This is a genomic window from Corynebacterium ciconiae DSM 44920, assembly GCF_030440575.1.
Taxonomy (GTDB): domain Bacteria; phylum Actinomycetota; class Actinomycetes; order Mycobacteriales; family Mycobacteriaceae; genus Corynebacterium; species Corynebacterium ciconiae.
Map to the genome: position 1 here is coordinate 2,530,814 of NZ_CP047189.1, position 53,552 is coordinate 2,584,365.

The window sequence follows — 53,552 nt, forward strand, 5'->3', positions numbered from 1 at the left end:
GCAGCGGGGCTGCGGAAGGGGGAGCGGGGATCGTGGCGTCGATAAGCCTCGTGCTAGCCGGGCAGGAGATCACCCAAGTTCGGAAGCGCGGGCTGTGCCGGTTGTTCCGGCTGCTCTGGGGGAGCGGGGGCCGGTAGCGGCACGTCCGGAATCTCCGGCAGTTCCGGCTCGGCGGGCTCCTCCGGCTGCTCCGTCTCGGAGGTGGTGGTCTCCTGCTGGGTGGTGGTCTGTGCCGGGGCCGCCGGGGCAGCGGGAGCCACATAGCCCAGGTTGGAGTTCGGGGTATTGAAGGTCTCGTAGTCGGCGTTAGCAAGGGCGGAATCCATGGCGGACTTCCAGATATCGCTCGGCAGACCAGAGCCCCAGATCTTGCCGCCATAGGCGTTGATCAGCGGCTGGCCATCATCAGTGCCCACCCACACTGCGGTGGAGAGCTGCGGGGTGGCGCCGATCATCCAGGCGTCCTTGTTCTGGCCGGTGTCGCCCAGCTGGGCGGTACCCGTCTTCGCCGCAGACTCACGACCATTGAGCGCGTGACCGCGGGAGTAGCCGGCGATCGGCTTCATCGCCTGCATCACGGAGTTCGCTACTTCCTCCTCCACGACACGCTTGCCATCGCCCTCGTGCTCGTAGATCACTTCGCCGTCATTGGCCACGACTTTCTGCACGAAGTGTGGCTTGTTGTACACGCCCTCGTTAGCGAGAGTGGCCAAGCCAACCGCCATATCGAAGGGGCGTGACTGGTACTGGCCCAGCACCACACCCAACTGCGAGTGGCCGTTTTCTTCCTTCAGAGTGTGCGGAATCCCCGGCAGGGACTCCGCCACACCCAAGCGGTGCGCCATAGCCGCGGTGTCATCGGGGCCATTCTTCAGATCATCCTGAAGGCGAATGAAAGAGGTATTCAGCGACTGCTTCAGCGCCTGAGCGATGGTACAGGTACCGCAGCTTTGGCCCTCAGAGTTAGTCACCGTCACGTCACCGGTTTGCACCGGAGCGGAGCTGTAGTACTGGGAAAGCGGGATGCCCTGATCCAGCGCCGCAGCAAGGGCGAAGATCTTGAAGGTCGAACCAGTCTGCAGCGGGGCATTGGCATAGTCCCAACCGGCTGGGTCCTCGCCGCCATAGTAGGCCGAGACACCACCAGTCTTGGGGTTGATGGACACCACTGCGGTGCGCAGATTCTCTGGCTCGCCCTGCATGTTGTTTTCCACTGCGGACAGGGCCGCATCTTGGGCGTCGGCATCGATCGTGGTGGTCACGCGCAGACCACGGGTCTGCACATCCTGCTCACTGATACCCAGCTGATCAAGCTCGGCGAGCACCCGGTCTTTGATCAAACCATTAGCGCCGGTGGCCTCGGTGTTGGACTGCACCGTGGCGGGGTCAATCACCTCGGGGAAGCGCGCCTCAGCACGGGCCCCAGGGCTCAGCGCGCCGGTCTCGACCATGCCGTCCATCACGTAGTTCCACCGCTGCTCCGCCTCAGCACGGTTGGTCCACGGATCCAGAGTGGAGGGGCGCTGGATCGCGGCAGCCAGCAGGGCGGACTCCTCTGGGGTGAGGTCCTTGAAGTCCTTGCCAAAATAGGCTTGGGAAGCCGCAGCCACACCATAGGCATTACGGCCCAAGTAGATGGTGTTGAGATAGGACTCCAACACCTGGTCCTTCGACCACTCATTAGCCATCTTGGCGGAGTAGACCAGCTCCTTGAGCTTGCGCTCATAGGAGTGCTCATTGCCCACCACCGCGATCTTCACGTACTGCTGCGTAATGGTGGAACCACCGCCCTTGGAGCCATCACCGGTGAGCTGGCCGACGATCGCGCGCCCGAAGCCGGTAATAGAAAAGCCGGGGTTGGTATAAAACTCACGGTCCTCGGCCGCCAGGGTGGCGTCCTTCATGGACTCCGGAATCTCCGAGAGCGGCACCACCACACGGTTTCCCTCCGGCGGCACAATGCGCGCCAGCTGGGTGTCATCATCCGAGGCGTAAATCTCCGCCACCTGCTTATTCACAAGCTGGTCGGCCTTCGGAACATCCACGAGCAAATAGGCGATCATGAATGCCACGAAGGGAGCGAGGATGATCAACACCACTGCGATGAGGATCGAGCGCCAGACCCACGGATTGCGGGTCTTCTCCTCGCCCTCTTCTACGGTCACGGTGTGTTCAGTCACGATTGTTGATTCCAATCTCCATGGGTGAAACGGCGGCGTTCGGGCTGCGGACGGCCGGCGACCTGCCCAAACGAACTAACTAATCGGTTAAGCATAGCGGGTACGAGGGGAAACAACCATTGTCGCCAACAGGTGATTCCAATGACAATCGGGGCACACCTCCACGCGGTGGACGTCGAAAAGCTTGCCGGCGGAGACCAACTGAGCGATCTCTTCCTCGCTGCGGGCCGAGCCGGCCGCCCGGCCCACCTCGTCGCCATAAATCCACAGCACCTCGCGCATGTTCTCGGAGGAACACACCGGGCAGGATCGCGACGAAGGCGTGCCGTGATACTCGGCTGCCGTGCGAAGCAAGAAATCGCAATCGCAGATCTCGCCGCGCTTCACCAAGCCTTGATGATACAGACGAAGGGTGTGGCGGCGGTTCCACTCGTGACTCACGATATTGCGATATTCAACCACGCTGGCCAGTCTAGCTACCCGCCTACCTATAGCGCTGTCGATATTCCGCGCCGGCAACCTCCCACCCACTGGTGTGTCTGTAGTCACAACTGAATCGGTTTACTTGGGTTCTGTATCGATTGAGCGCGTGCATCGGGGCAAAAACGAGGGCTAGATTCTGAGGAATCACGATCGTTGCACGCCCCCACGAGTGAGGACGTGCTGGCCCGCCGCCCTCACAAGGCCCATGACTGGGAGGTGTCGCGGCGGTACAAGTTTGCTTGAAGGAGTTTGCCCATGAGCGGAGAAGTCCGCGTTGCCATCGTCGGTGTTGGTAACTGCGCCACCTCACTAATCGAAGGTGTCGAGTTTTATAAGAATGCCCGCGATACCGACGATGTCCCCGGCCTGATGCACGTGCGCTTCGGCGACTACCACGTCAAGGACGTCACCTTCGTTGCCGCCTTCGACGTAGACGCCGCCAAGGTGGGGCTAGACCTCTCCGAGGCCACCCGCGCCTCCGAGAACTGCACCATTCAGATCGCAGAGCTGCCGCATCTCGGTGTGGAAGTCCAGCGCGGGCCCACTCACGATGGGCTCGGTCGTTACTACCAGCAGACGATCACCGAGTCCGAGCAAAAGCCGGTGGATGTGGTCCAGGCACTGAAGGACGCCAAGGTAGACGTGGTGGTCAGCTACCTGCCCGTGGGCAGCGAAGAGGCCGATAAGTTCTACGCCCAGGCCGCGATCGACGCCGGCTGCGCCTTCGTCAACGCCCTGCCGGTGTTTATCGCCTCCGATCCCGAGTGGGCGGAGAAGTTCCGCAGCGCTGGGGTGCCGATCGTGGGCGATGACATCAAGTCCCAGGTGGGCGCCACCATCACCCACCGCGTGATGGCGAAGCTCTTCGAGGACCGTGGCGTGCGCCTCGAGCGCACCATGCAGCTCAATGTCGGCGGCAATATGGACTTTAGAAACATGCTCGAGCGCGAGCGCCTTGAGTCCAAGAAGATCTCCAAGACCCAGGCGGTGACCTCGAATCTCAAGACCTCACCGCTGGCCGGCAAGGTGGACGATCGCAACGTGCACATCGGACCCTCGGACTATGTGGGCTGGTTGGATGATCGCAAGTGGGCCTATGTGCGCCTCGAGGGCAAGGCCTTCGGCGAGGTGCCCTTGAACCTGGAATACAAGCTCGAGGTGTGGGATTCCCCGAACTCTGCGGGCATTATTATTGACGCCCTGCGCGCCGCGAAGATCGCCCTCGACCGCGGCATCGGCGGGCCGATCGACGCCGCCTCTTCTTATCTCATGAAGTCCCCGCCGAAGCAGCTGGGCGATGATGAAGCCCGCGCTCGCCTCGAAAGCTTCATCGCCGGCGACTAGCACCTCTACAGCTGGCGCCACATACCCGCCTTCCGACCGGCCACGGACATCGGCACGCACGTCGATGTCTGTGGCCGTTGTGCTCTCTACCCTGAGCGGGTGACCCCTGCTCGGCAGGGCCCAGGCCAGCAGGGGAGCGCTTACCGCCCCGAAGGCTACGAAAACGTAGGTTTAAGAAGTCCTACCTCTGGGGGGAGCCTACCCCCGCGCAACGCGCTCACCTGCTTAAATACTTTTCCATCTGAACAATTTTTAGGACGGTACTGTTTCCTCCCTAGAATATGGAATATGAACGCGCAACCTTCTTTTGACCTTGCCCGGAACGTGCGGCCCGCGCTGACCCAGCTGTACGTCACCTATTTCCGGCTTGCAGAGCGCTCCGACCTCACCGGCCCCCAGCTGACGATCCTGTCTCGGCTGAAGTCCGATGGAGCGGCGCGTATCAGCGAACTAGCCAAGCGAGAGGGCATCCGCATGCCCACCGCCTCCAATGCCCTGCACCAGCTTGAGTCCCGTGGCCTCGTGGAGCGTGTCCGCGACAATAACGATCGCCGTGGCGTCCGCGTGCAGCTGACCAACCAGGGAGCGATCGAACTCGATCGGGTCGGCGAGGAACGCATCGCCCAACTGGCCGACATGTTTAGCACCCTCGAGGACGAGGAAATCGCCGCCATCGAAGAGGTGGTGCCGATCATCAATCGCCTCGCCGAGCGCTACACTGCGCAAAAGCACAACGGGGAGAAGTAAAACACCCCGCGGGTGTGTCCGCCACGGTGTCGCTACCGAGCCGGCTATCGGACTACAATGCGGACACACTGGGGTGTAAGCGCCGCGCGCTCGCCCCGCGTGTCCCTGATACAAGTAGATGTCCGCCCAGATGAAAGTTGAGCGCGTGAGCCCCGCTCGGCCCCGCCGCAGCGGCTCATGCATAGACGCCTATGCCTGATTCCCGCCTCCGCGTATTAATAGCGTGGCAGCCCGACGCCGCCAATAGCGAAATTCTCGATGCCGTCGCGTGGCTGCACCGTTCTGGGCCCATCACCATCCGCGCCATCTCGGCATTCACCCGGCCATGGCCCCAAACATCACTGTCCAAACTCGGCGGCAAATACAAGAAGTGGCTGAAGAAGCAGGAAGAGGCCAGCCGCGAGGTGGTCACCGCTGCGCTGATCGACGCCGGCGTGGACAAAGAATGCTTCGATAAAAAGCTCGCCGTCTTTGCCGATGGCTCCTCCGAGCCGCACCTGCTCACCCAGGCCGCCAAGGACTTCGACGCCGACATCATCATCCTTGGCCCCGCCCAGTCCGCGCCTAAGGGCCGCTATCTCGCCGGCACCACCGCCGATGCGCTGCTCCACGCCTCGCCCTATCCGCTGGCGCTCATCCCGCGCGAGGTGAAGCTGGGCAAGCGCGGCGTCAACCGCGTGTCCTGCGCCCTCACCGAGGAGGCCGGCAGCGCCGATGTGTTCGATCACGCCGCCGAGGTAGCGGAAATCTATTCGGTACCGCTGCGCATCGTGGCCTTCGTCCCCGACCGGGTGGGCAACGCCCTGAAGTCCACCAACAGCAAGCTCGAGTCCGTGCTGGCTGATGACGCGCGCGAACACGCCTTGGCCAATCTTGATCGGGCGCGGGATAGCGTCGTCACGCATCGCCCCGAGTTGAAGGTGGAGACGGAACTGGCCACCGGCAGCGGCTGGTCCGAGGCCATGGACGCGGTGAAATGGAAGAAGTCTGATCTGCTGGTGGTGGGCTCGGAAGATAGCAACCCCATCGCTCGGGTGTTCATGGGATCGCATACCTCTGCCGTGCTCAAGCACGCGCGAGTGCCCGTGATGATCTACCCCACCACCACCTAAATCCGCCCGCCGCGAGAGGCGGGCACGACACAAAAGGAGTCAAGGAAGCATGCGCACAGCAGTCGTTACCGGCGCCAGTGGGGGAGTAGGGCGCGAGATCGCCGAGCAGCTTATCGACGCCGGCTGGTCAGTATATGCGCAGTATCGTAGCGATTCACCCAGCACGGACAAGGCCCGCGCCGCCGTCTCCCACGCCAGCTGGTTCCACCTCGACTTCAACTCCCCAGAGCCGGACCTTTCTGCCGTGCCCGAGATCCGCAGCCTCGACGCGCTCATCCACTGCGCCGGATACTGCCAGCTCAACCGCATCGAGAATGCAAGCAGCGCAGAATGGCAAGACTCCTTTAACGTCAACCTGCACGGACCGGTGGCGCTCACCAACCGACTGCTGCCTGCACTACGCGCCGCCCAAGGCACCATGGTGTATCTCAACTCGGGCGCGGGTTTTCGCGTCAAGCCTGAATGGGGTAGCTACGCGGCCTCTAAGTTCGCCGCCCGCGCTTGGTGCGACGGGCTCCGCGAGGAAGAACCAGACATCCGCGTCTCCTCTGTGCACCCTGGCCGCATCGATACCCGGATGCAGCGTGCGATCGTGGCCTATGAAGGCGGCACCTATGAACCACGTGAGTTCCTGACCGCAGAGACAGTGGCACGCTCAGTGGTGCAAGTAATCACCACTCCCATGGATGCCCACCCGGCAGAGCTGGTGCTACGCCCCCGCTCCCACTAGGCGCGCCCTTCGCCGCGGCGGCCGAAGGCGGACCCCATCTAGGGACGCGACCCAGCGAGTAGGGTGGCCAAGCGAGTAAGGAGGCCCAGCGAGTAGGGTGGCAAAGAAAGAGGCCTCGCATCCATTGGCCTGCCAGAGTCGCAAGCACAGCACGTGCGAAGGGGTGAGACACCATGCCATCCGAACCCGAAGAGCAACCACGCTCGGCGAGCGAGGACTCCGCGGACACCCCATCGGCCTATGCCAGCCAGCCCGAGGGGCACTATTTTGACCCCACGGTAGATCGAGTTACAGCACCCCGCCGCGGCGTTTCCCGCGAGGAATTCGAACGCGATCCCCTGTTGTGGTTCGAGCACAGCCGACGCTCCTCCCGCTGGGCGGTGTGTTATCTGCTGGCGGTGCCCACCCTCACCATTCTCACCGGCCTGCTGATCGCGCTGCTCTCTCGTTCTCAAGGTGGGCCGATATGCGAAGCTGGGCTCTCCACGTGGATCTGCAGCCGCGGCTATGAAATCGCCTTCTCGCTCATCCCCCTCGGGGTGGCGCTGACGGGCACCTTTGGCGCCTTCTGGATTACCTACCGGATCTGGGCGCGCTATGGGGCGTGGCGGCCCTGGTTAGCCATCATCTGGGTTCTCATCCCCGCATCCTTGGCGTGGATGACGGGCTTCGGCTGGATGTTCGTCAACGGCCACCACTAGCAGCGATGCCTCCCCGCTCGCGGCGGGACCTACTGACGTCGCTTATACCCGGCCGCTAGCGGCCACTGGCGGCCACGATCTCTGCGCAATCCTTGTCGCCGCAATGCCCCACGGAGCTGGCGCACTCGGGGCACATGAGCGTCTGCTTGCGGCAGGCCTGATTGCCGCAGTTGTGGAAGTCATTGGTCTCTGACCCGCAGTGAGCGCAGCGCCCCAATTGGGTGAATTCGCCGCCCTCAAACTCCATGTGCATGCGCCGGTCGAAGACATAGAGCGAGCCCTCCCACAGACCAGAGTTGCCGTACTTTTCCCCGTACCGAACAATGCCGCCGTCGATTTGGTAGACCTCTTCGAAGCCGCGGTTTTTCATCAGGCTCGAGAGCACCTCGCAGCGGATACCGCCGGTGCAATAGGACACCACCGGCTTGTCCTTCATCCAGTCATACTTTCCGGAGTCCAGCTCCGCGATGAAGTCGTGGGTGGTGGATACATCGGGAACCACGGCGTTTTTAAACTTGCCGATCTGGGCTTCCATAGCATTGCGGCCGTCGAAGAACACCACCTCTTCGCCACGCTCCTCCACGAGCTTGTTGACCTCCTCGGGCTTGAGGTGGACCCCGCCGCCGATCACGCCGGACTCATCCACCTTCAGCTCACCGGGGGCGCCGAAGGCAACGATCTCATCGCGCACCTTCACCGAGAGCTTCGGAAAATCCTCGGCGCCACCCTCAGACCATTTGAATTCCATGGGCTTGAAATACTCCCGGGTTTTACGGGCGTAGATCTTGCAGGCGTCCATCCGCCCGCCCACGGTGCCGTTAATTCCGTGCTCGGAGATCAGGATGCGGCCCTTCAGCCCGAGGGATTCACAGAGGTCGCGCTGCCACAGCATCACGGCCTTCGGATCGGCGATGGGCTGGAACTTGTAGTAGAGCAGGATCTTCGAGAGCATATACCGATCCTATTCCGCTGCGGCAGCGAGTTCCTAACCACCGCAGGGGGCAGCCCAGCAGGCGTTCAGCGACTTAAACGGTGTTCTAGACTGTGGGCTATGGAACCTTTCGATATCAACGCCGGCCGCTTCTACCTGCGGGCGCTGCACAACCAGACCACCCTCGATGATGGCGCCACCTTGCGCGCCATCACCCCCACCCCGCCGATCCAGTCCAATGATGATGCCGAGGATGGCTGGATGAGCAACAGCTGCTACAGCTGGGCGGTATGCGAGCAGACCTCCTCGGATCTATTGGCGTTGGTCACCTACGAACCCGCCACTGAGACCGTCACGTCCTATCCCGCGGGCGATCCGGAGACGGTATGGGATCACAACCGCGAACTCGAGCCCATCACCCTCGGCCAGGCTGCCGCTACAGGCGAAAAGGCGGTGCGGGCGCACATCTAGTGCCACCCCCACCGCCTCCTGCGGGGCTATTTACTAGCGCTTACTTCCGGAACAGCGACTTCTTCTGATACTCCGGATCGGAGGTCACCTGGATATCGAGGTTGCGGAAGAGGGCCTCATCCACTGAGCCGAGAATGGTGGTAGTGTGCACATCCAGTCCGCGCAGATTGTGCAGCTCCTCGAGGGCGCGGCGGGCGTTGGGATCGTGATCCGCAGACACACTCAGAGCGATGAGTACCTCATCTGTGTGCAGGCGCGGGTTGCTGCTGCCGAGCTGCTCCGTCTTCAGGGTCTGGATGGGCTTAATGGAGCTGGGCGCCAACAGGTCCACATCCGGCTCGATGCCAGCGAGGTACTTGAGCGCGTTGAGCAGCATGGCCGCCGAGCAACCGAGCAGGGCAGAGGTCTTACCGGTGATGATCTCGCCATCGTTGAGCTTCATCGCACTGCCTGGCTGGCCGGTCTCCTGAGCGATGCTGCGTGCCGGCTCAATGACCGGACGGTCGGTTTCGTGGATACCCTGCTTACCCATGAGCAGCCGGATACGACCGGACTCCAGCGGGGGCTTCTGGTGCTTCTTCTCTTCCACCAGCGCCTTGTAGTAGCGGCGGATGATCTCCTGCTTGGCGGCCTCCTGGCACACTTCATCGTCGCTAATGCAATTACCCACCATGTTCACACCCATGTCGGTGGGGGACTCGTAGGGGGAGTTGCCGGAGATCTTCTCCAACAGGTGCTTGAGAAGGGGGAAGACTTCCACGTCGCGGTTGTAGTTCACGGCTTGGGAGCCATAGGCAGCCAAGTGGAAGGGGTCGATCATGTTTACATCGTCCAGATCAGCAGTTGCTGCCTCATAGGCGGCATTCACCGGGTGATCCAGCGGGATGTTCCAGATGGGGAAGGTCTCAAACTTGGCGTAGCCCACATCGATGCCGCGCACGTGCTCGTGGTAGATCTGCGAAAGACAGGTAGCCAGCTTGCCGGAGCCCGGGCCGGGGGCGGTGACAATGATCAGGTCGCGGCTAGTCTCGGCGTACTCGTTCCGGCCCAGACCGTCCTCGGAGACAATGTGCTCGGTATCGGCGGGGTAGCCCTCGATCACGAAGTGGCGGGTGACCTTCAAGCCGAGGCGGGTGAGCTTGTCTTGGAAGGCGGTGGCGTGCTTATTGCCGTCCGCGCATTGGGTCATTACCACGTTGTCCACGAGGAATCCCCGCTCGCGGAACACATCCACCAGGCGCAGAACATCGTCCTCATAAGAAATGCCAAGGTCGGCGCGCATTTTGCCGCGCTCGAGGTCCTTGGCGTTGATGCAGACCATGATCTCGACTTCATCCTTGATGTTCTCGAGCATCGCGATCTTGTTGTCCGGGGTGAAGCCGGGCAGCACGCGGGAGGCATGCATATCGTCGAAGAGCTTGCCTCCCATCTCCAAGTAGAGACGTCCGCCGAGACTCTCGCGGCGCTCCTTGATGTGCTCGGATTGCATCTGAATGTACTTGGAGCGGTCGAAGCCAATGGCGGGTGAAAGCATAGAGCAACCTCACTTGCGATAAGAGCTTAAAGGGGCGACAACTGGCGTAGTGGCAGCGGTCGGAGTGAGGCTCTGTGGCGGCCTGCGTTCTCACTAACGGCCGCCGCTACGGTTACCCTGAGATACTACCGCCGTTGCGAGAAAATTGCATAAAACACCCATAAACGTGCAGGTAGATCGGCTATTTAATTTCTGTTTAGTGATAGATTTTAGGCTCGAATATAGGCCTCAAGACGATCCATGGCGGCCTCAATATCATCCGTGTCGCAGGCATAGCTCAGACGGATCCACCGCTGGCCCTGCACGGGGTCAAAATCCACCCCGGGCGCCACGGCCACCCCGGTGGCGTCGAGAAGCTCGTGGGCGAACCGGAAGGAGTCCGCAGTGATGGACGAGACATCCACATAGCAATAGAAGGCGCCATCCGCCGGTGCGATCCTGCCGAGCCCCATAGCGGGCAGACGAGTCAGGAGGATCTCACGGTTGCGGGCGTAGCGCTGTACATGCGCGTCGAGTTCCTCGAGGGCGGCGTGGTCAAACGCCTTCACGGCTGCCTGCTGAGAGAGCGCCGGCGGGCAGACCGTAAAGTTAGCGTGCAGGCGGTCAAGCGGTTCCACCAGCTCCGGTGGAACGATAAGCCAACCGACCCGCCAGCCAGTCATGGAGAAGTACTTACTCACGCTGCCCACAATGACTGCTCGGTCAGTAAATTCTGCCGCGCTGCGACACTCGGCCCCATAGCTGATGCCGTGGTAGATCTCATCCGAGATCAGCACCACGCCGTTCTCATCGCACCACTGCGCTAGTCGACGCAACTCCGCCGGATCCATAACCGTGCCGCTGGGATTTGACGGGGAGGTCACAATCACCGCGCGCGGCCGAGGAGTGCAGGCCTCAAGATCCTCCACCCGCAGCTGAAAGCCATGCTCGGGGTCAGTAACGTCAATCTCCACAAGCTTCACTCCTAGAGCCTGCAGCACATTGCGATAGGCGGGATAGCCCGGCCGTGCCAGCACCACTTCATCGCCGGCATCGCATACTGCCAGAAACAGGGAGGTAAAACCTCCCGAGGAGCCGGTGGTGATGAGAATGCGCCTAGGGTCTACCTCCACTCCATAACGGCGGCGATAATAGCCTGCGATCGCCTCCTTCAGCTCGGGCGTACCGCTGGCGGCCGTGTATCCGAGAATATCCTCCCGCACCGCCGTCTCAGCCTGCGCCACCACCGGACTGGGGGCACCGGTAGAGGGCTGACCGACACACAACAGCAGGGCATCACCATGGGTTGACTGGCGCTCAAGCGCACGGCCGAGGATGTCCATGACGATAAAGGGCGCCACCTCACCCCGCTGAGAACGGTGCACCGGCACACCCGGGACACTTGCCGACGAGGGGGCAGTGGGAGAGCAGGCAGTGGGAGAGGAGCTAGAAGAATGCAAAGGTGCTGGCATAACCTTTAGTATGACCCACGATGTCCTCGACAGCGGGAAGTACCCGAGGATAGCTGGGGGTATCGCCCCGCCCGTGCGCTGCGGCCTACACTTGGACACCATGCCTGAAGGTCATGTGATTCACCGTCTCGCCCGCCAGCTCACTGGGCACTTCGCCGGCCGCGTCGTGCAGGTCAGCTCGCCGCAGGGTCGCTTTGCCGCCGCCGCGGCGCAGCTCGACGGCCGCCGTATCGATTCCGCCGATGCGTGGGGAAAGCATCTCTTCATTCACTTTGACACTCCTTCGCCGGAATCGATCGTGCACATTCATCTGGGGCTGATTGGAAAAGTGACCTTTGAGGCCCCAGCGGAGCAGTGGGGCCAGATTCGGTTGCACATTGCCACTGATGAGATCGCCGCAAATCTCCGCGGACCCCAGTGGTGCCGGTTAATCACCGCCGGGGAGCAAGCAGACGCGATTGCAGCACTTGGGGCGGATCCTCTGCGAGAGGAAGCCGATTGGGCGGAAGTATCCACGCGAGTAGGCCGCTCCAAGCGCAGTATCGCCTCGCTGCTCATGGACCAGAAATACTATGCGGGCGTGGGCAATATTTACCGCGCCGAGGTGCTGTTTCGGCAGCGGATCAACCCGCTCACGCCGGGCGCAAACCTGCAGCCCGAGCAGCTGAAGGCCATCGCCAAGGATCTTCGCCAGCTCATGCGCGAGGGGGAGCGGCACGGCTGGATCGATACCGTGTTGCCGGAGCATACTCCGGAGGCGATGCGTCGTCCCGCGCGCGAGGATGCCCATGGCGGAGAGGTCTATGTTTACCGCCGTGCCGGTCAGGAATGCTTGGTGTGTGGACATCCTGTAGCCAGCGGCCCCATGGAGGGTCGCAACCTCTTTTGGTGCCCCTCCTGTCAGAGCTAAGGCCGCATCGCCCGCGACCGTCGCCATGGCGCCTGCTCAATCTCTCCGTCCGCCGCGGAAAGAGGCGGGGGTAACGCAGGTCACCACCCTCAGTGGCCCCACGCACGAACCGGTGGTCATGCCCCAGATTTCGCTATTCTGGGAGGGGACACGGCTTCACATTCGCGTCACTGAATTCACCATCGAGCCCCACAGGGAGGGTGCCACATGAAGAAGCTGATGAATGACCCCCATGACTACGTCGCCGAGTCCATCGCTGGATTCGCCGCGGCACATTCCGACATGGTGCAGATGCACACCGAACCGCTGTTTGTGTCGCGGTCCAATGCCACCCGCAAGGAGCAGGGCAAGGTCGGTCTGATCTCCGGTGGAGGCTCGGGCCATGAGCCCTTGCATGCGGGCTTTGTGGGCACCGGTATGCTCGACGCCGCTGTTCCTGGTGCGGTGTTTACCTCGCCCACACCCGATCCCATTCAGGCCGCCACAGTGGAGGCCCACCGCGGGGCGGGGGTGGTGTATTTAGTCAAGAACTACACCGGCGATGTGCTTAACTTCGATACCGCCGCCGAGTTGGCCGAATTCGATGACATCGAGGTGCGCCAAGTGCTCATCAATGACGACGTGGCGGTGGAGGATTCGCTCTATACCGCTGGTCGACGCGGCGTCGCCGGCACCCTGCTGGTCGAGAAGATCACCGGCGCGGCCGCAGAGCGGGGCGACAGCCTCGATGAGGTGGTCGCTGTAGCCGAGAAGTGTGTGGCACAGGTGCGCTCGATGGGGGTGGCCCTTAGCCCCTGCCACGTGCCGCACGCCGATAAGCCCTCCTTCGAGTTGGCCGAGGACGATGTGGAGCTCGGTGTAGGCATCCATGGTGAGCCCGGCCGGCGCACCACGAGCTTCGGCAGCGCCGACGAACTCACCGACGCGGTACTGGATCCAATTATCGGCGATCTGTCGCTAGCCGCTGGAGAGCGCGTGATTGCCCTCGTCAATGGCATGGGCGGTACCCCGCTCTCGGAGCTGTACATCGTGTATCGCCGCCTCGCCGAACGACTTAATGAACAACAGGTCACTATTACCCGGTCGCTGGTAGGTAACTATGTCACCAGCCTCGATATGCAGGGCTTTTCTATCTCCCTGATGCGTGTCGACGCTGACCTGCTGGCGCTTTATGACGCCCCCGCCCACACCCCCGCTTTGAGCAACTAAGGAGCCTGAAGAACAATGTCTGACCTTTCCCTGGATTGGGCCCTCGCGTGGATTAAACGCTGCGTGGCCGACTCCGCCACCCACCGCGTAGAACTCACCGACCTCGACCGCGCTATCGGCGATGCCGACCACGGCGAGAACCTTGATCGCGGCTTTGGCGCCGTATCCGCCACCCTGAAGCAGTCCACCCCAGACACCCCAGCGGCGGTGTTCAAGTCCGTGGCCGCCACGCTGATCTCCACTGTCGGCGGCGCCTCCGGTCCGCTGCTCGGTACCGCCTTCATGCGGCTGGCCAAGGTGGCCCCTGAGACCATCGACGCTACCGCTGTGGCCGATATGTACGAGGCCGCCGTGGCGGGCATCCAGGCCCGCGGCAAGGCCGAGGAAGGGGAGAAGACGATGGTGGATGCGTGGGCGCCGGCCGCCGCCGCTGCTCGCGCCGCTGCCTCCGAGGGGGCCGATGCCGCCACCGCGCTGCAGGCCGCCGCCGATGCCGCCGAGAAGGGCGCGGAAGCCACCATCCCCATGCAGGCCACCAAGGGGCGCGCGTCCTATCTCGGGGAGCGTTCCGTGGGGCATAAGGATCCCGGCGCCACCTCCTCGGCGTACTTCCTAGCTGCGGCTGCCGCTGCCGCGAAGGAAGGCGAATAGAACATGGCCGTTGCTCTCGTCTTTGTTTCCCACTCGGCTAAGCTCGCCGAAGGGTTGCGCGATCTCGCCCAAGAGATGGCCTCCGAGGTGGACATCCGCGCCGCCGGCGGCACCGCCGATGGCTGCATCGGCACCTCCATCGACGTCATCGAAGCGGCCATCACCCAGCTGCGGCGCGCTGGTCGCGAGGTGGTGATCCTCACCGATCTAGGCTCAGCAACCATGACTGTGGAGATGCTGCTCGAGTGCTACGAGGACGAGCCGGTCCGCTTTGTAGACGCTCCCCTCGTGGAGGGTGCGATTGCGGCTGCCGTCGCCGCCCAACAGGGCGTGGACCTGCCGGGGGTGGTGGCCGCGGCACGCAACGCCATGTACGATGTCCGCCCGCCGCGTGACGACGCCACCTCCACCACCACGGCCCCCGCGGACACCCACACCCCGCGGCATGCGGCAGCCGAGACGGAACCGACGCCAGGCTATAGCCGCACGGCCACGGTCGCCGACGAGGCCGGCCTGCACGCCCGCCCCGCCGCCCTCATTGCCGAGATGGCCGCGGAGGCCGAGGGTGAGGTGGAGCTCGATGGCGCCGATGCGGCCTCAGCGCTCATGGTGATGGGGCTTGGCCTCGGCAAAGGTGAGACCGTAACGATCACCGGCGAAAAGGCTGATGCGGCGGTGATCGATCGCATCGCTGATGCCATCACCACCGGTGTGGATTAGGCGCGTAGCCCCTGGAAGACGTAGCTGAGCGCCATATCGGCGGCGTCTTCGGGGTCGCCCTCATAGCAGGCCGCCGTGGTGACACAGCTGCTGATGATCAGCTCAGCAATCACCAAGGATCTCAGTGCGGAGCTGAGGCGCTGGGCCGAGCGGGCGGCGTCGACATGCGTGATCAGTTCGCCCCGCAGGTACTCCCGCACCGTCCGCAGGGGCGCGCCAAGCTCCTCGGAGCCGGTAGCGGCCACGGCGAGACGAAGGCTGCCCCGATCCTCCGCGAGAGCCACGGTGAGCTCCCACACCATGTTTTTGAGAATATCTAGACCGTCATCCTCGCCCTCCACGGAGAGGGTGACGATGCTGGAGCAGGTGTGCTGCGCCCGTTCGGCCACAGCGGCGATGAGCTCGCCTTTCGATGCGACGTGGTGATACACCGCGGACTTGGTGATGTTTAACGCCTGCGAGATCTGACTGATGGATGTTTCCGCGATCCCGCGGAGGAGAAACTGCTCCTCGGCGGCGCTCACGATGTCCGCGCGGCTGTTGCCGGGCCGTCCCCTCCGACGTGGCTGCTCGCTCACCTGCTCCCTCTCTTCCACCTGGCTGGTCGAACGATCACCACGATCGCCCCGACCTGAAGCTGAGTGCCCAATAGTACAACACCGCGCTTTAGAGCAGCAGCGTCGCAGCTAGCGGGCTCGGGGCGGGCCCAACACTGCCAGCATCCACCATCTTGTCCGGATCACCCAGTCGCGGACCGAGGGCATAAAGCACCATGATTACGGCCGTGAACAGCACGCATACCCCTACGGCGATTCTTTGCATCAGCGGGGGACACACCGTGGCCAGCCACGCCCCGAGGGCCACACCGAGGGTGTTGTAAAGCAGATCATCGATATCGCTATAGCCAAGCCGGAATATATATTGCGCAATCTCGATACTCAGACTCAGCCCGAACCCCATGATGGTGGCCATACGCACGCGGTCGGCGCGACCCCGAAACAGCAGCACCAAGAGGAAACCCAGCGGGGCGAAGAGCACCAGATTTCCGGCCACGTTGAGCACGGGGCCAATGATGCTCTGCGCATTCCAGAAATCATCCAGCGGCAGCAGCTCGAGGCCGCGGTGACGGTGAGCCTCGCGGCGCCACAGGTGGCCAATGACAAATACACTCTTGAGCAACGTCAGGGCAATAATCGTGGCGAGCATTAATACGAGCGCAGCCCGCACGGTCCACGGCCGGGGGCCTGTAGTCCGTGCGGGCTGCGGCGAAGTGCGAGGGGCTATCATGCCGCCAGTCTAACGACTGGCCTCGCCTCGCGGTGTGCTTTATTTCACGACCAAGTTGATCATCTTGCCCGGAATCACGATCTCCTTCACCACGGTCTTGCCCTGAAGATGCCCAGCCACCTTCTCATCCTTGGTGGCCAACTCCACAAGGGCCGCCTTATCGGCGTCCACCGGCGCGTGGATTCGTCCGCGGACCTTGCCGTTGACCTGAACCGGCAGCTCCACGCTCTCGTCCTTGAGCCACTTCTCGTCCCAGGTGGGGAAGGGCTCGTAGGTGATGGTCTCCTCGTGGCCCAGGATGCTCCACAGCTCCTCAGCGATATGCGGCGCAATTGGAGCCAGCATCGACACCGCCGGCTCCACGGCCGCCCGCGGGGTGGCGCTAGAGGCGTAGTGCTTGGTGAGGAAGTTGACGTACTCGATCAGCTTGGCCACCACGGTGTTCATGCGCAGGTTCTCATAATCCTCGCGCACACCGGCGACCGTGCGGTGCAGGGCTTTGAGGGTGGCGTCGTCAAGCTCCTGCTCAGAGACGCTGCACTCGCCCGTGGATTCTTCCGCCACCAAACGCCAGAGGCGCTGCAGGAAACGATGCGCGCCCACCACGTCCTTGGTCGCCCAGGGGCGGGAGGTATCCAGCGGTCCCATGGACATCTCGTAGACGCGCAGGGTGTCGGCACCATACTCGTCGCACATGTCATCCGGGGAGACGGAGTTCTTCAGGGACTTGCCCATCTTGCCGTACTCCTGGTTCACCTTCTCACCCTGGTAAAAGAACTCGCCGTCCTTCTCCTCCACCTCCTCGGCGGGCACGTACACGCCACGGGAATCCGTGTAGGCATAGGCCTGAATGTAGCCCTGGTTGTAGAGGCGGTGGTAGGGCTCGCGAGAGCTGACATAGCCGAGATCGAAGAGCACCTTGTGCCAGAAACGGGAGTAGAGCAGGTGCAACACGGCGTGCTCGACTCCACCCACATACAGATCGACGCCGCCGCCCGGTGCGCCCTCGCGGGGGCCCGTCCAGTAGCGCTCGTTGTCGATATCGCAGAACTGATCCTGGTTCTTCGGGTCGATGTAGCGCAGCTGATACCACGAGGAACCCGCCCACTGGGGCATGACATTGGTATCGCGGGTGTAGGTCTTGGGGCCATCACCCAAATCCAGCTCCACATGTACCCACTCGGCGGCCTTCGCCAGCGGCGGGTGGGGGGAGGACTCGGCATCATCAGGATCAAAGGAGACCGGCTTATAGTCCTCCACCTCGGGCAGCTCGATAGGCAGCATCTCCTCCGGTAGCGCGTGGGCCACACCCTGCTCGTCGTAAACGATGGGGAAGGGCTCGCCCCAGTAGCGCTGGCGAGCAAACAACCAATCGCGAAGCTTGTACTGGATCTTCTCCCGACCGTGACCCTTTTCCTCGAGCCAGCTGATCGTAGCCGCAATGGCCTCCTGCTTGCCGAGGCCGTTGATATCCAAACCATCCTGGTTGGCGGAGTTCACTGCGGTGCCTGCCTCAGTGAAGGCCGCGGTGGAGATATCTCCGCCTGCGACAACCTCGCGAATCGGCAGGCCGAAAGCGTGGGCGAATTCATAATCGCGATCATCATGGGCCGGCACGGCCATGATCGCCCCGGTGCCATAGCCGGTGAGCACATAGTCACCGATAAACACCGGTACCTCTTCGCCGGAAACGGGATTGACAGACTGCACCCCGAGGTACACGCCGGTCTTTTCCTTGTTTTCCTGTCGCTCCAGATCGGATTTAGCAGCAATAGAGGAACGATAGGCGGCCACCGCCTCCTGCGGGCTCGCCGAGTTGAAGGTCCACCGCTCGTCCACATCGCCATAGGCTTCTGGGGCATGCTGCAGCAACTCATCCACCAGCTCATGCTCGGGCGCCAGCACGATATAACTTGCGCCGAAAAGGGTATCCGGGCGGGTAGTAAACACAGTGATGGTGTGGCCCGCAGCAGTGAAGTCCACCTCGGCGCCCCGCGAACGGCCGATCCAGTTCCGCTGCATAGACTTCACCTTCTCCGGCCAGTCCAGCAGATCCAGATCATCGATGAGGCGGTCCGAGTAGGCGGTAATGCGCATCATCCACTGCTGCAGATTCTTGCGGAAGACGGGGAAGTTTCCACGCTCGGATCGCCCCTCGGCGGTGACCTCCTCGTTAGCCAGCACGGTACCCAAGCCAGGGCACCAGTTCACCGTGGAGTTGGAGCGGTACACCAGCCGGAACTCGTCGATAACCTCGGCGCGCTCGACCGCATCGAGCTCGGCGAAGGGGCGGCCAAAGCGTTCCGGAGTGGCGATCTCGCCCGACTCCAGCAACGGCAGCAGCTCGCTAATGCGGCGCGCCTTGTTGTTCTGCTCGTCGAACCAGGAGTCATAGATCTGCAGGAAGATCCACTGGGTCCAGCGATAAAAATCAGTATCCGTCGTGGCGAAGCTGCGGCGCGGATCATGTCCCAGGCCGAGACGACCGATCTGGCGAGACATGTTCTGAATATTCGCCTCGGTGGTGGTGCGCGGGTGAGTTCCGGTCTGCACCGCGTACTGCTCAGCCGGCAGGCCGAAGGCATCGTAGCCGAAGGCGTGCAGCACATTCTTGCCCAGCTTGCGATTAAAGCGAGCGAAGGCATCGGTAGCGATATAGCCCAGCGGGTGCCCCACGTGCACCCCTACACCGGAGGGGTAGGGGAACATGTCTTGCACGAAGAGCTTGTCCTTCGGAAGCTCCTCGGCATCGCCGATAGCCAGCTCTCCTACCGGGTTAGGGGCATAGAAGGTGCCCTGCTCGGCCCAGTACTTCTGCCACTTCGCTTCGATGTCGGCTGCGAGGCCGGCACGGTATCTATATGCGGGTACATCGCTCGGGTTAGTCATGGCTCATAGTGTAGCCGGTGGCCTCGACCCTTCTCGCACGGCCATGGGCGCGGCACCCCGCATGCTGGGGAGTGTTCTCTTTGGACACATTCAGCAGGGTTGGGCCGTGCTGGATCCACGGGGCAGAGATGCGATGTTTCACGTGAAACATCCCTGTGGTCGGGTGTGGTGGCATTTACTAACCGTACATACACTAAACCGCCCAGACTCTATCTGAATGGACAGTCTGGGCGGTTGTAGACGCGAAGTTTAGGCGACTTTGTGTTCAGTATTTTCGCCTGCGCCGCGTCCGCCGGAGAGCTTATTCACGATCATCGCAATCGCACCATCGCCGGTGACATTACAGGCGGTGCCGAAGGAATCGATCGCAATATAGGCAGCGATCATCAACGCCACTTGATCATCGGTGAAGCCGAGCATCGAGCTCAACAGCGTAGATGCAGCCATGATGGCACCGCCGGGCACACCCGGGGCAGCGATCATGGTGATACCCAGCATGAGCACAAACCCAAAGGCCAGTGCCGGACTCACAGGCGTTCCCGCCATGAACATTATGGCGAAAGCGAAGAGCGAGATCTTCATCATCGATCCCGAGAGATGAATGGTGGCGCAGAGGGGCACCACGAAACCTGCTACGTTAGCCGACACCCCATTCTTCTGGGCGCAGGAGTAGGTGACAGGGATGGTGGCTGCGGACGAGGAGGTGCCCAGCGCGGTGAAGTATGCCGGCAGCATCGTCTTCCACGCCTTCAGGGGGTTGCGACCCGCGATCGCGCCGGCAATCAGGAATTGCACGAGCAGCAGCACGAGGGTGGCCACGATGGCGAGAATGAGCACCACGGCGAACATCGTCATGGTCTCACGCATGTTTCCGTTCTTGCCCATGGAGAGGAACATGCCGAAAATGAAGATCGGCAGCAGCGGAATCACGAACTTAGAGATCGTCAGCTGCACAATCTCTTCCACCTCTTTGGCCAGCCCGTAAGCGGTGTCCGCCTTCACCACGGTCATCCCAATGCCGAAGATGAAGGCTAGGAGCAGTGCCGTCATGATGTTCATCAGCGGCGGCATCTCTACTTCGAAGTAGGGGGAAAGTGCCCCGGCATCGATGTCCACGGCATCGCCCAGCCCTTGGGAGGACAGGAGGGCAGGGTAGAGGGCGCGGCTAAGCCCATAGGCGGCGAAACCAGAGAGCGCCGTGGACGCATAGGCGATACCGGTGGTGACGAGAAGCCACTTACCCGCGCCGCGCCCGATACCCGCAATGGCGGGAGTAATGAGCGCGAAAATGAGGATCGGAATGAAGAAGCCGAGGAAGTTCCCGAAGAGTCCGTTGAAGGTGACGAAGACGCGCGCCAACCAATCAGGGAGCACGAGACTCAGCGCGCTACCGAGAAGGATTGCCACGATGATCCACATCAATAGCGAGCCGAGGAAGCCCCCCTTCTTTTTATCCGAGGCGGCCGAGGCGGCCGCGGCTACCTGTCCAGTGTTCATGACACACCACTTTCATTTACGTTACGTGACGTTAGATCACTATTAGGATGACACTGACCATCGTGTTTTTGTCGATATACAGCGCTGTGAACGATTTCCGCTGGTCAGGGAGCTACTTCCGCTAGGAGAGTGTGCGCTACCGCCAACCACGAAAGGAAAGTGTCCAAATACTGAGATATCTTTGTGCAAAACTGAGACGCCTGTGTGTAGGGCTCAATCTACCGCACGATAGGTACTACTCCATCCTCACTCCCCGATCTGCGGCTGAGAGATATCCGACACCAGCGACACCCACGCCACCTCAACACAGGCACTGGGAAGGCGCACGGGGTAGGGGAGGGGGAGCAACCCCGGTGAGCGGGGCGCTTTCACGCCGTGTTGCTGCAATGGCTTAAAGTGAACTTTATGGCTGTTCTCGGCATCATCCTGATCATTCTCACCCTCCTACTCGTGGTCGTCGGCGCGCTCGCATGGACCAAGCGGCTGCCGGGCAATGGCGTGATCGGCATCCACGTCCCCGAAGTACGCACCTCCCGCGAAATGTGGAACGCCGCCCACGCAGTCGCGGGCCCCGTGTGGCTCGTCGCCGGCTTGGCCATGGGCGTCGGCGCGCTGCTCGCCTTCGCTGCCGAGGGGTGGATGTGGCTGCTCGTCGTGGCCGCCGTGGTCGCGAGCGTGGCGCTTGTGGGCATCGGCGCCTCCCTTGGCGCGAAGACCGTGGCTATTATCGACGCCAACCGCAAGATCACAGACGCCCAATCCGCCCAGCAGCCCTCCTCGGCACCCCAGGCCGCCCAGCCTCAGGTGGACGTCGACAAGCTGCGATCGGCGATGAGGCAGTCCCAGAACCCCGGTGAAGCCTAGGGAAATCCGCATATAGTTCAGTGCTGGGTGTATTATCCTCAAGCATGAGCTTCCACGAAACCCACGCCGACGCCCTCAAACGCGTTGGCACAGCGCTCGCCAGCGACACGCGGCGGGCGCTTCTTCTTGCCCTCATGGACGGCGTGCACTACCCAGCGGACATGGCTGAGCGGCTGGGCATGGGCCGATCAAACGTGTCCAACCACCTCACCTGCCTGAGCAATTGCGGAATGATTCACGCCCACAGCGAAGGCCGTCACGTGCGCTACGAGATCAGTAGCCCCCAACTTCAACAGGCACTCTTGGAACTGTCGCGGGTGGTGTTGACTGTGCACGAGTCCGACTCCTGTTTGGCACAGATAGACAGCAGCCATGACTAAACCCTGCGGTTGTTCCTGCGAGGGCGAGGACCGCGCAGAAGCGGACGGCCCCTGGTACCGCGACCGAGACATGCTCCTAGCGCTCGGCGCTGGCGTGGCTCTTGCGCTCGGGTTTGTCCTGCACCCGTGGTTCTACTACGCCAGCATCCTGCTGGGTGGCGCCACCTTCGTTCCTGGCGCACTCACAGGGCTCGTCCGCAATCGAGGGCGCGCCCGGCTGGGCATCGCGCTGTTGATGTCGATCTCGGCCCTGGGGGCGATCCTCTTGGGCTTTCCCGGCGAGGCCGCCACCTTGGCGTTTTTATATTCCCTCGTGGAGGCCATCGAAGATCGGGCGCTAGACAGAGCACGCGATGATCTTGAATCGGTGGATCAACTCTTGCCCGACACCGTGGAGACTCGCGATCGCGGCCGGGTGCCGCTGCGCGAACTCGCTCGAGGCGAAATGTTTCACGTGAAACCGGGCCAGCGTGTGCCCACCGACGCGCTTATTCGCACAGGCAGTTCGCATATGGATGTTTCGGCCGTGACTGGGGAGCCAGTACCGGTCCTCGCTGGGGTAGGGGAGGAGGTGATCGCCGGATCCATCGCCCTCGACGGGGCACTGGAACTCGAGGCCACCGCCTCCGGTGCTGAAAACACGCTCTCAAGCATCGTGGAACTCACCACCACCGCACAAGAGCGCAAGGGAGCCGCAGGACGGCTCGCCGATCGGATCGCAGGGGTTCTCGTTCCTGGGGTGCTCGCGCTTGCAATCACCACTGCTGTGCTCGGCAGCTTCTTCGGCGATGCCGACATATGGATTCCGCGCGCACTTACCGTGCTCGTAGCGGCATCTCCCTGCGCGCTCGCAATCTGCGTGCCCATCACCATTCTCGCCGCCTTGGGCAGGGCTAGCCGCATGGGCTGTGCGGTGCGCGATGCTGCCACCGTGGAACGCTTCCGCAGCATCGATACCATCGCTTTCGATAAAACCGGCACGCTTACACGAGGAAAACCCCGGGTGGTTAATATCTCGGCGGCCCCAGACTCGGAAGCCGCCGAGGTCCTCTGCCTTGCTGCCTCCCTCGAACGCCACAGCGAACACCCACTGGCGCAGGCGATCGTGCAGGAGGCGCAACGCCACGGGCGCGAACTCGTGGATGTAACACAAGTGCGAGAGACTCCAGGGGAGGGGATATGCGGTCTCGTGCAGGGCGCGGAGGTGCGCGTGGGTCGCGCCTCCGAGCACGCAGCTGCGTCCGCAGATCCAGGCACGAGCCTGGTAGAGGTGCGCCACAACAACGCCTATCTGGGAACGATCGCCCTCGCGGACACTCTCCGCGAGGAGGCGCCAGCAGCGGTATCCACTCTCCACGCTCAGGGGCTACACACGGTGATGCTCAGCGGTGATCGTCAGGAGGCCGCCGAGCTCGTGGGGAATGCAGCGGGTATCGCTGATATCCGTGGTGGACTCAGCCCAGCCGCTAAGCACGCTGCCGTGGATGGGCGACGCTGGATCATGGTGGGCGATGGCATTAACGATGCCCCAGCCTTGGCGGCCGCCCACATTGGCATCGCGATGGGTGCCACGGGCACTGACATTGCTCGCCGCAGCGCCGATATCACCTTCGTTGGCCACAGCCTGAGTCTGCTACCGCCGGCGATCCGGCACCTACAGCGAGCACATCGGATTATGTTGACCAACCTGGTTCTGGCCTTAGCCATCGTTGCCCTCTTGCCACCCCTGGCGCTCACCGGAGTGCTGAACTTGGCCGAGGTGGTGGCCGTGCACGAGGTAGCGGAGGTGCTCATCATTATCAATGGTGTTCGAGCTGGAGTCCGGACCCGAATGTGAGTACACGATGGCCGTTACCCCCATCTAGCCACCCTTATCAGTGGCACTGAGCAAAGAACTGCTAAAGTAGCTGCCATGTTGTTGCACGAATTCACTTCCAGCACCCACTCGTGGTGGTGGCGCGCCAGCTAGGGCGAGCCACGAATTCGGCCATCCAACGTCTTTTTCTTTAAGGCTCGCCCGCTCCCAGCGCGGCGAGCCTTCTGTGTTGCCTATCAAGGGCGGGGCTCGTCGCCACGGGGGAGGTGGCCCCCACCGACCAACCTAGGCTTCAGAAGAAAAGAGCACGATGACATTCACCACCCCGCCGCACTATGAGCCCACAGTGCTGCGCCGCCCAGTGCGCTACCATCGCGATGCCTCCGAGGTCTATCGCGCCCTCTGCCTCAACGGACCGGATGCCCCGGCGGATTCCGTCCTGCTTGAGTCCGTCGATATCGAGTCAAAGCGCGGCGTGAAGTCGCTATCGGTTCTTAGCGCGTCGCTGCGCTTGACCTGCACGGGTCATGTGGTGAAGGTGGATGTTGTTCGTCCCTCTGGCGAGCCGATCGCCGCGATGCTTGCTGAGCGTCTCGCCGAGTTCCGCCTGCCGGGCGAGACTCTGGCGTTTTCTTTCCCGCCCTCGACGGCCGTGGACGAGAAGGAACGGCTGTTGGCGCCCAGTACTGTACTGCCGCTTCGGATCCTTCAAAGCGAGTCCAGCTTTCAGGACGGCCTCCTGCCTTTCCTCGCGGGCGGCTTCGCCTTCGACTATCTCGCCACCTTCGAGGAACTGCCCGAGGTAGGGGAGGGGCCCAACACCTATCCGGATTATCAGTTCATCCTCGCCGAGACTCTGCTGGATATTGATCACCGCTGCGGCGAGGCCACCCTGGCCCGCGTCAGCACCAGCGCCGCCTCCCGCGACAGCGATGCCGCGGAGATGGAGCGCATCGCAGCGCTTATCGACGCCCACTCGGAGCCTGCCACCGCCGACACCTCCGAGCCAGCTGCTGATGTTTCACGTGAAACACTCTCCGCTACATGCGATCTCAGCGACGCTCGCTTCCGCGAGGTCGTGACCAACCTCAAAGACAACATCTATGAAGGTGACATCTACCAAGTCGTCCCCGCGCGCACCTTCAGCGTTGATTGCCCCGACGCCTTTGCTGCCTACCGACAACTGCGCGCATCTAACCCCAGCCCCTACATGTTTTATGTGCACGGCGCTACGGATGATGGCTCCTTTGAACTCTTCGGCGCCTCGCCGGAGTCCAACCTGAAGTTCACCGCCGAGGACCGGACCCTCCAGATTTATCCAGTGGCTGGGACCCAGCCACGAGGCCTCAACCCCGACGGCAGCCTAAATCGGGAACTCGATATCCGCAATGAGTTGCTGCTCCGCACAGACGATAAGGAAACCGCCGAGCATGCGATGCTGGTTGATCTCGCCCGCAATGATCTCGCTCGTGTGGCGGTGCCCGGAACGCGCGCGGTGGATCGTCTGATGCAGGTAGACCGCTACTCCCGAGTGATGCACCTGGTGAGTATCGTCAGCGCCACCCTCGCCGAGGACTTCGATCCGCTGGATGCCTATCGCGCATGTATGAACATGGGCACGCTCACCGGCGCCCCGAAGCTCAAAGCAGTAGAGCTTCTGCGCAGAGCAGAGGGGGTGCGACGAGGAAGCTACGGCGGAGCTGTGGGCTATCTCGCCGGTAACGGCGATATGGACAATTGCATCGTTATTCGTTCCGCCTTTGTCCGCCACGGACGGGCGCACGTGCAAGCAGGCGCGGGCGTGGTCCGCGACTCGGTACCGCAATCGGAGGCCGACGAAACCGTCCACAAGGCCTATGCGGTCTTGCACGCTATCGCCGCCGCAGCGGCCAAGGATCTTAAGGTGGAACGCGCATGAGCCAGATCGTTGTGATTGATAATTACGATTCCTTTGTCTACAACTTGGTCGACGCCATCGCCGCAACTGGTCATCTCTTCACCGTGGTACGCAATACCACGCCCGTCGCGGAGATCCAGGCACTGAAGCCGGACCTGCTCGTGCTTTCTCCGGGCCCAAGCCACCCCTCGGATGCGGGCACCATGACTGACCTCATCGCCGCCGAGTTGGGCACAACCCCAATGCTGGGAATCTGCCTCGGCTTCCAAGCCCTCATCGAGCATTGTGGGGGAGTGGTCGCCCCCTGCGGCCCCGTCCACGGGCGCATGGACTACATGACACTCACCGAAGCCGGGGCGCATTCGGCGCTCTTTGCTGGGCTAAGCATTCAGCCCGATCCGGATCACAGCGCAGGCGCAGGCGATACCGTTCCCGTCGCCCGCTACCACTCCCTGGGGTGTGTCGATGTGCCTGAGAGCATCGAGTCTCTAGGGACCTGCCCCTCGGAAAAGGGAGAGGTGATCATGGCCGGCGTGATTCACGGTGAGAATAACCGCACCGATGCTCTCGGCCTACAGTTCCACCCCGAGTCCATTCTCAGCCCCGCCGGACCACACATCATCCAGCGCGCTATCGAGCTTCTGCTTCCATAATGACGGGCCCACGCCCAGGCACTGCCCGACGGCAGTGTTTCACGTGAAACGAAAGGCAACCACCATGGCAAATCCCACTGCGGTTGAACAACTCAAGCTCTTCCTCGATAATCCCCATCCCACCGTGGAGGAGGCCCGCGCCGTCTTCGAACCACTAACCGTAGGCGACTACGACGACGTACACATGGCCGCACTGCTCGTGGCTATCCGCACCCGGGGCGAGACCTTCGAGGACATTGCTGGGGCCGCCCAGGCCTTCCTCGCGGCGGGCCGCCCCTTCCCACTCACCGGCACGGGTCTCTTGGATACTGCAGGCACCGGTGGAGATGGCAAGAACACCATTAATATCTCCACGGCCGCCTCCCTGGTGACCGCAGCGGGTGGACGCGGTGTGGTTAAATGCGGCAACCGTTCTGTGAGTTCCAAGTCTGGCTCCGCGGACGTTTTGGAGGCGCTCAACATCCCCCTGCAGCTCGATGTGGACCGCGCGGTGCGCTGGTATGAGGCAGCGAAATTTACCTTCCTCTTCGCCCCTGCCTATCATCCGGCGATTGCGCACGTTCAACCTGTCCGCAAGGCGCTCGGTATTCCCACCCTCTTCAATATCCTCGGCCCCTTGCTCTCGCCCGCCCGCCCCGAGCTGCAAATCATGGGTATCGCGAAGCCGGAGTTGGGCGAGACGATCGCCCGAGTGATGCGAGAGCTCGGACGTCGCCGAGCACTCGTGGTCCACGGCAGCGGCACCGACGAAATCGCTGTGCATGGCCCCACCGATTTCTGGGAGCTCAACGAGGGGGAGATCACCCACTATCGCCTCAGCCCGGAGGAGATGGGTATTAGCACCTATGATCTCTCCGCCATCGCCGGTGGCGATGGCGAGGCCAATGCGCAGATGCTGCGCGCTATCTTTGCCAACGAGGCCCCACAGGCTCACGTGGATGCGGTGGCCGTGAACGCTGGCGCCATGTTTTATCTTCACGGCGTAGTCGATAGCATCGCCGAGGGCACCGCCCGCGCCAAGGATGTCATCAGTAGCGGCCAGGTCGAAAGCTGGCTCGCTCAGCACGAAGGGACTGATTATGCCGAGCACTAACACCTCCTCTCTGCCGACGATTCTGGAGGAGATCGTCACTGCCCGCCGCGGACATCTCGCGGACATTCGCGCTCGCATTGGTGGGGTAGCAGCGAGTGATCTTCCACCTTCTACTCGTTCGCTCTACGAGGCGCTGCAGGGCTCTCATCGCTTCATCTTGGAGTGCAAGTCCGCCTCGCCTTCCTTGGGGATGATCCGCGAATCTTACAATCCCGCAGAGATCGCCCGCATCTACTCTCGCTTTGGCGCCGCTATCTCCGTGCTCTGCGAGCCCGAGCGCTTCGGCGGCGACTACGATCACCTCGCCACGGTGGCTGCGAGCACCCACCTTCCAGTCCTGTGCAAGGACTTCATCATCGACGAGGTGCAGGTCCTCGCCGCCCGCTACTTTGGCGCCGACGCTATTTTGCTCATGCTTTCGGTGCTTGACGACGCCACCTACAGCCGCCTCGCCGCATGTGCCGAAAGCCTAGGTCTGGATGTACTCACCGAGGTGCTCGACGAAGAGGAGATGGCCCGCGCTACTGCCTTGGGGGCGCGCATCATCGGCGTGAATCACCGGAACCTCCACGATCTCACCATCGATCTCTCTCGCTCCGCCCAGCTGGTGCCGCTCGCTCCCGAGGGCGCGGTCCTCGTGGCCGAGTCGGGTATTCGGGATCATGTGAGCGTCGAAAAGCTTGGTGGCTTGGTCAATGGATTCCTCGTTGGATCCCAGCTCACCGCTCAACCGGATGTAGACGCCGCCGCTCGTGCCCTCATTTATGGCGAGAACAAAGTGTGCGGCCTCACCTCACCCGCGGCGGCTCAGGCGGCCTGTGCGGCCGGTGCCGTCTATGGCGGACTCATCACCGAGCCCAGCTCACCCCGATATGTTTCACGTGAAACCTCCGCCGCGATCATGTCCGCGGAACCCGGATTGCGTTATGTGGCCGTCTCCCGCCAACGCTCTGGGTATCGGGAGCTGGCCGAGCGTGGAGTCTACGCCGTGCAGATCCACGCACCGTTGTCCGACACGTGGGAAGGGGAGAGGCAGCTCATTGCCTCGGTGCGCGCCGAGGTGGGGCCCGATGTAAAACTCTGGCGCGCGATCTCGATGAGCGAGGAACATGGGGCCCGCATGGCCGAGGCCCACGCCAGTGGTGGCCTAGTGGACGCCCTCGTGCTCGACAATGGCGAGGGTGGCACCGGGGTGAGCTTCGATTGGACCACTATTCCAGACATCGTGAAGGACCGTGCCCTCATCGCCGGGGGAGTGAGCCCAGCGAATATTGAGCAGGCCCTGCGCACCGGATGCGTGGGAGTAGATATCAACAGCGGTGTCGAGTACGGCCCAGAGGCTGGGGAAACGTGGCAGTATCGGAAGAACAGCGCCGCGATTCGGAGTGTCTTCGATTCCATCAAGGCCTTCCACTTCGATCCGCCCACCGCCGCAGCCGATCCGACAAAGACAACCCATCGGACAGACAATTAAAGGAAACGATCAACGATGACACATTCACCCCACACCACAGAGCGGGAGACACTCCTTCCCGCCTATTTCGGAGAGTTCGGGGGCCAGTACGTGCCCGAGCTCCTTATTCCGGCGCTCGATCAGCTAGAGCGCGCCTTCGTCGATGCGATGGAGGATCCCGCCTTCACCGAAGAGCTGGCTACCTACTTCCGTGATTATCTCGGCCGTCCGACCCCGATTACCGAATGCTCCAACCTCCCTCTCGCGGGCCAGGGCAAGGGACACGCCCGTATCTTCCTCAAGCGCGAGGATCTGGTGCACGGAGGGGCCCACAAGACTAACCAGGTGATTGGCCAGGTACTGCTGGCCAAGCGCATGGGTAAACACCGCGTCATTGCCGAGACCGGTGCAGGCCAGCATGGCACTGCGACCGCCCTCGCCTGTGCTCTCCTCGGACTCGAATGCGTGATTTACATGGGCTCGAAGGACGTCGAGCGTCAGCAGCCCAATGTCTACCGCATGGAGATGATGGGCGCGAAGGTTGTGAGCGTGAACTCCGGCTCGGGCACTCTCAAGGACGCCGTGAATGAGGCATTGCGCGACTGGACTGAATCCTTCGAAGACACCCACTATCTGCTGGGCACTGCCGCTGGCCCGCACCCTTTCCCGACGATCGTGCGTGAATTCCATCGCGTGATCTCCACCGAGGCGAAGAGGCAGATGCAGGAACGCATTGGCGGGCTGCCGGATGTAGTCACCGCCTGCGTCGGTGGCGGCTCTAATGCCATCGGTATTTTCGCTGACTTCATCGAGGAGGAGTCCGTGGAGCTGGTGGGCACCGAGCCTGCCGGTTTCGGTCTCGACTCTGGTAAGAGCGGCGCCCCGATCTGTGCCGGGCGCATCGGCATCCTGCACGGCGCTAAGTCTTATCTCATGCGTACTGCCGAAGGACAGGTGGAAGAGTCCTATTCCATCTCGGCTGGGCTGGACTATCCGGGCGTGGGTCCGCAGCACGCGCACCTGTCCCACTCTGGTCGCGCAAGCTATGTGGGCATCACTGATGCTGAAGCACTGGAGGCTTTCCAGTTGCTCACACGCCACGAGGGCATCTTGCCCGCCCTCGAATCCTCCCACGCCTTGGCCTATGCCCTGAAGCGGGCCAAGCTTGCTGAGGAAGAAGGCAAGGAGATCACCATTCTGGTGTCCCTGTCTGGACGTGGCGATAAAGATATTGACTATGTGCGCCGCACCCTGGCCGAGCACCCCGAGTACACCTTGAAGGAGAACTAAGCATGTCCCGCTATGACGATCTCTTCGCCAGCCTTGAGCAGCGGCGCGAAGGAGCTTTCGTGCCCTTCATCATGCTCGGCGACCCAGACCCCGACACCAATGTGGAACTCATCTCCACCCTTATCGACAATGGCGCCGATGCCCTCGAGCTGGGCGTGCCCTTCTCGGACCCGGTGGCCGATGGTCCCACTATCCAAGCCGCTGATATTCGGGCCTTTGACGGGGGCACGGACTTCGCCGCGTCCTTGGAGATTATCCGCCGCGTACGCTCCGCCTATCCCGAGATCCCCATCGGGCTGCTCTGCTACGGCAATGTGGCCTTCTCCCATGGCCTCGATAGCTTCTACGAGCAGATCCATGCAGCCGGCGCTGATTCTGTGCTGATCCCCGACATCCCTGTCCGTGAATCCACCCCCTTCCTCGAGGCCGCCCAGAAGCACCAGGTGGATCCCGTGTTCATCGCCCCGCCGAACGTGAACGAGGAGACTCTCGAGCGCGTCGCGGCGATCTCTCAGGGTTATATCTACACCGTGTCCCGTCTTGGAGTCACGGGCGTGGAGTCCGAGTCTCAGACAATGGGGCTACCCGAGATCGTGAAAAACATTCAGCGCTTCGGCGGTGCCCCTTCGCTCTTGGGCTTCGGTATCTCTACCCCGCAGCATGTAGCCGATGCCATTCAGGCTGGAGCGGCGGGTGCCATCACCGGCTCCGCCATTGCCTCGATCATCGAGAAGTATTGCGAAGGCGAGCACCCGCAGCCCCGCTCGGTCACTGACCTCGAGGCGCTGAAAAAGGAATTGGGAGAGTTTGTCTCCCGCATGAAGGCCGCGACTGCTCGCTAGCCCGCGCCAGCGAATCGTAGCCGCCCGGTAGGGGGTGGGGGAGGGGAGTGTCTACAGGCACTCCCCTCTAGCGGGTTCGGGAGCGAAAAAGGTATAATGAAGGCACGATTCTTAGCACCTCTGGCTAGGGCACTTATTCATAACGTGACAAAACTCCATCCCTCCCTTAGAGCGTTCGGACACCAGCTAGAGTCACTCCAGAGTGGAGCAAAGTCACCGTCTATTCGGTCTGTTATCTATAGAGTAAGTATTTGGCAGGACCCATAACTTCCTCCACCCAGACGCTGTGCGCTGGGTTTTTATTCTGTGGGTTTTGCCAACTACCGCGGCACTGAGGGGACACCCCTACGAGCTCCCGTCTGATTGCAGACGGCTACTAAGCTGAATAAGCATGCGCACGAGATTTCACCTGCGACCGCCCGACCCGCTCATCGTCTTGATTCTCTCCGCAGTGGTGCTGGCCATTCTCCTGCCCGCACGCGGCTGGTTTGCCGATGCCTTCTCGGTGGCCACAAACATCGCTATCGCCCTGCTCTTTTACCTCTACGGCGCCAGGCTTTCGCCCCAAGAAGCCCTCGCGGGTCTCAAGCATTGGCGGCTGCATCTGACGATCCTGTCTTTCACCTTCGTGATCTTCCCCCTCATCGGCATTGCTCTCACACCGCTCAAAGCTGTGCTATCCACGGGTCTGTATCTTGGAATCGTCTACCTCACCCTCACACCCTCCACTGTGCAATCTTCGGTGGCGTTTACCTCCATCGCGAAAGGCAATGTAGCCGGAGCCATCGTCAGTGCCTCGCTGTCGAATCTGCTTGGCGTTGTGCTCACCCCCCTATTGGTCATGCTGATCATGGCCCAGGGGACAGGCATCACCGTGGGCCCTGAGGTATTTATCAAGATCGCCATGCAGTTGCTCGTGCCCTTCGCCGCTGGGCAGCTCACCCGCCGCTGGACGGGGCGCTGGGCGGCCGCCACGGGCACCAAAATTGTCGATCGCGGCTCGATCACCATGGTTGTCTATTCCGCATTCTCTGCGGGCATGGTCGCCGGTATTTGGGAGACCGTGAACATCTGGGAAATCCTCTTCCTCATTGGCTTCTCCATAGCCCTGGTGGCTGCCATGCTGTGGCTGACCCGCTGGGTCTCCCAGCGCCTAGGCTTTAGCCGCGAGGATCAGATCGCTATCCAGTTCTGCGGCACCAAAAAGTCCCTTGCTACTGGGCTGCCCATGGGTGCTGTGATCTTCGGCCCGGTGGAAGTAAGCTTGCTCATCGTTCCTTTGATGATCTTCCACCAAGTGCAGCTGATGATGTGCTCCTGGCTCGCCGCCCGTTATGCCCGCTCGCACTAAGATCACCGCCCATATGCCCATCACCGATGGAGGTTGTTCCATGACTCACCCGCAGCACACCGGCGCGGCACAGACTCTCTATGTGCGCATCAGCATGGCCATTGAAGCTCATGCCATCACCCATGTCGCAGAGCTGGAAGAGATCGACGCCCAGCAGTGCCGCATGCTGCGCGTGGTTGAGCTCAAAGGCCCAGCCAGCACCTCCCACCACGAGCACGAGATCACCGGCTCCGCAGCACTGAATGCCCAAGGCAGCTTCAGCCTCAGCGGCATGGACGCTCCGCCCAATCCCGTGGTGCCACACCCTGATCTTTACGGACAGTTTGAAGACATCGTGGCCACTCCGCTCACGGCTGCCGAGTTCGAAGAGTATTGGTCCCAGCGTGGCTAAACCACGCCACCCTAGGCACGAATAAAGCTCGGATGTTTCACGTGAAACATCCGAGCTTTATTGTTTTAGTTTTCCTCGTGGTCCTCGGTGAAGGTACTCAGTACCGACAAGGGGAAGTTCTGGCGCTTAAGCACATCGCCCCACACATCTGCCATCCGACCAGCTATCACATCAGAGGGGAGGGCTGGTGCAACAAACCAATGGCCCATCTCGATCTCGGCATGGAGCTCGCCGGGTTGCCAGGTGGTGTGGCCGGCAAACAGCCGCACCACTTCCAGATAAGGCTCAAATACCTCCGCGGGCTCTTGCATGTTCAGTAGAACGATGCGGTTACATACCTGCTCATAGAGATTCGGGTTTTCAGTCTCCAGCCCATTGCGCAGCACGCCGAGCCCCAACACGCCTTCAGGGCTCGTGATTCCTCCGGCATAGAAAACACCTGGGCTACTCAAGAGGGGAGCCCATTCCGGAAGCACATTGGCCACTGCGGCCTCCGAGGGCCGTGTGAGGCTTAGTGCCATCGTGTGGCGCGGGCTGTGATCGATCACCAACAGGGCGTCGCGCTTATAGGCGCCTTTGTCCGAGTCTGGCTGCTGCACCACAATCGAGCCGATCTCAACGGGATTGCGTTCCATCGCGTTGAAGAGGTTGTCGCCGAAATACTGTTCCATGCCGGTGCGTCCTTTAATTCTGCTCGTTCCACCAGGCGCGCAAAGCCGCGATCGCGTCTTCGCGTTCCATGGGGCCCCGATCTAAGCGGAGTTCTTTCAAATACGTCCAGGCCCGACCGACCTCCGGTCCGGGCGACAGACCCAGGATCTCCATGATGTCGTTGCCGTCGAGATCTGGACGCACGGCCGCTAGATTTTCCTTCTCCGCAATCTCCTCTATGCGTTGCTCGAGCTCGTCATAGGCCCGCTGCAGGCGCTGCGATTTGCGCTTATTGCGGGTGGTGCAGTCCGAACGGACCAATTTGTTGAGCCGCGGCAACAGTTCCCCGGCGTCGTGGGCATAGCGCCGCACCCCGGAATCCGACCACGGCGCGTCGCTATAGCCGTAGAAACGCATGTGGAGAAACACCAGCTGCGAAACATCCTTCACCACCTGCTTGGGATACTTCAGAGCCCGCAGGCGATGGCGCACCATCTTGGCGCCCACCACCTCGTGCTGGTGGAAGCTCACCGCGCCTCCCTCGTGGAACTCGCGGGTGGCGGGCTTGCCGATGTCGTGCATCAGGGCGGCCCAACGCAGCACTAGATCCGGCCCCTCGTCGCCCTCGTGCTGGGTGGCATTACGCAGCACCCGCTTAGAGTGGGCGTACACATCCTTGTGCTGCTTGTGCTCATCTTGAGTCAACCGAAGCGCTGGAACCTCAGGCAGCACGTGATCGGCTAGGCCGGTATCCACCATAAGATCAATGCCCTCCCACGGGGCGCAGCCGAGCAGGAGCTTGCTCATTTCCATTTGCACCCGCTCGGCGGTGATGCGGGTGATCTCGCCGTTCATCTCCTCCATGGCTTGCCGCACTCGGGGCGCCACGCTGAACTCCACCTGGGAGACAAAGCGAGCGGCCCGCAGCATGCGCAGGGGATCATCGTGGAAGGACTGCTCTGGGGTGGCGGGGGTGTCGAGCACCCCAGCCTGCAGATCGCTCAGTCCTCCCATGGGATCATGCAGCTCTACATCGCCTTCTGGGGTGATGCGCACCGCCATGGCGTTCACCTTAAAGTCACGCCGCACGAGATCACCCTCGAGGCTATCGCCGAAGCGCACCTCGGGGTTGCGGGAGGTGCCATCATAGGTGTCACTACGGAAGGTAGTGATCTCGATCTGGGCGCCGTCCTTTTCTGCAGAGACGGTACCGAACTCGATTCCGGTGTCCCACACGGCAGGGGCGTAGGAATTGAGAATATCCATGATCAGCTCGGGTCGAGCCGAGGTGGTGAAGTCATAATCGATGCCACCACGGTCAAGGAAGGCGTCACGAACACTGCCGCCCACGAGGTAGAGCGGGTGGTGGTGGGCGTCGAAAAGCGATGCTAGATCAGCAAATCTCTGGCCAATCTCGCGCAGCCGAGCGAAACCCGGCAGTGCATCGGACATGAATCTCCTCCGATTCCTTGCACAGTGCGGCGGCGCCCTGGTGGTGCCACCGAATATTTGTGATGAGTCTACTCGTGATGTCGATGTACCAACCGGCGGCTGGTCACGATACGATCAAGGGGATGAGTACCACGAGTAGCGACGCCGAGAATTCGGCGCAGCGAACCAGCGAGTCTAGCAGCACTGGAGGCGCCGGTTCCAGCAGAAACACCAGCCCCGACACGGCGAGGGGCCGGTCTCGTGGTGCCTCCTCCCGGCGATCGCGCCGACGGGCCCACACCCCAGCGCACACCCCGCCGCCGGCAGAAGCCAGCAGCACCGACCACGCCGAGGGCCAAGGCGGTGCCACCAGCGGCTCCGGTTCTCGGTCCGGCTCGGGCAATGGATGCCGGCGGCGTAAGCGCGGCGGACGGGGCGGCCGCGGCTCCCAGCAGCGGGCCAAGCGTTCTCAGCACGCACGCAGCGAGGATTCCGAGCCCTCCACCACCTCGGGGGAGGGTTCCTCGCGGCGACGCCGCGGACAGTCTCAGCAGCGCTCCGGCCGCGGCGCCGCCCACCGCGGGGACGGCAAAGGACAGAAGAAGCAGAACCGCGGCAAGAATCAGCAATCCCAGAACTCCCACGGCTCTCGCCGCGGGGGCTCAGCCAGCGCAGGGGCTAAGGGAGGCTCAGGCTCAAAGAGCAGTAAAGCCGCTAAGGGCAGCAAGGGCCAGCGAGGCCGGGGTGGCCAGCCGTCCATGCCCACCTCTATTGAAACCTCCGCGGGCGGGTTGGTGGCCTCTGGTTTGGCGGAGGCTGTGGATGAGCACGGCGCGGTGGATCTGTCCCGCATCTACGTGGCGCTGATTGGCCGAGTGGATCGGCGGGGCCGCTTGCTGTGGTCCATGCCGAAGGGGCATGTGGAAAACGGCGAGGCCCACACGGCTACCGCGGAGCGTGAGGTCTGGGAGGAAACCGGCATCAAGGGCGAAGTCTTAGGCGAGCTCGGGGTGATCGATTATTGGTTTGTCTCGGATGGCACCCGTATTCACAAGACGGTGCACCATCACCTCTTGGCTTATGTCGATGGGGATTTAAACGATGATGACCCCGAAGTCACCGAGGTATCGTGGGTGCCGGCGAATTCTCTGATCGAGCGCCTCGCCTATGCCGATGAGCGCAAGTTAGCGCGCACGGCCCATTCCTTGATGCGGGAGTGCGCGGTGCGTTTGCACGCGGAGGGAAGGACAACACCACGGTGAGTTCTACGCGTCGTCTAGCCGCGTCTGTGGTGGCAGCAGCGGTGGCCGCCACGACGCCGCTCGCCCTTGCCCCGCAGGTTGCGGCTTTTCCGGTGGTGCTCGATCCGAGTGATCCACAGGTAGCGCAGCAATGGGTGAATCCATACATCCGGGCTGAGGATAAGGCCTCGCCACTGCGGGTGGAGATCGCCCCATTGGAGCAGTCGCATTGGGATCCGCTGCGCCCGTTGAGCGTGCAAATCTCGATCACCAACACCTCGGATAGCCCGATAACGGATGCCTCGCTGAAGCTGTTTCGCGGGGATGCCACCACCGATCCGGAGCACGCCGCCACCATGATGACAGTGGGCTTGGAGGCCTATCCTTATTCCCTCACTGGCGAGGAGGATCTGAGCATCGGCGCTGGTGAGAAGCGTGAGATCACGCTCACCGTCACCCCTGGGGCGAGCGCCGATCGGATTCGACCGGGCGTCTATCCCTTCCTGGTCTGGGCGGGCGCCACCGCGGATTCGGGAGCGATATCCACCACCGAGCGTTTCCTCATGCCCACCGATCCCATTCGGCCTGCGCCTGCGCTTGTCGACGACACCCCGCAGGAGATGTCCCCACCCGACAGCCAAGAGCCGGACGGCCCGAGTGGCCTGACCATGCTCCTGCCCATCACCGCCCCAGCCGATATCACCCCAGGCGAAACCGGTGAGGCTCCCACCCAGCCCACCTTGTATCTACGGGATGATGAGTTGGCCACCACGATCGTCTCCGGTGGCCGATTAGATCAGCTTCTCGATACCTATATTGAGCGCACCGCGGACGATGCGGCATTGAAGGAGTCCACCTGCCTGGCAGTGGACCCGCAGCTGCTTTCTGCGGTGGATCGGATGAGCGATGGCTACCGCGTCTCCGACACTCGGCCCTCCCCAGTGGCCCCGGCCGCGAGACTCCGGGATCGCTGGGATACCCCTTCCGAGGAAAGCCTTTCTGAGGCCGGTTCCAGCACGGTGGTAGCGGGGGAGTGGATCGCTAAACTGCACCGCGCCACCGAGAACAGCTGCGTTGTAGCGCTGCCTTGGGCCAATGCGGACGTGAATGCGGTGGCCGCCACCGGTAATCAGTGGCTAGCCCGCGAGGCTGTCACTCGCGGGCGGATGACGGTGGAGGAGATCCTCGGCCGACCCGTCAGCAGCCAGGTGGTGATTCCCACCGCGGGCTACATGACGCAGCGGGCGGAGAGCGTGGTACACACCGCCTCCTCGGATCTCACCCCAGACGAGGCGTGGACGCGGCAGCGTCAGCAAAGCCGCCAGCACAACCACTATGACCACGCGCCCGATGTGCTCACCCAGGATGAGGCCCCGCAGGAGGAACGCATCCCTGATTCGAGCTTGGGCCAAGCTGAGGTGCTGCTGGCTGATTCCGCCCCGGCGCCCTCGGGCGAGGGCGTGAAAGCGGTGGGCTATAACTCAGGCCTAGCCAGCATGGTGGCGCGCATGGGCAGCGCCCCGGTGACGACCGCCTATTCTGATCCCCGCTACCGCTTCGATTACACCCTCGATTCGGCCACGGCCCGCCGCCAGAGCGCCAGTGCCGCCCTCGAGCTCGCGGCGCTCAATGCGCAGAAAGCTAGTGAGCCGCTGCTAGTGCTGCCGCCAGCACAAATCAGCAGCGGCGATGCCGATGCGCTCTTCGACAGCGCCCACTTTGTGCTGAACAAGCGCATCAGCGCCCCGATGGATATTGCGGACTACGTGGACACCGCCGCTGCACCCTCCGGCACCCGGGACGTGGTGGATCCAGCGGCAATGAGCGACCGCGAGATCATCACCACCAGCCAGCAGCTGCGCTATACCGACGAGGTCACCCGCCTGATGGTGCGTGATGCCAATATCGCACTGACCCCCTATGGTTTTTCGGCGCCGCTGCGCCAGGACATTCTGCGGGCACTCAGCCGCACCGAGCGCGACACCCTGCGGCGCCACACCGCCGCCACTGAACGCGCCGACAGAATCATCAAGGGCAACCGCGCCATGCTCATGGAGCTGCGCGACGCGGTGGCCTTGCTGCCGCCGGGCAATGTCTACACCCGCACCAGCAGCTCCTCGCCGCTGCTCATCGTGGCGCGCAATGGTCTGCCGCTGCCGGTGGATAGCCACATCGGCTACTCGGCGCCGCACAAGGTGAAACTGGAGCTACCCGAGCAGCTGCGCATCCCCGCGAAGGGATCGATCACTACCGAGCTGACGGCGCGGATTCCCGAGGACGATCAGCGCACTGACCTCGAGCTGTTCCTACTCACCCCCACCGACACCTTGATCAGTAATCCGGTGGATATCTCGGTGCAGACTCGCGGCACCACCATCAACCGCTGGCTCGCCGGGGTGCTCTTGGCACTGTTGGTGGGCCTGATGGCGCTGCGCACCGTTAAGCGTCGCCGCGCTCGCTCGACCCAGCAGCCGCGCACCGCCGCCGACCGCGCTCTAGCCCGCGCCGAGGCAGTATCCGCGGCCGAGAGCCAGCAGCGGGCCCACCGCCGAGATGCAGGGGGCTGGGGCAGCGAGAAGGCGTCAACACGCGCCCAGTATCCGCCACGTAGACATACTCACCACCGCGACGGGCCAAGCGATGGGGATGACCCGCCGCGGCCCAGACGCAGCAGACAACGCCGACCGAGACGAAACCCTCCGCCGGAGACACCGGGGGAGGGGACGCGCTCCTCGCGACGATCGAGGGACAGCTAGAACACGAAACGTGGTTGAGAAGTGACAGACAAGCACACGCCAATAGAGGGCCAGCGCCCAGGCTTACGCGGCCGTATCGTGCCGCCGGCACCGCCCGCACCGATCCCCGAATCCAGACCTAGCGTTCAGGAAAAGCGCAAGCAGAAGCTGGAGAGCCAACACAGCGATCATTCGCAGCTTTCGGCCGAACCGGCCCAAGCGCTCTATGAGGCGCAGCAGGATGCCGCCAACGAGCCCGTGGCCGCTGCCGGCACCTCCTCGCCGGTGGCTACCCAGCAGGAGGACGAGCAGGGCACCACCAGCGACTCCGATGTGGTGCGCGCCGGCGGGTCCATGGCAATTGCCACCCTGATCAGCCGTATCACTGGCTTCCTGCGCAACCTCGCCATCGGCGCCACCCTCGGCTCGGCGGTGGGTTCGGCTTTCACCGTGGCCAACACCCTGCCTAACCTCGTCACCGAGATCGTGCTGGGCGCGGTGCTCACCTCCTTGGTGGTGCCGGTGCTCGTGCGCGCCGAGAAGGAGGATCCCGATAGGGGAGCGGCCTTCATCCGGCGGCTGTTCACCTTGGCGCTCACCTTGCTGGTGGTGGTCACCACGATCGCGGTGGTCACCGCCCCGTGGCTGACGCGCATCACCATCGATGATGAGGGCAAGGTCAACATCATCCAGGCCACCTCCTTCGCCTATCTGGTGCTGCCACAGATCCTGTTCTACGGCATCTTCTCGCTATTTATGGCGGTGCTCAATACCAAGGGTGTGTTCCGGCCGGGCGCGTGGGCGCCGGTGTGGAACAACGTGGTGTGCTTGGCTACCTTCGCCCTCTACTGGCTGGTACCTGGGGCCTTGGACCCGAATGAACAGGCCTCGGTGACAGACCCGCACGTGCTGTTGCTGGGCCTGGGCACCACGCTGGGCGTGGTGGTGCAGGCGCTGCTGCTGGTGCCGCCGCTGTTGAAGAAGGGCATCGATCTGCGGCCGCTGTGGGGCATCGATGATCGCCTCAAAGAATTCGGCGGGATGGCTATCGCCATCGTCATCTATGTGGCGATCTCCCAGCTGGGCTACATCGTGACCACTCGTATCGCCTCCAATGCTGATGCCCGCGCCCCGCTGATCTATCAGCAGGCCTGGCTGCTGCTGCAGGTGCCCTATGGCGTGATCGGCGTGACCCTGCTGACCGCGATCATGCCGCGTCTGTCGCGTAATGCCGCCGAGGGCGACGATAAGGCCGTGGTGCGGGATCTCACGTGGGCCTCCAAGCTCACCTTCGCCGCGTTGATCCCGGTGATCGTGTTCTTCATGGCCTTCGGTACCAACATCGCTAATGCGCTCTTCGCCTATGGCCAGTTCACCCCCTCCGAGGCAGATATTCTCGGCTGGACGCTGAGCTTCTCGGCCTTCACTCTCATCCCCTATGCGCTGGTGCTTTTGCACCTGCGCGTGTTCTACGCCCGCGAGGAGGCGTGGACCCCCACCTTCATCATCGCCGGTATCACCACGGTCAAGATCGTGCTGTCGGCGGCCGCACCCTTTGTGGCCACCTCCTCCTCGCGCGTGGTGATTCTGCTCGGCGCGGCCAATGGTTTCGGCTTTGTCACCGGCGCCGTGATCGGTGTGTTCCTGCTGCGCCGCAAGCTGGGCTCGCTGCACGGCAAGGAGATTATGACCTCCACGCTGTGGGTCATTGGCGCCTCGCTGGTGGGTGCCGGGGTGGGCTTGGTGCTCGATTGGGTGCTGGCTCTGACTGTGTTGGGAGCCGCCTCCTCGGTGGTGATTATGCTTCGCACCGCGATCACCGGCTTGGTGTTCTTGGTGGTTACCGCGATCGTGCTCTCGCGTTCGGGGCTGCCGGAGATCGCCGCCTTCGCCCGGCTGCTCAGCCGCGTGCCGGGGCTCAACCGGGTGGTCAGCGCTCCGCCGGCGGCCGCCGAGGACGAGGCGGACGATGGTCTGCCTCAAGCCACCACCGCCGAGCTGTCTACCCAGCTGGTCACGGTGGAGCCCTTCACCGCCTCCCCGGTGCCACCGCCGATGTCCGCCGGCGAGGTGCGGGCCCCGCGCCTGGTGCCGGGTGCCGCGGTGGCCAATGGCCGCTACCGGCTGCTGCGCGATTATGGCCGCGTCCCGGGTGCGCGCTTCTGGCACGCCCGCGACCAGCGCACGGGCCAGCAGGTGGCGTTGGTCTTCGTCGATACCCAAGGCATGCAGATTCCTGCCGCCCCAGTCAGCCCGGCTACCGCGGCCCAGCGCGCGGCCGCGGTCACCCGCACCACGCGGGCTTTGGCGGAGTTGAACCATCCGGCGATCGCCAAGAATATTCATGTGTTGCCCTATCGCGCGGGCTGCCTCGTGGTGGCGGACTGGGTGGAGGGCACCGCCCTCAACTCGCTCACCGCAGGGGCTCGGTCTGGCTCTAGCCGCCAGCGTTTCACTGGGGCGAATCCGCGCGCGGTAGCCTATGCCATGAGTTCGCTTCTCGACGCCGCCGCCACGGCCCACGACACCGGGATCTCGCTCGGCTTCGACCACTTTGATCGCATCCGTGTCAACACCGATGGCCGCGCCGTGCTGGCCTTCCCGGCGGTGCTCGAGAGCAACGACTATGGCCAAGACATGCGCTATGTGGCTAAGGCCGTGGAGCAGCTGGTGGAAGACGAGGGCACGGGCCGCGAGCTGCAGTACCTCACCTCCAAGCTCTATGACACCGAGACGGTCAACCCACGGGTGATGGCGGATGATCTCTACGAGTTCGGCATGGGCTCGGATCACCCGGAGCACTATCTGGAAGTGGCAGCCGATGCCGCACCGGAGCCCACCTCTTCCCCGGGCTTCGGCTCCAAGGGTTATACGCGTACCGGGTTGACGTTGGTCTCCGCCGCCACGGTGGGGTTGGTGGTGCTGGTGGCTGCCTCCAGCGTGTATCTGCTTGGCATCTTCGGCGGTAACCGGGCCGACAGCCCGGTGAACTCGGATTCCATTTCCGGCGCGCCAGAAAAGGTGCGCAACGCCACCAAGGTCAAGCTCACCCGCGCCGAGGAGTGGGAGCCGGGCGATCCGGCGGCCCGCCCAGCCGACTGGCCGGATAACCCGCAATTGGCGGAGCTGGTGATCGACGGCGATGTGGCCACGAGCTGGCACACCGATGATTATCGCGCCCAGTTCGGCGAGCGCGAGGAGATCAAAAACGGCGTGGGCCTGAAGATCGACTTCGCCCAGCCGGCTTCCCCGGCGGAGGTGGAGTTCCACGCCGGTACGGGCGGCACCACGGTGCGCATTCTGGGATTCACTGACGATTCGGATGCCGTGAACTCGCGGGAGCAGCTCACCGAGTTGAGCCGCGCGGTGCTGCGCGATGGCTCCACGGTGGTCACCCTGCCGAAGCCGAGCAAGGGCGAGGAGCCCACCTACTACCGCGGCATGGTGGTGTGGGTGGAGCGGCTGCCGATGCCCGCTGGCAGCGGCGCCTCCCCGCGGCCTGCGGATATTCAAGAGATCCGGGTTAAGGGCGTGGTGGATACTGTCTCGGATGCGGGGGCAGGGGAGCGTCGATAAGCGCCATGCTTAGGTCACCCTCGCCCCAATATATGAACCTTTAGCTCAGCTACATCCCCCTATATAGGTCCGGTGCACACCATGATGTGCATCGGACCTTTTGCTGTGTTCGCCGCAGTGCGCAGACTAGATCTACGCGCCGATCGCGCACCGTGAACCTGACCACTTTTGACATGTTCATCGTTCATCTGGGGGGAGATCATGAACACATCACCGACCATCGACACCCAACCAGACCCGCTGAGCCTAGCGGAGCGGATGCGAGCCGATGTGCAGCTGGTGCACGAGCATCTCGCCGGCAACGAGAAGGCTTTTAGCCGCATTGTGCGCCAGCATCACACGAAGCTATTTCTCACCGCGCGCCGCTATAGCCGCACCGAGCACGACGCCTGGGACATCTTGCAGGAGGCCCTGCTGAAGGCCTCGCAGCGCATGCACACCTTCCGCGCCGAGGCCACGCTCTCAACCTGGCTGCACAAGCTGGTGTCTAATACCGGCTACGATTTCACCCATCGCCGCCCGCATCAGCGACATGAGCTGGCCGTAATGGACGATGACACCCACGCTCGCGCCATCGACTATCGCCACAGCCACGATCCTTTTATCAGCGAGCTCTCGCGACTGGCGTTGCTGGCGATCATGACCAGGCTGCCACCGGAGCAGCGCGAGGCGCTGTATCTCATTGATATCGCCGGCTACACGGTGGAGTGGGTGGCCGATTATCAGGACGTGGCCGTAGGCACCGTGAAGTCCCGCCGCGCTCGCGCGCGCACCAAGCTGCAGCAGCTCTACACCGACCCCAACGAGATCGAGGAGCTGCTCGCCGGGGCGAACTAGCCGCCGCATGCTTATCGACGCTCACCGCCACCGGCAGGGAATGAGACCGCCCTCGACGGTGTTGTGCCCAGAGACAGCGCCCGCCGCGGCTCTCTCCGCGCCCGCCGTGGCAGGCGCGGCCGCTTGGGTAGGGTGGCAGAGGTAGACATTGACGAGCCGCCGCCACCGCTATCCTGAGGCGGCGCCGCACGGCCGCAGCCTGCGACCGCGTATGTGCATAACCCACCATCCACGTAATAGAAGGACATACCCCACTGTGAGCGATACGATCCACGACGTCATCATTATCGGTTCCGGCCCCGCCGGCTACACCGCCGCCATCTACGCCGCCCGCGCCGAGCTGAAGCCGCTGGTGTTTGAGGGCTACGAGTACGGCGGGTCCCTCATGACGACCACCGAGGTGGAGAATTTCCCCGGTTTCGCCGAGGGCATCATGGGCCCGGAGTTGATGGAGCAGATGCGCTCCCAGGCGGAGCGCTTCGGGGCCGATCTGCGCATGGAGATGGTGGACTCGGTGGAGCTGTCCGGCGAGGTGAAGATCGTGCGCTCGGGCGAGGAGGAATTCCAGGCCCGCAGCGTGATCTTGGCCATGGGCTCCGCCCCACGCTATGTGGGTGTGCCGGGGGAGAAGGAGTTCCTCGGCCGCGGCGTGTCCGCCTGTGCCACCTGCGATGGTTTCTTCTTCAAGGACACCGAGATTGCCGTGGTCGGCGGCGGCGATTCCGCCATGGAGGAGGCCACCTTCCTCACCAAGTTTGCCTCCAAGGTCACGATCATTCACCGCCGCGAGGAGTTCCGCGCCTCCAAGATCATGCTGGAGCGGGCCAAGAACAACGAGAAGATCGAGTTCCTGGTGAACAAGGTGGTCGAAGAGGTGCGTGGCGATTCCAAGGTGTCCTCGCTACTGCTGCGCGATACCGTGACCAATGAGACCTCGGAGCTGCCGGTGGCCGCAATGTTCGTGGCCATTGGTGCGGATCCCCGCTCGGACATTGCAGCCGGGCAGGTGGAGCTCACCGACACCAAGCATGTGCGGGTCCAGGAGCCTTCTACCCGCACCAGCGTGCCCGGTGTCTTCGCCGTGGGCGACCTGGTGGATAATCACTATCAGCAGGCCATTACCGCGGCCGGCACCGGCTGCCGCGCCGCTATCGACGCTCAGCAGTATCTGGGTGAACTCGAAGATGACCTGCACTAACACTATTTTCTCGATGCCCCAAGGAGATCCCCACCATGTCTGAGATCATTAACCTCACCACCGATACCTTTAAGTCCACCGTGATCGAGTCCGAGAAGCCGGTATTGGTGGATTTCTGGGCCGAGTGGTGCGGCCCGTGTAAGAAGCTTGGCCCCTTGATCGAGCAGGTCGCCGAGGAGGTCGGCGATGCCGCCGTGGTGGCCAAGGTGGATGTGGATGCCGAGCGCACCCTGGGCGCCATGTTCCAGATCATGTCCATTCCCACCGTGTTGATTTTCAAGGGCGGCGAGAAGGTAGCCGAGTACGTGGGCGTGCGCCCGAAGCGCGAGTACGTGGAAAAACTGACGTCACTTGCGTAACTGGTAGGGTTGAAAAGACAGCGTGAAAGTGCGTTTCTCAGCGACTTTCGTTTAGCGGCTAGCCCGCGCCTACAATAGTGACACGCTGAGTTATCAGTTGTCGCGCTGCGCCGTGAGTGGCCGCGCTGTGCGGCTGGAATCAATCTAGAAGGGACCTCGGTGGTGGACGTTTTGCGGGTTGGTGACCGTAGCCCGCGCGTAGCGGAAGTACGGAAGAGCCTTGCTCGTCTAGGACTGCTCTCCGTCGACGAATCCGCCGACGGATCAGCCGATGATTTCGACAGCTACGCGGCAATCGACACGCTGTTTGACTCCGCCCTCGCCGAGGTCGTCCGTGGCTTCCAGCAGTCCCGCGGCATCATCGCCGACGGACACGTGGGCGAAACCACGCTCCGCGCACTCCGCGAAGCCTCCTACACTCTGGGGGCCCGTGTGCTGCAATACCAGCCAAATAACACCCTGGTGGGCGATGATGTGGTGCAGCTGCAAACCCAGCTGCAAGAACTCGGCTTCTACACCGATCGCGTCGACGGCCGCTATGGCCCGAATTCCTTCGACGCGGTGAAGAACTACCAGCTCAACTACGGTCTTGAGACCGATGGTATTTGCGGGCCGAAAACCATCAAGGCCTTGAGCCGACTGGGCCTACGCATCACCGGCGGCTCCCCGCAGGCCATCCGCGAGGACGAGCAGATTCGCCGCGCCGGCCCGCGTCTCGCCGGCAAGCGCGTGGTCATCGACCCCGGCCTCGGCGGCAAGGACCAAGGCATGACGGTGGTGGGCACCTATGGTGCCATTACCGAGGAGGAGATCCTCTGGGATATCGCCACCCGGCTTGAGGGCCGGATGATCGCCGCCGGCATGGAGACCATCCTTTCCCGCCCGCGCGGGGATAATGCCTCCACCGAATCCCGCGCCGATGTGGCCAACGCCTTTGGCGCTGATCTCATGATCTGCCTGCAGGCTGATCGCTACAAGAACGACAAAGCCTCCGGGGTGGCCACCTTCTACTTCGGTTCTGAGCTTGGCTCCTCCTCACTGACAGGGGAGAAGCTCTCCGGCTTCATCCAGCGCGAGATCGTTGCCCGCACACAGATGACCAATTGCGGCAACCATGGCCGCACTTGGGAGCTCCTGCGGCTGACCCAGATGCCCACCGTGGAGGTCGTCACCGGCTATCTCACCAACACCGAGGACGTGGCGAAGCTGACGGATCCGATGGTGCGCGATGATATCGCCGAGGCCATCGTGGTGGCCGTCAAGCGCCTCTACCTCATGGATGCCGATGACCAGCCCACCGGCACCTATAACTTCGCGGAACTGCTCGAACAGGAAAACCGCTAAGACTTATCCCTGCCTGGCCCTCAGCAGCGCAGCTCGGCGCTGAGGGCCTTTCGTGCTGCCTCCGCTAGCTCGCCGGTGTCTGGTGGCAGGGTGATCTCTAGCCGGGGCACCACGGGGTGCTCACGCACCACCTCGAAGCCTGCTGCCTGCAGCTCCTCTTCGCTCATCAACCCAATGCGTTCGGGCACCCAGTCCAGCTTCTCGCGGCCGCTGGCGCGCCAACCAAAGGCCTGCACTGTGTCGATGCCGAGCTGGGTGAGGTGCATAAGGGCGGCGTCGATAAGCACCGGTGCAGTGCCCACATGCGGGGTGCGAAACAGGGAACTGAGCAGCATTGCGCGGCGCGGAACTGGGCCGGTGGGCAGCCTCGATATCCCCCGCGCGAGCACCGGTGGGCAGAAGAAGATGGTGCCAAGGGTCTCGCTCGGGGTGATGAGGTTGAAGCCGCAGGCACCCAGGGTGGTGGAGGCGTGGATGATCCACGCTTCCTTCTCTAGCGCGCTATCGCGGATGAGGGCTTCATCTGCGGCCGCGATCTCCCAGAAGATGCTGCGGCGCGCCTGCGGGTGGAGGTGCTTCAGTCCGCGCGGATCTAGCGGTAGTAGCTGGATGTGCTCGGCGCCCGTCATGATCAGCGGCTAAGAGTAGGGAAGCTTTAGCGTCCGAGAAGCTCGACGATGCGCTCAAAGTCCTCGCGGCCGGCGAACTCCACGATGATCTTGCCCTTCTTCTTGCCGGCCTGCACCGTCACCTTGGTGTCGAGGCTATCGGCCAAGGACTCGGCGGCGTGGCTGAGATACTCCGGCTGCGGGGCCTTTTCCCGCGGCTTCTTCTTCTCCGCCTCCTCACCACGGTTGAGCAGGGTGACGGCCTCCTCGGTGGCGCGCACGCTCAGCCCCTCGGCCACGATGCGCTGCGCGAGCTTCTCTTGGGCTTCCTCGCCCACCTTCACGCCCAGCAGGGCGCGGGCGTGACCGGCGCTGAGCACCCCAGCAGCAACCTTGCGCTGCACGGAGACCGGTAGGGCCAGCAGGCGGATCATGTTGGTGATGACCGGGCGGGAGCGGCCCAGCCTATCGGCCAGCTGTGCCTGGGTGACACCAAATTCCTCTAGCAGCTGCTGATAGGCGGCGGCCTCTTCGAGCGGGTTGAGCTGCACCCGGTGGATATTTTCCAGCAGGGCGTCGCGCAGCATCGTGGAGTCCTCGGTCTCGCGAACGATCGCGGGAATCTCCTGCATGCCGGCCTTGGTGGCGGCACGCCAACGGCGCTCACCCATGATGAGCTCATAACCCTCAGCCACCTCGCGTACCACTATCGGCTGCATGAGGCCGAACTCCTTGATGGAGTGAGTCAACTCAGCCATGGCCTGCTCGTCGAAGACCTCACGGGGCTGCTTTTCATTGGGCTCGATCAGCCCGATGGGGATCTCCCGGTAGGTCGCGCCCACGGGGGTGGAGTAGTCCTCGTGTACATTCTCTGGGCGACGGCGCGGGCCACCGTTGCGGCCCGTAGCGCCGCCTTGGCTGGCGGAGCCACGGCCGTTGCCGCGCTGCCCCGCATTGCCCTTCTGGCTGGGCTTCTGGCCGCCCTGCGAGCCGCCTTTCTGCCCGCGTGACTGCGTAGAGTCCTCGCCGGGAGTGCGCGGCCCATCGCCCAAGACGATGCTCGCGGCGTTATTGCCGAGCCGAGGCTTGGCGGAGCCATCGGGGATCAGGGCTGCTAGACCGCGGCCGAGACCGCCTTTACGAGTTTCATTCGCCATGGTTGCTCAACATCCTTCGTTTGCGTTTCCGCGTGGGCACTTCCGGGGGGCTAGAGACGACGCCCGTGGTGGGCCCGCTGGCCTTAGTATCTTTGCTCGACCACAGTGGCGTCAATACCGATTTATTCGGGGGCTTGACCGATGGGGGAGGACTCCTCGGTGGCGGGGTAGTCGCCGCGATTGTTCAGCTCGCGCGCGGCGTCCAGATAGGCCATCGCACCCCGAGAGCCGGGATCGTATTCCAGCACGGTTTGCCCATAGCCGGGCGCCTCCGACACCTTCACGCTGCGGGGAATCACGGTGGTGAGTACAACCTCGCCGAAGTGATTGCGCACCTCGCTGGTGACCTGCTCGGCCAGCTTGGTGCGGCCGTCGTACATGGTGAGCAGGATGGCGGAGATGTGCAGCTCCGGGTTGAGGTGGGTGCTGATCATGGAGATGTTATTCAGCAGCTGGCCCACGCCCTCGAGCGCGTAGTACTCACATTGGATCGGGATGATCACCTCGTTCACAGCGGTCATCGCGTTGATCGTCAAAAGACCCAGCGAAGGCGGGCAGTCGATGAGCACATAGTCCAGATCGTGCTCGGTGAGGAAGTCCTCGTTGATGGCATCGGCCAGGCGGTATTCGCGGCGCACCATGGATACCAGCTCAATTTCCGATCCGGCGAGATCAATGGTGGCGGGGATGCAAAAGAGATTCTCCGAGAGCTCGCAGCTTTGCATCGCATCTTCGGCGGTGGCCTCGCCGAGCAGCAGCTCATAGCTCGAGACCGTGCCTGCCCGATGCTCCACGCCGAGCGCGGTGGAGGCGTTGCCCTGGGGGTCAAGATCGATCACCAGCACCCGTAGCCCGCATATCGCCAGGCCTGCGGCAAGGTTGACGGAACTCGTGGTTTTACCCACCCCGCCCTTCTGGTTCGCAATCGTCATGATGCGCGGGCGCTCGGGCCGAGGCAGCTTTAACGCATTCGGGGTGCGCACCTGCGCCGCCCGCTGTGCCGCAGCGGCGATGGGCGTGTCGTCCCACGTAGAGTCCTGCATGCTCGCTGATCTATCCCCTCTATGCTGGCCTATCGGAAACACTGTATGCGCGGCGGAGATGAGGGCCGTCATGCTTATCGACGCCACCCTCCTGTCGCGCACACCTAGCCCCCTAGCCTAGTGCCTCACGGTGCCGCCAACCAATGGGGTGAGAGCGTGAGAGCACCCACGCTAGCGGCTAGCGCCGCCGTGGAATGCTGATCACCGTGGTGGGCTGCTCGAGCACCCCTTCACCAACAGTCATGATGTTGGCAAGACCACCGCCCGCTTTGGTGATGGTGGAGTGGTCACGCTCCCACTCCTCGTGCACGCTCGCGCCCTTGAGCGCAATCATTTTTCCCCCTGGCCGAACGAGCGGCATGCACCAGCGCGCCAGCTTGCCCAAGGGGGCCACCGCACGGGAGGTCACCACATCGAAACGACCGACCTCGGCACGCACGCCCTTTTCCTCAGCGCGGCCGCGCACTACCCGCACATTGCTCAAGCCGAGCTCCTCGACTACCTCATGGAGATAGGTAGAACGCTTCAGCAGCGGCTCGATCAGGGTGATGGAAAGATCCGGCCGCGCAATAGCCACCGGAACGCCCGGCAGGCCCGCCCCGGATCCCACATCGGCCAGCCGCTGGGCATCGGCGGGGATAGCCTCGGTGAGCACTGCGCAATTGAGGATGTGCCGCTCCCAGAGCCTAGACACCTCACGCGGACCGATGAAGCCGCGTTGGTTTCCCGTAGTGGCTAGGGAGGCGTGATAGCGCACCGCTAGATCTAGCCGCTCACCAAACACACTCTGGGCGCTCTCCGGTGGCAGAGCCAGTTTGCTCGTCGGGCCATCCTGCAGCTCTGGTTTCACGTGAAACATCCCTTTCCTCATGCATTCTGTCCTCATCACTATACGTCGCCTGTTCCGAGCGCCCCTAGGGGCGCCAATGCCAACGGCCCAGCACCTCGGAAAGTGAGGGGCTGGGCCGTGAGGGTGGCGTCGACAAGCGAAGAACTAGGAGTTCTTACCCTTCTTCGGGTTCTTCGGCTTTTGGCCGGGGCGAGGTGCAGTGGTGCGCTTCGCCTCGCGCTTACGCGCCAGCTCCTCTTCCTCCTCGGCGTCCACCTTGGCAAAGATCCAGCGCTGCTGGAAGAAGGTCCACACGTTGTTGGAAGCCATGTAGAAGAGCAGACCGATGTGCCAGAAGACACCGGTGAACAAAATGATGCCGGGCATGAACCAGAGCATCATCTTGTTCATCATCTGCATCTGGGTGGCCATCATGTCATTCTGCGGGGCCTTGGTCTTGCCAGAGCGGCGACGCTCTTCCTGGCGAGCGATGGACAGCCGAGCGTTCATGTGGGTGGCGAAGACCACGATAAGGATCAACGGCGCGGCCACGGCCATAATCTTGCCGCGGGTGAAGTCCACCGTGCCGAAAGCGCCGAACATCTCATTGGGCATCGAGATATAGGAGGACAGCGGCACCCCGAAGATACGGGCGTCCAGGAAGGACTGCACCTCGTCCACACCGAAGATGTAGTTCGGGGTGTTGCGGTTGACCTCGATGGACAGCCCCAGCTGAGTGCCGCCGGTACCGGTGCGGTTGAAGGAGCGCAGCACGTGGAACAGACCGATGAACACCGGCATCTGGACGAGCAGCGGGATACAGCCGGCAATGGGGTTAACACCCATCTCCTTTTGCAGCTTGCGCGACTCCTCCATCATCTTTGCCTGGTCGTTCTTGTACTTCTCGCGGATGGCCTGCATCTTCGGCTGCATCTCTTGCATCTTCAGCGTCGAGCGCATCTGCTTGAGCATTGGCTTGACCAGGAAGGCACGGATGGTCACCGTCAAAAGAACGATGGCGAGCACCCAGGACACACCTGAGTCAGGGTCGAGGACATAACTGACCACCTTGTGCCAAAACCACAAGATGGCAGAAATTGCGTAATAAATAGGATTCAGCACGGCGTTCTGAATGCTCCTTAGCTGCTCTGTGGTGTGATCGTCGTTTCAGGGGTGTACAGCAGCGCGCCCAAGGACAGTCGCGGTGCCTCGTGCCACAAAAAACACAGCCACACGGGGTATTCACTAGCGCCGCCGCTGGCGGCACACATGCGAGTATTATTTAATCATTTTCTCTCACCATGAGGGGGCACAGGATCATAACCGCCTGGGTGCCACGGCCCACATTTGCTCAGCCGAACCACAGCGAGAAGCAGCCCCCGAAGGGCTCCAAAGCGCTGCAGGCTCTCATAGGCATAGGCGCTACAGCTGGGCTCAAAACGGCAGCTCGGACCACTTTTAAGACCGGAGAGATAGCGTTGATACAGCCGCACCCCGCCCAGAAGGAGCCGGGTAATGGGCCCTGGCCGGCCGTGGTTATGGGGATGCGACGGGGCGTTCATCGGCTCGGCCCTCGTGGACTCGACGCTCGCCGGCTTGGCGCTCGCCGGCTTGGCGTTCATCGGAGCGCCGACGGCTGCGCACGAGTGCTCGTCTGACATCGGCCTCGAGTTTCTCTGAGGTGGCATCAGCACTGGCAGGCAGAGCCCGAAGTACCACCCGATCAGCGGGTTCGAGCTCCGTGGCGAGCTGGGCGCAGATATGCCGCAGCCGTCGGGCAACGCGGTGACGAATCACAGCATTCCCGACGGCTTTGGACACGATGAGCCCGAAATGCGGCCCACCGAAGCTCACCTGGGGCTCCCGCTCGTGGGTCGCCTGGGAATAATAGGCAACCACGCGCTTGGTTCCCGCCCGGCTCGCACCGGAGACGGCCTGCGAAAATTCCGCAGAGGAACCAATCTTGAGGTTCTTCGGAAGCATCAGTGCGCCCCTCGAGTTCTTCTTTGAAGGTGAAGGCTCAGCACCTATCAGGCGCCATGCCTCACGGGTGAAAGAAAACTACGCGGTGAGGCGAGCACGGCCCTTGCGGCGACGTGCAGCAACGATAGCGCGGCCGGAACGGGTGCGCATACGAGTACGGAAACCGTGGACGCGGGCGCGACGACGGTTGTTGGGCTGGAAAGTCCGCTTGCCCTTAGCCATAGGTCAAACACTCCTTGAAAGTTTGCTGTCATAAGCTCCGCATCACCGAGTAGATGCCGCGACCACCGTAGTGATCGAGGCACTGCCGCTCGGCACTGCCATGGAACTCATGAGATGAATTCTTTTTCTTCCCTCTCCCGCCGAGGCGGAAGACGGATGCAGATCGATGCTTCAGCTTCAGCGAGCGTGGTGGTAGCCCACCGACGAGCCGGCGCTCGGGTCAGCGCACTGTGTCGCAAAAGCATCGTCCACACGCGGCCCTGCCCACCGCACCACCACGGCTCAACCTCAGGTTGACCCCGCGATGCAGCTGCGTGACCGCAATAGACCTAGACAGAATACGGTATGGCTCCCGCGGATAACAAGTTGCCACGCCAATAAGATTCGCAGCGCTAGCTGGGCTAACTTTCATGCGTGTGGTTATAGAGCTGCAACCGTGCTGCAGCTTCGCCCCACCCCTAAGCACGGCCCCAAAACCTTTAGCTGGGCGCAAATAGTACGGGTGTACTGGTAATTAGATGCATCATGTGCCCTCTCTCATAGCCGCCCACTACCGCCTGGAAGCACCGACTCACCCTCGAGACCGCGGCCTCGCCACAGCTGCTGCCACCGCGATCCAGCGGGGGGAATATGAGCATTTTTTACCCCTGAAATCCGGTTGATGTAATTCCCTCTGCCCTAGGGACTCAAGCGCACGCTGTGATCCTGCGCTGATGCCGCGCCCGCGAATCAAAAGGGCACGTCATCCGCAGCACTCCAAATTCGCCTAGAGGACAGGGGAGTGGAGCCGCATAGATAATTACAGCATTGATATTCCTCGCGAGTGTTGGACTGCATCTACCGCCGGCGGGTAACAATGGAACACGTGAATAAAACACAGCTGTGAACACCCTGGGGCTGTGGATAACTCTAAAGCTGAACTTGAGACTCCCCTGAGAGCGAACCCTTAACGCAGCTCAGTAGCCATTTTTTCGGCGATTTAGTTATGCACAGGCTCTCGGCTAGGCTGTGGATAGCTCTTGTGCAGTCACGTTATCCACAGCTGTGGATAACGTTGTGGAAAACTCTGCATCACCATAGAGTTCGGCCCCGCCGGCTCTGTGCACACCCCGGTGCAATCACATCGTGGTGCATCCACAGCCAGAGGCCGTCTGCAGCCTGTCTCAACCCGCCCGCGTGGGGGTTATGCACAGGCCTATGGACGGTCGCTGGCGGTGAAAAGAGATAATCGAAGGCGCATGCATCACAGCCAGTGGGCCTCGAGGTGTTCCACAACCGGTGATTGCAGCTCCGTGCGAGGACCCGCCTGATAGCAGCGGAAACGACCTCCTCGCTGGGAGTATCGCGTCAGCTCTGCAGTGCAGAGGTGATGCTGATGTGTCGTTTCCGCGCGCCGTCACATGCCGTGGTGGCGTTATGCCCGTGATTGTCCGTCCACCCGTGTAGTAAGGGGTTTTCCCT

The 53,552-nt window shown here is 62.6% G+C and carries 46 protein-coding genes and 1 pseudogene; 28 read left to right on the forward strand and 19 right to left on the reverse strand.

The features are described 5' to 3' along the window. Window positions 1-53 precede the first annotated feature (53 nt). Together CCICO_RS11125 and CCICO_RS11130 are read right to left on the reverse strand one after the other, a co-directional pair. Window positions 54-2,180, reverse strand: a complete 2,127-nt coding sequence (locus CCICO_RS11125; protein WP_018018345.1) for a transglycosylase domain-containing protein — start codon at window positions 2,178-2,180, stop codon at window positions 54-56. A gap of 87 nt (window positions 2,181-2,267) precedes the next feature. Next, window positions 2,268-2,642, reverse strand: coding sequence for a DUF5318 family protein (locus tag CCICO_RS11130; protein ID WP_018018346.1), 375 nt, complete (start codon window positions 2,640-2,642; stop codon window positions 2,268-2,270). 276 nt (window positions 2,643-2,918) lie between these two features. On the opposite strand from CCICO_RS11130, the gene CCICO_RS11135 reads away from it, so the two are divergent. The 5 genes from CCICO_RS11135 (at window position 2,919) to CCICO_RS11155 (ending at window position 7,297) form a co-directional block, all read left to right on the forward strand. Further along, window positions 2,919-4,007, forward strand: coding sequence for an inositol-3-phosphate synthase (locus CCICO_RS11135; protein WP_018018347.1), 1,089 nt, complete (start codon window positions 2,919-2,921; stop codon window positions 4,005-4,007). A gap of 288 nt (window positions 4,008-4,295) precedes the next feature. Then, complete coding sequence (locus CCICO_RS11140) at window positions 4,296-4,754, forward strand: MarR family winged helix-turn-helix transcriptional regulator (RefSeq protein WP_018018348.1); 459 nt, start codon at window positions 4,296-4,298, stop codon at window positions 4,752-4,754. A gap of 191 nt (window positions 4,755-4,945) precedes the next feature. Then, window positions 4,946-5,866, forward strand: coding sequence for a universal stress protein (locus CCICO_RS11145; protein ID WP_018018349.1), 921 nt, complete (start codon window positions 4,946-4,948; stop codon window positions 5,864-5,866). Window positions 5,867-5,915: 49 nt separating this feature from the next. Continuing rightward, the gene (locus CCICO_RS11150; protein WP_018018350.1) at window positions 5,916-6,596 is read left to right on the forward strand and encodes an SDR family oxidoreductase; all 681 of its coding nucleotides are present in this window, start codon (window positions 5,916-5,918) and stop codon (window positions 6,594-6,596) included. A gap of 173 nt (window positions 6,597-6,769) precedes the next feature. After that, window positions 6,770-7,297: a hypothetical protein gene (locus CCICO_RS11155; protein ID WP_018018351.1), complete on the forward strand. Its 528-nt coding sequence runs from the start codon at window positions 6,770-6,772 to the stop codon at window positions 7,295-7,297. A gap of 55 nt (window positions 7,298-7,352) precedes the next feature. Here CCICO_RS11155 and trhO read toward each other — a convergent pair whose 3' ends face one another. Further along, window positions 7,353-8,249, reverse strand: coding sequence for an oxygen-dependent tRNA uridine(34) hydroxylase TrhO (trhO, locus tag CCICO_RS11160; protein ID WP_018018352.1), 897 nt, complete (start codon window positions 8,247-8,249; stop codon window positions 7,353-7,355). Window positions 8,250-8,348: 99 nt separating this feature from the next. Here trhO and CCICO_RS11165 point away from each other — a divergent pair, with 99 nt between their 5' ends. Beyond that, a complete protein-coding gene (locus CCICO_RS11165; protein ID WP_018018353.1) occupies window positions 8,349-8,699 on the forward strand; it encodes a hypothetical protein in 351 nt (116 codons plus the stop codon). A gap of 40 nt (window positions 8,700-8,739) precedes the next feature. On the opposite strand, the gene CCICO_RS11170 is transcribed toward CCICO_RS11165, so the two are convergent. Both CCICO_RS11170 and CCICO_RS11175 read right to left on the reverse strand, forming a co-directional pair. Continuing rightward, the gene (locus CCICO_RS11170; RefSeq protein ID WP_018018354.1) at window positions 8,740-10,233 is read right to left on the reverse strand and encodes a DUF1846 domain-containing protein; all 1,494 of its coding nucleotides are present in this window, start codon (window positions 10,231-10,233) and stop codon (window positions 8,740-8,742) included. A gap of 209 nt (window positions 10,234-10,442) precedes the next feature. Continuing rightward, a complete protein-coding gene (locus tag CCICO_RS11175; RefSeq protein ID WP_018018355.1) occupies window positions 10,443-11,555 on the reverse strand; it encodes a pyridoxal phosphate-dependent aminotransferase in 1,113 nt (370 codons plus the stop codon). 229 nt (window positions 11,556-11,784) lie between these two features. Here CCICO_RS11175 and CCICO_RS11180 point away from each other — a divergent pair, with 229 nt between their 5' ends. The 4 genes from CCICO_RS11180 (at window position 11,785) to dhaM (ending at window position 15,174) form a co-directional block, all read left to right on the forward strand. Then, complete coding sequence (locus CCICO_RS11180) at window positions 11,785-12,594, forward strand: Fpg/Nei family DNA glycosylase (protein ID WP_026161214.1); 810 nt, start codon at window positions 11,785-11,787, stop codon at window positions 12,592-12,594. A 207-nt stretch (window positions 12,595-12,801) separates the two neighbouring features. Further along, on the forward strand, window positions 12,802-13,803 hold the full coding sequence (gene dhaK, locus CCICO_RS11185) for a dihydroxyacetone kinase subunit DhaK (RefSeq protein WP_018018357.1): 1,002 nt from the start codon (window positions 12,802-12,804) through the stop codon (window positions 13,801-13,803). Between the two features lie 15 nt (window positions 13,804-13,818). Continuing rightward, on the forward strand, window positions 13,819-14,454 hold the full coding sequence (gene dhaL / locus CCICO_RS11190) for a dihydroxyacetone kinase subunit DhaL (protein WP_018018358.1): 636 nt from the start codon (window positions 13,819-13,821) through the stop codon (window positions 14,452-14,454). Window positions 14,455-14,457: 3 nt separating this feature from the next. Then, entirely contained in the window at window positions 14,458-15,174 is a 717-nt protein-coding gene (gene dhaM / locus CCICO_RS11195; RefSeq protein ID WP_018018359.1) for a dihydroxyacetone kinase phosphoryl donor subunit DhaM, read from the forward strand. On the opposite strand, the gene CCICO_RS11200 is transcribed toward dhaM, so the two are convergent. The 4 genes from CCICO_RS11200 to CCICO_RS11215 form a co-directional block, all read right to left on the reverse strand. Further along, window positions 15,171-15,752 carry a TetR/AcrR family transcriptional regulator gene (locus CCICO_RS11200; RefSeq protein WP_167540120.1) on the reverse strand — a complete coding sequence of 194 codons (582 nt, stop codon included), beginning with the start codon at window positions 15,750-15,752 and terminating at the stop codon, window positions 15,171-15,173. The two genes, dhaM and CCICO_RS11200, sit on opposite strands and share 4 nt — an antisense overlap. Before the next feature lie 88 nt (window positions 15,753-15,840). Then, window positions 15,841-16,461 (reverse strand): VanZ family protein, encoded by a 621-nt coding sequence (locus tag CCICO_RS11205; RefSeq protein ID WP_083878202.1) that lies wholly within the window; start codon window positions 16,459-16,461, stop codon window positions 15,841-15,843. Between the two features lie 39 nt (window positions 16,462-16,500). After that, window positions 16,501-19,350, reverse strand: coding sequence for a leucine--tRNA ligase (leuS, locus tag CCICO_RS11210; RefSeq protein ID WP_018018362.1), 2,850 nt, complete (start codon window positions 19,348-19,350; stop codon window positions 16,501-16,503). Window positions 19,351-19,599: 249 nt separating this feature from the next. After that, window positions 19,600-20,769 (reverse strand): dicarboxylate/amino acid:cation symporter, encoded by a 1,170-nt coding sequence (locus tag CCICO_RS11215; protein ID WP_244263969.1) that lies wholly within the window; start codon window positions 20,767-20,769, stop codon window positions 19,600-19,602. A 483-nt stretch (window positions 20,770-21,252) separates the two neighbouring features. Between CCICO_RS11215 and CCICO_RS11220 the strand changes: the two genes are divergently transcribed. The 11 genes from CCICO_RS11220 (at window position 21,253) to CCICO_RS11270 (ending at window position 32,877) form a co-directional block, all read left to right on the forward strand. Continuing rightward, the gene (locus CCICO_RS11220; RefSeq protein WP_026161216.1) at window positions 21,253-21,711 is read left to right on the forward strand and encodes an SdpI family protein; all 459 of its coding nucleotides are present in this window, start codon (window positions 21,253-21,255) and stop codon (window positions 21,709-21,711) included. Window positions 21,712-21,755: 44 nt separating this feature from the next. Beyond that, window positions 21,756-22,091: an ArsR/SmtB family transcription factor gene (locus tag CCICO_RS11225; protein ID WP_040357226.1), complete on the forward strand. Its 336-nt coding sequence runs from the start codon at window positions 21,756-21,758 to the stop codon at window positions 22,089-22,091. Then, window positions 22,084-23,928, forward strand: coding sequence for a heavy metal translocating P-type ATPase (locus CCICO_RS11230; RefSeq protein ID WP_026161217.1), 1,845 nt, complete (start codon window positions 22,084-22,086; stop codon window positions 23,926-23,928). The genes CCICO_RS11225 and CCICO_RS11230 overlap by 8 nt, the downstream gene beginning before the upstream one ends. A gap of 289 nt (window positions 23,929-24,217) precedes the next feature. After that, window positions 24,218-25,825, forward strand: coding sequence for an anthranilate synthase component 1 (locus CCICO_RS11235; RefSeq protein WP_018018367.1), 1,608 nt, complete (start codon window positions 24,218-24,220; stop codon window positions 25,823-25,825). Beyond that, on the forward strand, window positions 25,822-26,457 hold the full coding sequence (locus CCICO_RS11240) for a glutamine amidotransferase-related protein (protein WP_018018368.1): 636 nt from the start codon (window positions 25,822-25,824) through the stop codon (window positions 26,455-26,457). Before CCICO_RS11235 ends, CCICO_RS11240 begins: the two co-directional genes overlap by 4 nt. Window positions 26,458-26,521: 64 nt before the next feature. After that, window positions 26,522-27,550, forward strand: coding sequence for an anthranilate phosphoribosyltransferase (gene trpD, locus CCICO_RS11245; protein WP_018018369.1), 1,029 nt, complete (start codon window positions 26,522-26,524; stop codon window positions 27,548-27,550). After that, window positions 27,537-29,024: a bifunctional indole-3-glycerol-phosphate synthase TrpC/phosphoribosylanthranilate isomerase TrpF gene (gene trpCF, locus CCICO_RS11250; RefSeq protein WP_018018370.1), complete on the forward strand. Its 1,488-nt coding sequence runs from the start codon at window positions 27,537-27,539 to the stop codon at window positions 29,022-29,024. Before trpD ends, trpCF begins: the two co-directional genes overlap by 14 nt. A gap of 15 nt (window positions 29,025-29,039) precedes the next feature. Beyond that, window positions 29,040-30,293, forward strand: a complete 1,254-nt coding sequence (gene trpB / locus CCICO_RS11255; RefSeq protein WP_018018371.1) for a tryptophan synthase subunit beta — start codon at window positions 29,040-29,042, stop codon at window positions 30,291-30,293. A 2-nt stretch (window positions 30,294-30,295) separates the two neighbouring features. Further along, window positions 30,296-31,135, forward strand: coding sequence for a tryptophan synthase subunit alpha (gene trpA, locus CCICO_RS11260; RefSeq protein ID WP_018018372.1), 840 nt, complete (start codon window positions 30,296-30,298; stop codon window positions 31,133-31,135). Window positions 31,136-31,526: 391 nt separating this feature from the next. Then, window positions 31,527-32,486: a bile acid:sodium symporter family protein gene (locus CCICO_RS11265; protein ID WP_018018373.1), complete on the forward strand. Its 960-nt coding sequence runs from the start codon at window positions 31,527-31,529 to the stop codon at window positions 32,484-32,486. Between the two features lie 40 nt (window positions 32,487-32,526). Then, on the forward strand, window positions 32,527-32,877 hold the full coding sequence (locus CCICO_RS11270; RefSeq protein WP_040357228.1) for a hypothetical protein: 351 nt from the start codon (window positions 32,527-32,529) through the stop codon (window positions 32,875-32,877). Window positions 32,878-32,942: 65 nt separating this feature from the next. Here the strand turns inward: CCICO_RS11270 and CCICO_RS11275 are convergent, their stop codons facing one another. Both CCICO_RS11275 and CCICO_RS11280 read right to left on the reverse strand, forming a co-directional pair. After that, the gene (locus CCICO_RS11275) at window positions 32,943-33,548 is read right to left on the reverse strand and encodes a YqgE/AlgH family protein (protein WP_018018375.1); all 606 of its coding nucleotides are present in this window, start codon (window positions 33,546-33,548) and stop codon (window positions 32,943-32,945) included. A 13-nt stretch (window positions 33,549-33,561) separates the two neighbouring features. Then, window positions 33,562-34,980: a CCA tRNA nucleotidyltransferase gene (locus CCICO_RS11280; RefSeq protein ID WP_018018376.1), complete on the reverse strand. Its 1,419-nt coding sequence runs from the start codon at window positions 34,978-34,980 to the stop codon at window positions 33,562-33,564. Between the two features lie 122 nt (window positions 34,981-35,102). Between CCICO_RS11280 and CCICO_RS11285 the strand changes: the two genes are divergently transcribed. From CCICO_RS11285 to CCICO_RS11315, 7 genes are all read left to right on the forward strand, one after another. Further along, window positions 35,103-36,221 carry an NUDIX hydrolase gene (locus CCICO_RS11285; protein WP_026161220.1) on the forward strand — a complete coding sequence of 373 codons (1,119 nt, stop codon included), beginning with the start codon at window positions 35,103-35,105 and terminating at the stop codon, window positions 36,219-36,221. Beyond that, window positions 36,218-38,956 (forward strand): hypothetical protein, encoded by a 2,739-nt coding sequence (locus CCICO_RS11290; RefSeq protein WP_018018378.1) that lies wholly within the window; start codon window positions 36,218-36,220, stop codon window positions 38,954-38,956. The genes CCICO_RS11285 and CCICO_RS11290 overlap by 4 nt, the downstream gene beginning before the upstream one ends. Window positions 38,957-38,977: 21 nt before the next feature. After that, window positions 38,978-42,511 (forward strand): murein biosynthesis integral membrane protein MurJ, encoded by a 3,534-nt coding sequence (murJ, locus tag CCICO_RS11295; RefSeq protein WP_018018379.1) that lies wholly within the window; start codon window positions 38,978-38,980, stop codon window positions 42,509-42,511. A gap of 201 nt (window positions 42,512-42,712) precedes the next feature. Continuing rightward, window positions 42,713-43,348: a sigma-70 family RNA polymerase sigma factor gene (locus CCICO_RS11300; protein ID WP_051067207.1), complete on the forward strand. Its 636-nt coding sequence runs from the start codon at window positions 42,713-42,715 to the stop codon at window positions 43,346-43,348. Between the two features lie 211 nt (window positions 43,349-43,559). Beyond that, complete coding sequence (trxB, locus tag CCICO_RS11305) at window positions 43,560-44,546, forward strand: thioredoxin-disulfide reductase (RefSeq protein WP_051067208.1); 987 nt, start codon at window positions 43,560-43,562, stop codon at window positions 44,544-44,546. Window positions 44,547-44,581: 35 nt separating this feature from the next. Next, window positions 44,582-44,905: a thioredoxin gene (gene trxA, locus CCICO_RS11310; protein ID WP_018018382.1), complete on the forward strand. Its 324-nt coding sequence runs from the start codon at window positions 44,582-44,584 to the stop codon at window positions 44,903-44,905. A gap of 159 nt (window positions 44,906-45,064) precedes the next feature. Then, window positions 45,065-46,249: an N-acetylmuramoyl-L-alanine amidase gene (locus tag CCICO_RS11315; RefSeq protein WP_018018383.1), complete on the forward strand. Its 1,185-nt coding sequence runs from the start codon at window positions 45,065-45,067 to the stop codon at window positions 46,247-46,249. 20 nt (window positions 46,250-46,269) lie between these two features. Here the strand turns inward: CCICO_RS11315 and CCICO_RS11320 are convergent, their stop codons facing one another. The 8 genes and pseudogenes from CCICO_RS11320 to rpmH all read right to left on the reverse strand — a co-directional run bounded on the left by CCICO_RS11320 (window position 46,270) and on the right by rpmH (window position 52,091). Beyond that, window positions 46,270-46,878 (reverse strand): hypothetical protein, encoded by a 609-nt coding sequence (locus tag CCICO_RS11320; RefSeq protein WP_018018384.1) that lies wholly within the window; start codon window positions 46,876-46,878, stop codon window positions 46,270-46,272. Between the two features lie 26 nt (window positions 46,879-46,904). Continuing rightward, window positions 46,905-48,014, reverse strand: coding sequence for a ParB/RepB/Spo0J family partition protein (locus CCICO_RS11325; protein WP_018018385.1), 1,110 nt, complete (start codon window positions 48,012-48,014; stop codon window positions 46,905-46,907). A 122-nt stretch (window positions 48,015-48,136) separates the two neighbouring features. Then, window positions 48,137-49,057 (reverse strand): ParA family protein, encoded by a 921-nt coding sequence (locus CCICO_RS11330; protein ID WP_018018386.1) that lies wholly within the window; start codon window positions 49,055-49,057, stop codon window positions 48,137-48,139. A gap of 178 nt (window positions 49,058-49,235) precedes the next feature. Beyond that, entirely contained in the window at window positions 49,236-49,916 is a 681-nt protein-coding gene (gene rsmG / locus CCICO_RS11335; protein WP_018018387.1) for a 16S rRNA (guanine(527)-N(7))-methyltransferase RsmG, read from the reverse strand. A gap of 135 nt (window positions 49,917-50,051) precedes the next feature. Then, a complete protein-coding gene (yidC, locus tag CCICO_RS11340; RefSeq protein ID WP_018018388.1) occupies window positions 50,052-51,008 on the reverse strand; it encodes a membrane protein insertase YidC in 957 nt (318 codons plus the stop codon). Between the two features lie 164 nt (window positions 51,009-51,172). Then, window positions 51,173-51,574, reverse strand: a complete 402-nt coding sequence (yidD, locus tag CCICO_RS11345) for a membrane protein insertion efficiency factor YidD (protein WP_341860339.1) — start codon at window positions 51,572-51,574, stop codon at window positions 51,173-51,175. Further along, window positions 51,531-51,869, reverse strand: a pseudogene (rnpA, locus tag CCICO_RS11350) (ribonuclease P protein component); the annotation flags it as partial. The pseudogene rnpA and the gene yidD, both read right to left, overlap by 44 nt. Before the next feature lie 78 nt (window positions 51,870-51,947). Then, complete coding sequence (rpmH, locus tag CCICO_RS11355; RefSeq protein WP_083878205.1) at window positions 51,948-52,091, reverse strand: 50S ribosomal protein L34; 144 nt, start codon at window positions 52,089-52,091, stop codon at window positions 51,948-51,950. Window positions 52,092-53,552 lie beyond the last annotated feature (1,461 nt).

Excerpts from the sequence above, each read along its gene's own strand:
- trhO (WP_018018352.1), bottom strand. The coding sequence starts at position 8,249 with ATGCTCTCGAAGATCCTGCTCTACTACAAGTTCCAGCCCATCGCCGAT.
- CCICO_RS11280 (WP_018018376.1), bottom strand. The coding sequence starts at position 34,980 with ATGTCCGATGCACTGCCGGGTTTCGCTCGGCTGCGCGAGATTGGCCAG.
- CCICO_RS11170 (WP_018018354.1), bottom strand. The coding sequence starts at position 10,233 with ATGCTTTCACCCGCCATTGGCTTCGACCGCTCCAAGTACATTCAGATG.
- trpD (WP_018018369.1), top strand. The coding sequence starts at position 26,522 with ATGGCAAATCCCACTGCGGTTGAACAACTCAAGCTCTTCCTCGATAAT.
- CCICO_RS11145 (WP_018018349.1), top strand. The coding sequence starts at position 4,946 with ATGCCTGATTCCCGCCTCCGCGTATTAATAGCGTGGCAGCCCGACGCC.
- trpB (WP_018018371.1), top strand. The coding sequence starts at position 29,040 with ATGACACATTCACCCCACACCACAGAGCGGGAGACACTCCTTCCCGCC.
- CCICO_RS11180 (WP_026161214.1), top strand. The coding sequence starts at position 11,785 with ATGCCTGAAGGTCATGTGATTCACCGTCTCGCCCGCCAGCTCACTGGG.
- CCICO_RS11275 (WP_018018375.1), bottom strand. The coding sequence starts at position 33,548 with ATGGAACAGTATTTCGGCGACAACCTCTTCAACGCGATGGAACGCAAT.
- CCICO_RS11285 (WP_026161220.1), top strand. The coding sequence starts at position 35,103 with ATGAGTACCACGAGTAGCGACGCCGAGAATTCGGCGCAGCGAACCAGC.
- CCICO_RS11325 (WP_018018385.1), bottom strand. The coding sequence starts at position 48,014 with ATGGCGAATGAAACTCGTAAAGGCGGTCTCGGCCGCGGTCTAGCAGCC.
- CCICO_RS11150 (WP_018018350.1), top strand. The coding sequence starts at position 5,916 with ATGCGCACAGCAGTCGTTACCGGCGCCAGTGGGGGAGTAGGGCGCGAG.
- CCICO_RS11330 (WP_018018386.1), bottom strand. The coding sequence starts at position 49,057 with ATGCAGGACTCTACGTGGGACGACACGCCCATCGCCGCTGCGGCACAG.
- CCICO_RS11230 (WP_026161217.1), top strand. The coding sequence starts at position 22,084 with ATGACTAAACCCTGCGGTTGTTCCTGCGAGGGCGAGGACCGCGCAGAA.
- CCICO_RS11265 (WP_018018373.1), top strand. The coding sequence starts at position 31,527 with ATGCGCACGAGATTTCACCTGCGACCGCCCGACCCGCTCATCGTCTTG.
- CCICO_RS11220 (WP_026161216.1), top strand. The coding sequence starts at position 21,253 with ATGGCTGTTCTCGGCATCATCCTGATCATTCTCACCCTCCTACTCGTG.
- CCICO_RS11205 (WP_083878202.1), bottom strand. The coding sequence starts at position 16,461 with ATGATAGCCCCTCGCACTTCGCCGCAGCCCGCACGGACTACAGGCCCC.
- CCICO_RS11175 (WP_018018355.1), bottom strand. The coding sequence starts at position 11,555 with ATGGACATCCTCGGCCGTGCGCTTGAGCGCCAGTCAACCCATGGTGAT.
- CCICO_RS11270 (WP_040357228.1), top strand. The coding sequence starts at position 32,527 with ATGACTCACCCGCAGCACACCGGCGCGGCACAGACTCTCTATGTGCGC.
- dhaL (WP_018018358.1), top strand. The coding sequence starts at position 13,819 with ATGTCTGACCTTTCCCTGGATTGGGCCCTCGCGTGGATTAAACGCTGC.
- CCICO_RS11165 (WP_018018353.1), top strand. The coding sequence starts at position 8,349 with ATGGAACCTTTCGATATCAACGCCGGCCGCTTCTACCTGCGGGCGCTG.
- dhaK (WP_018018357.1), top strand. The coding sequence starts at position 12,802 with ATGAAGAAGCTGATGAATGACCCCCATGACTACGTCGCCGAGTCCATC.
- CCICO_RS11300 (WP_051067207.1), top strand. The coding sequence starts at position 42,713 with ATGAACACATCACCGACCATCGACACCCAACCAGACCCGCTGAGCCTA.
- CCICO_RS11240 (WP_018018368.1), top strand. The coding sequence starts at position 25,822 with ATGAGCCAGATCGTTGTGATTGATAATTACGATTCCTTTGTCTACAAC.
- trxB (WP_051067208.1), top strand. The coding sequence starts at position 43,560 with ATGTGCATAACCCACCATCCACGTAATAGAAGGACATACCCCACTGTG.
- dhaM (WP_018018359.1), top strand. The coding sequence starts at position 14,458 with ATGGCCGTTGCTCTCGTCTTTGTTTCCCACTCGGCTAAGCTCGCCGAA.
- CCICO_RS11320 (WP_018018384.1), bottom strand. The coding sequence starts at position 46,878 with ATGACGGGCGCCGAGCACATCCAGCTACTACCGCTAGATCCGCGCGGA.
- CCICO_RS11155 (WP_018018351.1), top strand. The coding sequence starts at position 6,770 with ATGCCATCCGAACCCGAAGAGCAACCACGCTCGGCGAGCGAGGACTCC.
- CCICO_RS11235 (WP_018018367.1), top strand. The coding sequence starts at position 24,218 with ATGACATTCACCACCCCGCCGCACTATGAGCCCACAGTGCTGCGCCGC.
- leuS (WP_018018362.1), bottom strand. The coding sequence starts at position 19,350 with ATGACTAACCCGAGCGATGTACCCGCATATAGATACCGTGCCGGCCTC.
- trpA (WP_018018372.1), top strand. The coding sequence starts at position 30,296 with ATGTCCCGCTATGACGATCTCTTCGCCAGCCTTGAGCAGCGGCGCGAA.
- CCICO_RS11225 (WP_040357226.1), top strand. The coding sequence starts at position 21,756 with ATGAGCTTCCACGAAACCCACGCCGACGCCCTCAAACGCGTTGGCACA.
- rsmG (WP_018018387.1), bottom strand. The coding sequence starts at position 49,916 with ATGTTTCACGTGAAACCAGAGCTGCAGGATGGCCCGACGAGCAAACTG.
- rpmH (WP_083878205.1), bottom strand. The coding sequence starts at position 52,091 with ATGGCTAAGGGCAAGCGGACTTTCCAGCCCAACAACCGTCGTCGCGCC.
- CCICO_RS11135 (WP_018018347.1), top strand. The coding sequence starts at position 2,919 with ATGAGCGGAGAAGTCCGCGTTGCCATCGTCGGTGTTGGTAACTGCGCC.
- yidD (WP_341860339.1), bottom strand. The coding sequence starts at position 51,574 with ATGCCACCTCAGAGAAACTCGAGGCCGATGTCAGACGAGCACTCGTGC.
- trpCF (WP_018018370.1), top strand. The coding sequence starts at position 27,537 with ATGCCGAGCACTAACACCTCCTCTCTGCCGACGATTCTGGAGGAGATC.
- CCICO_RS11140 (WP_018018348.1), top strand. The coding sequence starts at position 4,296 with ATGAACGCGCAACCTTCTTTTGACCTTGCCCGGAACGTGCGGCCCGCG.
- trxA (WP_018018382.1), top strand. The coding sequence starts at position 44,582 with ATGTCTGAGATCATTAACCTCACCACCGATACCTTTAAGTCCACCGTG.
- CCICO_RS11215 (WP_244263969.1), bottom strand. The coding sequence starts at position 20,769 with ATGTGGATCATCGTGGCAATCCTTCTCGGTAGCGCGCTGAGTCTCGTG.